This window comes from Facivitalis istanbulensis, assembly GCF_040560405.1.
Lineage (GTDB): Bacteria > Pseudomonadota > Alphaproteobacteria > Sphingomonadales > Sphingomonadaceae > Sphingomonas > Sphingomonas istanbulensis.
Map to the genome: position 1 here is coordinate 1 of NZ_JAVSCQ010000015.1, position 57,671 is coordinate 57,671.

General features: G+C 66.8%; 50 protein-coding genes and 1 tRNA gene (1 of these 51 running past the window's edge). 26 read left to right on the forward strand and 25 right to left on the reverse strand.

Annotated elements, in window-relative coordinates:
• Nucleotides 1-272: transposase (locus RN629_RS10475; RefSeq protein ID WP_407035192.1), on the forward strand; the 272-nt coding region annotated here is incomplete at its 5' end.
• Nucleotides 273-300: 28 nt separating this feature from the next.
• Here RN629_RS10475 and RN629_RS10480 read toward each other — a convergent pair.
• From RN629_RS10480 to RN629_RS10500, 5 genes are all read right to left on the reverse strand, one after another.
• Nucleotides 301-957, reverse strand: a complete 657-nt coding sequence (locus tag RN629_RS10480; protein WP_407035193.1) for a tyrosine-type recombinase/integrase — start codon at nt 955-957, stop codon at nt 301-303.
• A gap of 29 nt (nt 958-986) precedes the next feature.
• Nucleotides 987-1,060 (reverse strand) — tRNA-Gly (locus RN629_RS10485).
• 126 nt (nt 1,061-1,186) lie between these two features.
• Nucleotides 1,187-2,164, reverse strand: coding sequence for an NAD-dependent epimerase/dehydratase family protein (locus RN629_RS10490; protein ID WP_407035194.1), 978 nt, complete (start codon nt 2,162-2,164; stop codon nt 1,187-1,189).
• A gap of 5 nt (nt 2,165-2,169) precedes the next feature.
• On the reverse strand, nt 2,170-3,471 hold the full coding sequence (locus tag RN629_RS10495; RefSeq protein ID WP_407035195.1) for a UDP-glucose dehydrogenase family protein: 1,302 nt from the start codon (nt 3,469-3,471) through the stop codon (nt 2,170-2,172).
• Between the two features lie 150 nt (nt 3,472-3,621).
• Nucleotides 3,622-4,380, reverse strand: a complete 759-nt coding sequence (locus RN629_RS10500) for a competence/damage-inducible protein A (protein WP_407035196.1) — start codon at nt 4,378-4,380, stop codon at nt 3,622-3,624.
• Between the two features lie 52 nt (nt 4,381-4,432).
• On the opposite strand from RN629_RS10500, the gene map reads away from it, so the two are divergent.
• From map to RN629_RS10525, 5 genes are all read left to right on the forward strand, one after another.
• Complete coding sequence (gene map / locus RN629_RS10505; protein WP_407035255.1) at nt 4,433-5,260, forward strand: type I methionyl aminopeptidase; 828 nt, start codon at nt 4,433-4,435, stop codon at nt 5,258-5,260.
• A 7-nt stretch (nt 5,261-5,267) separates the two neighbouring features.
• Entirely contained in the window at nt 5,268-6,779 is a 1,512-nt protein-coding gene (locus RN629_RS10510; protein ID WP_407035197.1) for an ABC1 kinase family protein, read from the forward strand.
• A gap of 106 nt (nt 6,780-6,885) precedes the next feature.
• The gene (gene purL / locus RN629_RS10515) at nt 6,886-9,111 is read left to right on the forward strand and encodes a phosphoribosylformylglycinamidine synthase subunit PurL (protein WP_407035198.1); all 2,226 of its coding nucleotides are present in this window, start codon (nt 6,886-6,888) and stop codon (nt 9,109-9,111) included.
• A gap of 267 nt (nt 9,112-9,378) precedes the next feature.
• Nucleotides 9,379-10,626, forward strand: a complete 1,248-nt coding sequence (locus RN629_RS10520) for a DUF418 domain-containing protein (RefSeq protein WP_407035199.1) — start codon at nt 9,379-9,381, stop codon at nt 10,624-10,626.
• A 75-nt stretch (nt 10,627-10,701) separates the two neighbouring features.
• Nucleotides 10,702-10,872 carry a (2Fe-2S)-binding protein gene (locus RN629_RS10525; RefSeq protein ID WP_407035200.1) on the forward strand — a complete coding sequence of 57 codons (171 nt, stop codon included), beginning with the start codon at nt 10,702-10,704 and terminating at the stop codon, nt 10,870-10,872.
• Between the two features lie 393 nt (nt 10,873-11,265).
• On the opposite strand, the gene trxA is transcribed toward RN629_RS10525, so the two are convergent.
• From trxA to RN629_RS10570, 9 genes are all read right to left on the reverse strand, one after another.
• The gene (trxA, locus tag RN629_RS10530; protein WP_407035201.1) at nt 11,266-11,586 is read right to left on the reverse strand and encodes a thioredoxin; all 321 of its coding nucleotides are present in this window, start codon (nt 11,584-11,586) and stop codon (nt 11,266-11,268) included.
• Nucleotides 11,587-11,637: 51 nt separating this feature from the next.
• Nucleotides 11,638-15,099, reverse strand: a complete 3,462-nt coding sequence (gene addA / locus RN629_RS10535) for a double-strand break repair helicase AddA (protein WP_407035202.1) — start codon at nt 15,097-15,099, stop codon at nt 11,638-11,640.
• Nucleotides 15,100-15,126: 27 nt separating this feature from the next.
• Entirely contained in the window at nt 15,127-18,081 is a 2,955-nt protein-coding gene (addB, locus tag RN629_RS10540; protein WP_407035203.1) for a double-strand break repair protein AddB, read from the reverse strand.
• Nucleotides 18,074-18,829 (reverse strand): nucleotidyltransferase family protein, encoded by a 756-nt coding sequence (locus RN629_RS10545; RefSeq protein ID WP_407035204.1) that lies wholly within the window; start codon nt 18,827-18,829, stop codon nt 18,074-18,076. Before RN629_RS10545 ends, addB begins: the two co-directional genes overlap by 8 nt.
• Nucleotides 18,826-19,809 (reverse strand): aminoglycoside phosphotransferase family protein, encoded by a 984-nt coding sequence (locus RN629_RS10550; RefSeq protein ID WP_407035256.1) that lies wholly within the window; start codon nt 19,807-19,809, stop codon nt 18,826-18,828. Before RN629_RS10550 ends, RN629_RS10545 begins: the two co-directional genes overlap by 4 nt.
• Nucleotides 19,806-20,252, reverse strand: a complete 447-nt coding sequence (gene tsaE / locus RN629_RS10555; RefSeq protein WP_407035205.1) for a tRNA (adenosine(37)-N6)-threonylcarbamoyltransferase complex ATPase subunit type 1 TsaE — start codon at nt 20,250-20,252, stop codon at nt 19,806-19,808. Before tsaE ends, RN629_RS10550 begins: the two co-directional genes overlap by 4 nt.
• Entirely contained in the window at nt 20,249-22,621 is a 2,373-nt protein-coding gene (locus RN629_RS10560; protein ID WP_407035206.1) for a sensor histidine kinase, read from the reverse strand. Before RN629_RS10560 ends, tsaE begins: the two co-directional genes overlap by 4 nt.
• A gap of 174 nt (nt 22,622-22,795) precedes the next feature.
• Nucleotides 22,796-24,214 (reverse strand): adenosylhomocysteinase, encoded by a 1,419-nt coding sequence (gene ahcY / locus RN629_RS10565; RefSeq protein WP_407035207.1) that lies wholly within the window; start codon nt 24,212-24,214, stop codon nt 22,796-22,798.
• A 245-nt stretch (nt 24,215-24,459) separates the two neighbouring features.
• Nucleotides 24,460-25,023, reverse strand: coding sequence for a YqgE/AlgH family protein (locus tag RN629_RS10570; protein WP_407035208.1), 564 nt, complete (start codon nt 25,021-25,023; stop codon nt 24,460-24,462).
• Nucleotides 25,024-25,146: 123 nt separating this feature from the next.
• Here RN629_RS10570 and RN629_RS10575 point away from each other — a divergent pair, with 123 nt between their 5' ends.
• The 4 genes from RN629_RS10575 (at nt 25,147) to RN629_RS10590 (ending at nt 27,920) form a co-directional block, all read left to right on the forward strand.
• Nucleotides 25,147-25,626: a peroxiredoxin gene (locus RN629_RS10575; protein WP_407035209.1), complete on the forward strand. Its 480-nt coding sequence runs from the start codon at nt 25,147-25,149 to the stop codon at nt 25,624-25,626.
• 97 nt (nt 25,627-25,723) lie between these two features.
• Entirely contained in the window at nt 25,724-25,909 is a 186-nt protein-coding gene (locus RN629_RS10580) for a hypothetical protein (protein ID WP_407035210.1), read from the forward strand.
• An 87-nt stretch (nt 25,910-25,996) separates the two neighbouring features.
• Entirely contained in the window at nt 25,997-27,433 is a 1,437-nt protein-coding gene (locus RN629_RS10585) for an AMP nucleosidase (RefSeq protein ID WP_407035211.1), read from the forward strand.
• Between the two features lie 58 nt (nt 27,434-27,491).
• The gene (locus RN629_RS10590; RefSeq protein ID WP_407035212.1) at nt 27,492-27,920 is read left to right on the forward strand and encodes a hypothetical protein; all 429 of its coding nucleotides are present in this window, start codon (nt 27,492-27,494) and stop codon (nt 27,918-27,920) included.
• 80 nt (nt 27,921-28,000) lie between these two features.
• Here RN629_RS10590 and RN629_RS10595 read toward each other — a convergent pair whose 3' ends face one another.
• The 3 genes from RN629_RS10595 to RN629_RS10605 form a co-directional block, all read right to left on the reverse strand.
• Nucleotides 28,001-29,830 (reverse strand): M2 family metallopeptidase, encoded by a 1,830-nt coding sequence (locus RN629_RS10595; RefSeq protein ID WP_407035213.1) that lies wholly within the window; start codon nt 29,828-29,830, stop codon nt 28,001-28,003.
• 76 nt (nt 29,831-29,906) lie between these two features.
• On the reverse strand, nt 29,907-30,668 hold the full coding sequence (locus RN629_RS10600; protein ID WP_407035214.1) for an alpha/beta fold hydrolase: 762 nt from the start codon (nt 30,666-30,668) through the stop codon (nt 29,907-29,909).
• 150 nt (nt 30,669-30,818) lie between these two features.
• Entirely contained in the window at nt 30,819-31,598 is a 780-nt protein-coding gene (locus tag RN629_RS10605; protein ID WP_407035215.1) for a helix-turn-helix domain-containing protein, read from the reverse strand.
• A 198-nt stretch (nt 31,599-31,796) separates the two neighbouring features.
• On the opposite strand from RN629_RS10605, the gene RN629_RS10610 reads away from it, so the two are divergent.
• Together RN629_RS10610 and RN629_RS10615 are read left to right on the forward strand one after the other, a co-directional pair.
• On the forward strand, nt 31,797-32,330 hold the full coding sequence (locus RN629_RS10610) for a hypothetical protein (protein WP_407035216.1): 534 nt from the start codon (nt 31,797-31,799) through the stop codon (nt 32,328-32,330).
• Nucleotides 32,331-32,456: 126 nt separating this feature from the next.
• Nucleotides 32,457-33,101 carry a YitT family protein gene (locus RN629_RS10615; RefSeq protein ID WP_407035217.1) on the forward strand — a complete coding sequence of 215 codons (645 nt, stop codon included), beginning with the start codon at nt 32,457-32,459 and terminating at the stop codon, nt 33,099-33,101.
• A gap of 98 nt (nt 33,102-33,199) precedes the next feature.
• On the opposite strand, the gene RN629_RS10620 is transcribed toward RN629_RS10615, so the two are convergent.
• The 3 genes from RN629_RS10620 to RN629_RS10630 all read right to left on the reverse strand — a co-directional run bounded on the left by RN629_RS10620 (nt 33,200) and on the right by RN629_RS10630 (nt 37,500).
• Entirely contained in the window at nt 33,200-34,228 is a 1,029-nt protein-coding gene (locus tag RN629_RS10620) for an aspartate-semialdehyde dehydrogenase (RefSeq protein ID WP_407035218.1), read from the reverse strand.
• 163 nt (nt 34,229-34,391) lie between these two features.
• Nucleotides 34,392-35,108: an MgtC/SapB family protein gene (locus RN629_RS10625; RefSeq protein ID WP_407035219.1), complete on the reverse strand. Its 717-nt coding sequence runs from the start codon at nt 35,106-35,108 to the stop codon at nt 34,392-34,394.
• A gap of 145 nt (nt 35,109-35,253) precedes the next feature.
• Complete coding sequence (locus RN629_RS10630) at nt 35,254-37,500, reverse strand: S9 family peptidase (protein ID WP_407035220.1); 2,247 nt, start codon at nt 37,498-37,500, stop codon at nt 35,254-35,256.
• Nucleotides 37,501-37,737: 237 nt separating this feature from the next.
• On the opposite strand from RN629_RS10630, the gene RN629_RS10635 reads away from it, so the two are divergent.
• A complete protein-coding gene (locus RN629_RS10635; RefSeq protein WP_407035221.1) occupies nt 37,738-38,394 on the forward strand; it encodes a DUF6975 family protein in 657 nt (218 codons plus the stop codon).
• Nucleotides 38,395-38,530: 136 nt separating this feature from the next.
• On the forward strand, nt 38,531-39,067 hold the full coding sequence (locus RN629_RS10640) for a CHAP domain-containing protein (RefSeq protein WP_407035222.1): 537 nt from the start codon (nt 38,531-38,533) through the stop codon (nt 39,065-39,067).
• A gap of 119 nt (nt 39,068-39,186) precedes the next feature.
• Here RN629_RS10640 and RN629_RS10645 read toward each other — a convergent pair whose 3' ends face one another.
• Nucleotides 39,187-40,281 carry an anhydro-N-acetylmuramic acid kinase gene (locus RN629_RS10645; protein WP_407035223.1) on the reverse strand — a complete coding sequence of 365 codons (1,095 nt, stop codon included), beginning with the start codon at nt 40,279-40,281 and terminating at the stop codon, nt 39,187-39,189.
• Nucleotides 40,282-40,428: 147 nt separating this feature from the next.
• Here RN629_RS10645 and rimO point away from each other — a divergent pair, with 147 nt between their 5' ends.
• Nucleotides 40,429-41,769, forward strand: a complete 1,341-nt coding sequence (gene rimO / locus RN629_RS10650; protein WP_407035224.1) for a 30S ribosomal protein S12 methylthiotransferase RimO — start codon at nt 40,429-40,431, stop codon at nt 41,767-41,769.
• Here rimO and RN629_RS10655 read toward each other — a convergent pair.
• Nucleotides 41,753-42,019: an MAPEG family protein gene (locus RN629_RS10655; RefSeq protein WP_407035225.1), complete on the reverse strand. Its 267-nt coding sequence runs from the start codon at nt 42,017-42,019 to the stop codon at nt 41,753-41,755. The two genes, rimO and RN629_RS10655, sit on opposite strands and share 17 nt — an antisense overlap.
• A gap of 364 nt (nt 42,020-42,383) precedes the next feature.
• Here RN629_RS10655 and RN629_RS10660 point away from each other — a divergent pair, with 364 nt between their 5' ends.
• Entirely contained in the window at nt 42,384-43,784 is a 1,401-nt protein-coding gene (locus RN629_RS10660) for a serine hydrolase domain-containing protein (protein ID WP_407035226.1), read from the forward strand.
• The gene (locus RN629_RS10665; RefSeq protein ID WP_407035227.1) at nt 43,781-45,160 is read left to right on the forward strand and encodes a leucyl aminopeptidase family protein; all 1,380 of its coding nucleotides are present in this window, start codon (nt 43,781-43,783) and stop codon (nt 45,158-45,160) included. Before RN629_RS10660 ends, RN629_RS10665 begins: the two co-directional genes overlap by 4 nt.
• Before the next feature lie 82 nt (nt 45,161-45,242).
• Here the strand turns inward: RN629_RS10665 and tpiA are convergent, their stop codons facing one another.
• Nucleotides 45,243-45,989 carry a triose-phosphate isomerase gene (gene tpiA / locus RN629_RS10670; protein WP_407035228.1) on the reverse strand — a complete coding sequence of 249 codons (747 nt, stop codon included), beginning with the start codon at nt 45,987-45,989 and terminating at the stop codon, nt 45,243-45,245.
• A gap of 134 nt (nt 45,990-46,123) precedes the next feature.
• On the opposite strand from tpiA, the gene RN629_RS10675 reads away from it, so the two are divergent.
• Together RN629_RS10675 and trpE are read left to right on the forward strand one after the other, a co-directional pair.
• Nucleotides 46,124-48,076, forward strand: coding sequence for a peptidylprolyl isomerase (locus tag RN629_RS10675; protein WP_407035229.1), 1,953 nt, complete (start codon nt 46,124-46,126; stop codon nt 48,074-48,076).
• Nucleotides 48,060-49,580 carry an anthranilate synthase component I gene (gene trpE, locus RN629_RS10680; RefSeq protein WP_407035230.1) on the forward strand — a complete coding sequence of 507 codons (1,521 nt, stop codon included), beginning with the start codon at nt 48,060-48,062 and terminating at the stop codon, nt 49,578-49,580. The genes RN629_RS10675 and trpE overlap by 17 nt, the downstream gene beginning before the upstream one ends.
• Nucleotides 49,581-49,698: 118 nt before the next feature.
• Here the strand turns inward: trpE and RN629_RS10685 are convergent, their stop codons facing one another.
• Nucleotides 49,699-50,133: a hypothetical protein gene (locus RN629_RS10685; RefSeq protein WP_407035231.1), complete on the reverse strand. Its 435-nt coding sequence runs from the start codon at nt 50,131-50,133 to the stop codon at nt 49,699-49,701.
• A gap of 212 nt (nt 50,134-50,345) precedes the next feature.
• On the opposite strand from RN629_RS10685, the gene RN629_RS10690 reads away from it, so the two are divergent.
• The 6 genes from RN629_RS10690 to lexA are packed head-to-tail and all read left to right on the forward strand — an operon-like array spanning nt 50,346 to nt 55,157.
• On the forward strand, nt 50,346-50,963 hold the full coding sequence (locus RN629_RS10690; protein WP_407035232.1) for an anthranilate synthase component II: 618 nt from the start codon (nt 50,346-50,348) through the stop codon (nt 50,961-50,963).
• The gene (gene trpD, locus RN629_RS10695; protein WP_407035233.1) at nt 50,960-51,955 is read left to right on the forward strand and encodes an anthranilate phosphoribosyltransferase; all 996 of its coding nucleotides are present in this window, start codon (nt 50,960-50,962) and stop codon (nt 51,953-51,955) included. The genes RN629_RS10690 and trpD overlap by 4 nt, the downstream gene beginning before the upstream one ends.
• The gene (gene trpC, locus RN629_RS10700) at nt 51,952-52,731 is read left to right on the forward strand and encodes an indole-3-glycerol phosphate synthase TrpC (protein ID WP_407035234.1); all 780 of its coding nucleotides are present in this window, start codon (nt 51,952-51,954) and stop codon (nt 52,729-52,731) included. The genes trpD and trpC overlap by 4 nt, the downstream gene beginning before the upstream one ends.
• Complete coding sequence (gene moaC, locus RN629_RS10705) at nt 52,728-53,195, forward strand: cyclic pyranopterin monophosphate synthase MoaC (protein ID WP_407035235.1); 468 nt, start codon at nt 52,728-52,730, stop codon at nt 53,193-53,195. Before trpC ends, moaC begins: the two co-directional genes overlap by 4 nt.
• A gap of 56 nt (nt 53,196-53,251) precedes the next feature.
• Nucleotides 53,252-54,427, forward strand: coding sequence for a molybdopterin molybdotransferase MoeA (locus RN629_RS10710; protein WP_407035236.1), 1,176 nt, complete (start codon nt 53,252-53,254; stop codon nt 54,425-54,427).
• A 55-nt stretch (nt 54,428-54,482) separates the two neighbouring features.
• Complete coding sequence (lexA, locus tag RN629_RS10715; RefSeq protein ID WP_407035237.1) at nt 54,483-55,157, forward strand: transcriptional repressor LexA; 675 nt, start codon at nt 54,483-54,485, stop codon at nt 55,155-55,157.
• 225 nt (nt 55,158-55,382) lie between these two features.
• On the opposite strand, the gene RN629_RS10720 is transcribed toward lexA, so the two are convergent.
• Nucleotides 55,383-57,458 carry a ComEC/Rec2 family competence protein gene (locus RN629_RS10720; protein ID WP_407035238.1) on the reverse strand — a complete coding sequence of 692 codons (2,076 nt, stop codon included), beginning with the start codon at nt 57,456-57,458 and terminating at the stop codon, nt 55,383-55,385.
• Between the two features lie 79 nt (nt 57,459-57,537).
• Here RN629_RS10720 and gltX point away from each other — a divergent pair, with 79 nt between their 5' ends.
• Nucleotides 57,538-57,671, forward strand: the 5' end (the start) of a protein-coding gene (gene gltX / locus RN629_RS10725) for a glutamate--tRNA ligase (RefSeq protein ID WP_407035239.1). 1,315 nt of this gene lie beyond the right edge of the window; the window shows 134 of its 1,449 coding nt (coding positions 1-134); the start codon lies at nt 57,538-57,540; the stop codon falls past the right edge of the window.

Consider the following 57,671-nt stretch of genomic DNA (forward strand, 5'->3'; position numbering starts at 1 on the left):
CCTACATGACCTTCCCCGAACAGCACCGGACGAAGTTGCACTCCACCAACCCGTTGGAACGACTAAACAAGGAGGTGAAGCGCCGCGCCGATGTCGTCGGCATCTTCCCCAACGAGGATAGCATCACCCGCCTCATCGGCGCGGTGCTCCTCGAGCAGAACGACGAATACCAGCTCCAGAACCGCTACATGCAGATCGAGGGCATGGCCGCTCTCGCCACACCACAGATCGAGGAGGTGACGCCGCTACAGATTACACCCAAGGCCGCCTGATCGATGCAGCCCGGTGCCACGACCGAAATTACACCACATTTACGGACACGACCATCCAGACGGCCTTGTCGAAGTCGATCTCCCTCCATTCCATCTGCCGGATTTCACCGGGACGCTGGAACACATGGGGCGTGAGTTTCAGCGCATACATGACAGACGGGTCGCCCTGATAATCCTCCACCGCTCGAAGCAAGGCGCCGAACTCGACAGGATCGGTGATCGCCGCGAAATGCTTGACCCTCGGCGTGGTCAGCGCGCCCAGCAGCAATTGGGCGGGGTCACGCTCGGCCCGCGCAGTCGCCACCGCGTAACGGAACACGCGGCTGGCAAATGAGCGCAATTGCTTGGTGGCTTCCAACCGGCCCCGCCGTTCGTGCTTCCTCAGTTCGTGAAGCAACTCCTGTGGTGTGATGTCTGTGACCGGCCGCCTGCCGAAGTCGGTGCCGAGCAGTTTGAGAAGCCAACGCTGTTTTTCCAACGTGGCTTGCGCGATGCCCTCCCGGCCCTTATTTTCGATCAGTTCCTCGGCGACAGCCGTGAACCTGTTGCTTGCACGGACGCTTGCTTCAAAGCGCGCCTGCCGCTTGGCGGCATTGGGGTCATCATGCGCGATAGCAGGCAGGCAGAGGCAATCACCGACAACCAGTGATCGCCTAAAAACTAGCGGAAAACAGGGCTTTTTCAACTTCTGGCAACCAACGCCAGACAGGATTTTGGAGCGGGTGAAGGGAATCGAACCCTCGTCGTGAGCTTGGGAAGCTCCTGCTCTACCATTGAGCTACACCCGCGCGGGACTTAGGCTGAGGCCCGTCCGACATCCCAATCGCGTATCGGATGCGACCAGGGTGGAATGCCACCTATTCAAGCCCGATCGCTTTGGCAAGCGCCAGACGTGCTTTTTTGCCGGAGCTTTGTCAGAGGCGGTAATAGTCCCGATACCATGCCGCGAAGCGCGCCAGCCCCTCGGCCAGTCGTACCCTGGGGGCATAACCTGTCAGCGCCTGGAGCTTGGACACGTCGGCATAGGTCGCCGTGACGTCGCCAGGCTGCATCGGGCGCATGATCTTGACGGCCTGGCGACCGATGGCGCGTTCCAGCGTCGCGATCATCTCCATCAAGGGGACGGGATGGCTGTCCCCGATGTTCAACACCCGGTGTTCGCCAGGCGCGGGCGGATGGTCGAGCGCGCCCAGGATGCCGTCGACGATATCGTCGATATAGGTAAAATCGCGCGCCATCCGCCCTTCGCCATAAACCTCGATCGGCGCCCCCGCCATGATCCGGTCGGTGAACGAGAAATACGCCATGTCGGGGCGTCCCCATGGCCCGTAGACGGTGAAGAAGCGCAATCCCGTCTGCGGAAAGCCGTAAAGCGTCGCATAGGATTGGCTCATCAACTCGCAGGCGCGCTTGGTGGCGGCATAGAGCGAGACGGGTGCGATGGAGGGTTCGTCCTCGCTGAACCCCTGCCCGCCCATCGGGCGGTCGCCATAGACCGAACTGGACGAGGCATAAACCAGATGCTCGAAACCCGGCTGGTGACGGCAAGCCTCCATCACCGCCAGATGACCCGCGAGGTTGGAGCGTTCATAGGCGAAGGGATTGGTGATGCTGTACCGCACCCCCGCCTGCGCCGCGAGATGGACGGCACGGGTGACGCCATTGTCCCGGACCAACCGCGCCATCCCCTCGGCATCGGCGATATCCATCCGGTGAAAGCGGAAGCCGTCGCAGCCGTCAAAGGTCGCCAGCCGCGCGTCCTTCAACGCCGGATCATAATAGTCGTTGACGATATCGACGCCGATCACCGTCTCCCCGCGGTCCAGCAGACGGTGCGCGGTGGCGTGGCCGATGAACCCGGCCGCACCCGTGACGAGGATCGGCGTCGTCATGCCGATCAGCGGCCGACGGCGGTATAGACGAAGCCTTCACGCTCGACGACGTCGCGCGGATAGATGTTGCGCAGATCGACCAGGATCGGCTGCGACAACATGGATTTCACCCGCTTCAGGTCGAGCGCGCGGAAGGCGTCCCATTCGGTCACGATGACCAGCGCATCGGCGCCTTCGATCGCCTGATACGCGCCGTCGCAATAGGTGACGTTGTCGAGCACCTTGCGCGCCTGCTCCATCCCCTCGGGATCATAGGCCTGGACCTGCGCGCCCGCGTCCTGCAGCGTCTGGATGACCGCGATCGCCGGGCTGTCGCGCATGTCGTCGGTGTTGGGCTTGAAGGTCAGGCCGAGGACCGCGACCGTCTTGCCTCGCACATCATCGCCCATGGCGGCGATGACCTTGCGCCCCATGGCACGCTTGCGGTTGTCGTTCACCGAGACCACCGCCTCGACGATCCGCTGCGGCGCTTCATAGTCCTGGCTGGTCTTGAGCAGCGCCAGCGTGTCCTTCGGGAAGCACGAGCCGCCATAGCCGGGTCCGGCATGGAGGAATTTGGAGCCGATCCGGTTGTCGAGCCCGATCCCGCGCGCGACCTCCTGTACGTCCGCGCCGACCTTTTCGCACAGGTCCGCGATTTCGTTGATGAAGGTGATCTTGGTCGCGAGGAAGGCGTTGCCCGCATATTTGGTCAGTTCGGCCCCGCGCCGCGACATCTCGATCACCGGCGCGCGATTGAGGCTCAGCGGGCGATAGATTTCACGCATCACCGCCATGCCGCGTTCGTCATGGCCGCCCACGACCACGCGGTCGGGCCGCTTGAAATCGTCGATCGCCGCGCCTTCGCGCAGGAATTCCGGGTTGGATACGACCGCGAAGTCTCCGCTCGGATTGGCTTCGCGCAGGATCCGCTCGACCTCGTCGCCGGTCCCGACGGGCACGGTCGACTTGGTGACGACGACGGTGAAGCCCTCGGCCGCCTTCGCCACGTCCGCTGCAGCGGCGTAGACATAGGACAGGTCGGCATGGCCGTCCCCGCGTCGCGACGGTGTGCCGACCGCGATGAACACCGCGTCCGCCCCCTTCACGCCTTCGGCGAGGTCGGTGGTGAACTCCAGACGCCCGGCCTTCACATTGGTGTCGACCAACGCGTCGAGGCCCGGCTCGAAGATCGGTATACGCCCCTCATGCAGCGCCGCGATCTTGCTTTCGTCCTTGTCGACACAGACCACATGATGGCCGAAATCCGAGAAGCACGCTCCAGAGACCAGCCCCACATAGCCCGTTCCGATCACCGCAATCCGCATTGGGAACACTCCAAACCCAAAAGACACTCAAAGCGACACAGCCCGGCCGCGCCACCCGCCGGAAGCGCCGTGCCGCGCCGCGCCCCGTCCTGACAAGATGCAAAGCGCAGGAAAATGGCGCGATCCGGCTTAAAAAAGCCTTGCGCCGGGTCAGATGCCGCCCGGAACGACGCGGTGCCCCTGTGCCTCCAGCGCATCGCTCAGATCGCGCAGACAGGCTTCCACCAGCGCCGGGTCGGGGCTGCGCACGACGAAATTGGCGCCGGTGCGGCCTTCCCGGAAAAAGGGATAGCTGCCGATCGCGACGCCCTCATGCGCCTTTTCGGCCCCCCGCAAAAGGTCGGCGACCTCGCTCTCCCCGACCCAGCAGCCGATCGTGCCAGAGACGACGGGGCGCCCGCCCTCCAGCGTGCCGGTCAGCGCGTCGAGCATTCCCGCAGTGATATGCGGCACCCCCGCCATGATGAAGATATTGGCGATCCGGATCCCCGGAGCACCCGACACGCGATTGGGGATCAGCGACGCGCCTTCGGGCGTCCGCGCCATCCGCGCGCGCGCCACGCTGACGCCGCCGCGATCGGCATAATAGCCGTCAAGGATCGCGCGCGCCTCGGGATGCTCGATAACCGGCAGGCCCAGCGCGGCGGCAATCGCGTCGACCGTGATATCGTCATGCGTCGGCCCGATCCCACCCGTGGTGAACAGATAGTCGTTCCGTATCCGCAGCGTGTTCACCGCCTCCCCGATCGCATCCATCCGATCGCCGACGATGCGCACCTCGGCCAGCCCGATGCCCTGGACGTTCAGCCACGAGGCCAGGTGCGCGACATTGCGGTCCTGCGTCCGGCCGGAGAGGATTTCATCGCCGATCACGATCAGCGCAGCGGTCCAGATACGCTCGGATGTCATGCGCCCGGACATAGCCTCGCAAAATCCGCTGCGCCACGCTATATCGCCCGGCATGACCGATTATGTGACTGTTTCCGCCGACGCCCCCCAGGGCCGGGATGGCGCGATCAAGCTTTGGGGCCGCGAGGCGTTCGACGGCATGCACAAGGCGGGCCGTCTGGCGGCCGAGACGCTGGACATGCTCGTGCCCCATATGGTGCCGGGTGTCACCACCGCCGAGATCGACCGGCTGATCTATGATTTCGTCCTGACGCGCGGCGGGGTGCCCGCCACGCTTGGCTATCGCGGTTACGCGCATTCGTCGTGCATCTCGATCAACCATGTCGTGTGCCACGGCATTCCGTCCGATAAGACGCTGAAATCCGGCGATATCGTCAATATCGACGTCACCCCGATCGTCGATGGCTGGCATGGCGATACCAGCCGCATGTACCTGATCGGCGACGTGCCCCTGAAGGCGCGCAAGCTGGTCGAGGTGACCTATGAATGCCTGATGCTCGGCATCGAACAGGCGCGGCCCGGCAACCATATGGGCGACGTCGCCCATGCCATTCAGCGTCATGCCGAACAGCATCGCTACGGCGTCGTCCGCGATTTCTGTGGTCATGGCCTGGGCCTGCTGTTCCACGACGCGCCCGAGGTGGTCCATGCCGGCCGCCCCGGCACGGGCCCCGAGTTGAAGCCCGGCATGATCTTCACCATCGAACCGATGATCAACATCGGCCGGCCCGACGTGAAACTGCTCGACGATGGTTGGACCGCGGTGACTCGCGACCGTTCGCTGTCGGCACAGTTCGAGCATTCGATCGGGATCACCGAAGAGGGCTGTGAGATCTTCACGCTCAGCCCGGCGGGCTTTACCCAGCCGCCCTATCTCTAAGCCCATGATGCTGGGGGCGATCCGTGTTGCGGCACGCGACCGCGCCCGGCTGGCGGAGGTGGTCGCCACCACCTCCCGCTTCGGCCTGGACGTGCTGTTGGCGCGACTGGGCTTTGGTCCAGCGCGGCGCGACCCGGACGCCCTGCCCTTCGACCTGCCGTCGCGCACACGGCAGGCGATGGAGGCACTGGGACCGGTCTGGGTCAAGCTGGGGCAAATTCTCGCCACCCGCGCCGACCTGCTCCCGCCGCATTGGATCGCCGAGTTCGAGCAACTGCACAGCGCCGCCCCGCGCCTGCCCTACGATGCGTTGCGCGCGCAGGTCGACGAAGCACTGGGCGAGGCGCCGGAAGCCGCCTTTCGCCGGTTCGATCCCGAACCGCTGGCCGCCGCGTCGATGGCGCAGGTTCACCGGGCGACGTTGAAGGATGGCACCGACGTGGTGCTGAAAATCCGTCGTCCGGGAATCCGCGCCGTCGTGGAGGCCGATCTGCGCCTCCTGACGCAGTTCGCGGCGCTGGTCGAGGCGGCCAATGCCGAAGCCCGGCGCTACGGCGCGGCGCGCATGGTGCGCGAACTGGGCCGCGACATCCTGGAGGAACTCGACTTCACCAATGAAGGGCGCAACGCCGATCGCCTGCGCCAGGATTTCGCCGACGATCCCCGCGTGGTCGTGCCGACGATCCATTGGCAATGGTCGTCCGAAACGTTGCTGGTGATGGATTTCATCGATGGCGTCCCCCCGCGCAGCGCAGGCGCCCTGCAACACGCGGGGATCGACCCCGCCGCGATCGCCTCCACAGGCGCGGACATCGTGCTGGATATGGCGCTCATCAACGGGCGCTTTCACGGCGATCCGCATCCGGGCAATCTGCTCTGCCTGCCGGGCGATCGCATCGCGCTCATCGATCTCGGTCTGATCGGCCATGTCAGCCCCCGGCGGCGCGAGGAAGTGATCGCCTTCATCCAGTCGATCATGCACAATGATCCGGCGCTGCTCGCCGAAACCCTAAAGCAATGGTCGCAGACCAACGACATCCCACCAGAGCGTTTTCAGGCGGTCGCCGATCGGTTGATGGCGCGGCACGGCGGCGGCGTCCTGCGGCTGGCCGCCATCCTGGCGGATGTCTTTCCGGTGCTGCGCGAGGAGCGGATCGTCCTGCAGCCGGACATGCTGTTGCTGTTCAAGGCACTCGTCACCATCGACGGCGTGCTGAGCGGGATACAGCCCGATTTCGACCTGTCCACCGCGCTGCGTCGCGCGAGCGCGCGAATCGTCCAGACGCGGCTCTCGCCCGAACGCTGGACCCGGCGCGCGGCCGCGCTGGCGCTGGAACTCGACCGATTGGGCGACGACCTGCCGCGCCTGATCCGCGCGACCGCGACCCGGTTGGAGCGCGAGCAACCCGCCGTCTCGACATCGGGGGTCGAGGCCGCGATCCGCAACGGCGCAGGCTGGATTGCCGCCGCGCTGGCATTTTCCGGCATCGCAATCGCGGCGGCCCTGCTGCTGGGATAATGCCGCCGTTCCGAGCCCGCTCGCGGGGCCGCCCGGTCATCGCCACCCGCCTCAATCCGCACAGCGATAGTGACGAACCCGCGACACCTCGCTAAAGGCGCGGGCCATGACCGAGATCACGCCCCAGATCGTCGCCGACCACGGCCTGTCCGAAGAAGAATATCAGCGCGTCCTGACCGCGCTGGGCCGCGAACCCAATCTCGTGGAACTCGGCATCTTCTCGGTGATGTGGTCCGAGCATTGCAGCTACAAATCGAGCCGCATCCACCTGAAGAAGCTGCCCACCGAAGGGCCTCAGGTCATTTGCGGTCCCGGCGAGAATGCGGGCGTCATCGATATCGGCGACGGCCAGGCGGCGATCTTCAAGATGGAGAGCCACAACCACCCGTCTTATATCGAACCCTATCAGGGTGCGGCAACGGGTGTCGGCGGCATCCTGCGCGACGTGTTCACCATGGGCGCGCGGCCGGTCGCGAACCTGAACGCGCTGCGCTTCGGCCGTCCCGACCATCCCAAGATGCGCCACCTGATCTCGGGCGTGGTCCATGGCATCGGCGGCTATGGCAATTGCGTCGGCGTGCCGACGGTCGGTGGCGAGGTCAATTTCGACCGCGCCTATGACGGCAACATTCTGGTCAACGCGATGACCGTGGGCGTCGCCGATCAGGACAATATCTTTTATTCGGCCGCCAGCGGCGTCGGCAATCCCATCGTCTATGTCGGGTCCAAGACCGGCCGCGACGGCATCCATGGCGCAACCATGGCCTCGGCCGATTTCGGCGAGGATGCGGATGCCAAGCGCCCGACCGTGCAGGTCGGCGATCCCTTCACCGAAAAGCTGCTGATCGAGGCATGCCTCGAACTCATGGCATCGGACGCGATCGTCGCGATCCAGGACATGGGCGCGGCGGGCCTGACCTCCTCCTCGGTCGAGATGGCGTCCAAGGGCGGCGTCGGCATCGAACTCATCATGGACGACGTGCCCCAGCGTGAAGAGGGCATGACCACCTATGAGATGATGCTGTCGGAAAGCCAGGAGCGGATGCTCATGGTGCTGAAGCCCGGTCGCGAGGATTTCGCCGAGGCGATCTTCCGCAAATGGGAACTGGATTTCGCGGTCATCGGGCACGTCACCGATACCGGACGTATGGTGCTGCGCCACAAGGGCGACGTGGTGTGCGACATCCCGCTCGCACCGCTGGCCGACGATGCCCCGCTGTACGATCGTCCGCATGTCCCAACACAGGTGCCCGCCGCCATCGCTTCGCCGGGGTGCCAGGACCCGGCCGCCGATCTGCTCAAGCTGATGGGCTCGCCCGACATCGCTTCGCGTCGCTGGATCTGGGAACAATATGACCATATGGTCGGCGGCGATACGGTACAGCGCCCCGGTGGCGATGCCGCCGTGGTCCGCGTCCATGGCACGCAAAAGGGGCTCGCGATGAGCACCGACTGCACACCGCGCTATTGCTATGCAGATCCGGTGACGGGCGGCATGCAGGCGGTGGTCGAGACGTGGCGGAACATCACCGCGGTCGGCGCCAAGCCGCTCGCCATCACCAACTGCCTCAACTTCGCCAACCCGCAGCGGCCCGAGATCATGGGCCAGATCGTCGGTTGCCTCGACGGCATGAGCCAGGCGTGTCGTGCGCTGGATTATCCGATCGTGTCGGGCAACGTCTCGCTCTACAACGAATCAAAGGCGACCGGCGGCGGTTCGGCGATCCTGCCGACCCCGGCGATCGGCGGCGTCGGCCTGATGGCCGACTGGTCGAAGTCGGCAACCATTGCCTTCAAGGGGACCGGCGATGTCATCGTCCTGATCGGCACGCCCAAGGGCGAGATCGGCCAGTCGCTGTGGCTGCGCGAGATCCATGGGCTGGAAGGCCGCGAGGCGGGCCCGCCGCCCTCGATCGATCTGGATGCCGAACGTCGCACCGGCGACGTGGTGCGCGAAGCGATCACCGCCGGGCATCTGACCGCCGTGCATGACGTGTCGGACGGCGGCATCGCCGTGACGGTCGCCGAAATGGCGCTGGCGGGCAATGTCGGCGCGCTGATCCAGTTCCCGGAAACCGGCGAAGCCTGCCGCCAGCTCTTCGCCGAAGACCAGGGTCTGTACGTCGCGACGGTCGAGGACACTGCCCTGGTCGATTTCCTCTCCAATGCGCACCAGGCGGGCGTCGAGGTCGAGCGGATCGGCCGCACGGCCGGTACGCGTCTGATCTTCGAGCGTGAGGATGGCGATTTCGTCGTTGCACTGGATGACCTGCGCCGCGCGCATGAGGGCTTCTTCCCCGCCCTGATGGGCAGCGACGCCCCTCTCGCCTGATCGCCCGAACCCGGAGCCCCGGCCTCATGCCGGGGCTCCGCCCGGCGCGAGACCGTTGGAGGGCCATGACGCGGTGGCCATCCATCTCCGGGCCACAGGGCGAGCGAGGCAACAATCCGGGAAGACACCGTTCCCGGCACATGCCAGATCGGGCCGTCGACTGAACGATCGACCGCATCCCCCCTCGCAACAGCAATCCGCCCCGCTCCCGCGCGGTTGCAACCTGTCCCGAGGGCGGTAAGCCGGAATCGGACCTGGAGTGTTTCCTTGGCTGACAGCTCCCCTCCGGCCCCCTGCCCGCCTCCGCGAACCGGCGAAAGGCTGCTGACACTGGATGCCCTACGCGGGGTCGCGGTGATGGCCATCCTGCTGGCCAATCTGCCCGGCTTCGCGCTGCCCGATGCGGCCTATGCCAACCCGATCGCCTGGGGCGGTGGGCGCATGATCGACATCATCGTCTGGTTCGTGACAGAGGCCCTTGTCGATGGACGAATGCGGGGACTGTTCTCGCTGTTGTTCGGGGCGTCGCTCCTCCTCATCCTGCAAAGGGCCGACGCGGCGGGGGCGAACGGCGCCGCGCTGCACCTGCGGCGGATGGGCGTGTTATTCGTCATCGGGCTGATCCATCGGACCATGATCTGGTCGGGCGATATATTGGCGCATTATGCGCTGGTCGGCGTGATCGCGCTCGGCTTTGTCGGCCTGTCGATCCGATCCCTGTTGATCGCGGTCGGCATCCTCGTCGGGCTACAGATGACGAATGGCTGGCTCGCCTGCCTCGGGCTGCTGACCGCTGCCGCGCGCGATACACCGCAATCGCTTGCCCTCTGGAACGCCTATCAACTCGCCTTCGGCACACCCGGGCCTGTTGATCTTGCCCGCGAGATCGCGGCGATGCGCGGGCCATGGAGCTCTGCGGTGGCCTTTCGCCTCGCCCATAACAGCAATCCGCTGTTCGACCTGATCGAGATCGGCCCGGAAACACTGAGCGCGATGCTGCTCGGCATGGCGCTGTTCAAGTCCGGCTTCCTGACGGCACAATGGGAACGGGCGCGCTATCGCCGTTACGCCCGATGGGGGCTCGGCATTTCGGTCGCCGCCTATGCGATCATCGCCTGCGGAGTCATGGCCAGCGGCTTTGACGTGCGTGCGGTCGCGCTGGCCGAGCTGTTCTTGACCGCGCCATTTCGATTGGTCGGCACCATCGGCTATGCCGCGCTGATCCTGCTCGCGTTGCGGCCCGGCGGCTGGTGGACCACTCACCTCGCGGCGGCCGGACGCATGGCGCTCAGCAATTATCTCGGCACCAGCGTCCTGATGACCCTGCTATTCCATGGCCATGGGCTGGGGCAGTTCGCGCGCTGGGACCGTGCCGCCTGCTACCTTGCGGTGCCGGTCGTCTGGGCCATCATGCTGCTCTGGTCCAAGCCCTGGCTGGACCGCTTTGGCCAAGGCCCGATCGAGCGGCTATGGCGCGCCGCCGCCAACGGATACCGGCCCAACATGCGAGAATAGATGCAAATGCCTCGCAAAGTCCTTGCGACCAACTCTCATTAGCCCTACAAGGCACCTATCGCCGAGGAGAGAATCTTGGTCGTCTGCGTCTGCAATGCCATTCGGGAATCCCAGGTCCGCGATGCGGCCCGTGCGGGATCGCTGACCCCCTGTCAAATGTACCGCGCGCTGGGGCGTCAGCCCAAATGCGGCCAATGCGCGGTGGTCGCCCGCGCCATTATCGACGAGGAACGTACCGCCGCCTGACCGGCGATAGCCGACCGCGCGCCTTCGCCAAGGATTGATTGCGGATCGAAAAGCGTCCGCTATGCGCCCTGCCTTGAGATCGCGCGCACGATCTGAGGAACGCCAGATTGAAAAGAGTCCTAGACGCGTGGCCCATTTCGGTCGCGTATGGCCACTCGCGCAAGGCCTGATCGAACCAGAGGCTTGGCACCAAATCTACAATTATCGGCAATACAGAGAGCGCGTGATCGCGCTATCCACGAGCACCGACCACGAACTCCGGAAACCCGACGCGTCACCACCAACGGCCGCGATAGTCATCGGTGCAAGGCCCGGCAGACATTTCAGTCTATACGGACAAAGGGCCCAAGCCTTTCTCGCGCTCGGGCCCTTCGTTCAAAACGAAAACAACTTTTACAGCGCGCCTTCGAGCCACGCCTTGATCCGGCCCTTGGGCTCGGCACCGACCTTGGTCGCAGCGGCGGCACCGCCCTTGAACAGGATCATCGTCGGGATGCCGCGCACGCCGTAGCGGCCGGGCGCGTCGGGATTGTCGTCGATGTTGAGCTTGGCGATCGTCACCTGCTCGCCCAGTTCTTCCGAGAGCTCTTCCAGCGACGGACCGATCATCTTGCACGGACCGCACCACTCGGCCCAGAAATCGACCAGCACCGGCTTATCGGAGTTCAGGACGTCCGCTTCGAAGCTGGCGTCGGTGATCTTCTTGGTTGCCATGTTTCATTCACTCCTTGGATAGCGTTCATCTAGGATGCCGCGTTCGGTGGCTCAACCACCGAATGGCAAGCTTTGCTCCCCGTTGCGATAGTCGGGCTTGTGCGCCGCCAACACCGCGTCGGGAACGGGGATCAGGCGCGGTCCGGCGGTGTAGAGCAGCGCCACCGACACCTGTCGGCCGGGAAAGATCACCTCCAGCGCCGCCGCATAGCCCGCCATCTGCGCCAGATGGAAAACCGGCACGTCCTCGACTCCCGATGGCGCGCGTCGCCCGGTCTTGTAGTCGATCAGCCGCACGGCATCGGCCCCGATCAACAGCCGGTCGACCCGCCCCGATACGACCAGCCCGTTCGCCAGCGTCGCGGCGATCGGCGCCTCGGCCAGCGACCCCGGCCCGAACAGATCGGCATAGGCCGGATCGTCCAGGATCGCGAAGACCGCCCGCATCACATCGGCGCGCAGACCGGCATCCTCGACGCCGGCCGCGCGCAACAGCCAATGCTCCGCCGCATCGCGCCGCCGCTCGGCCGCAACCGGGGGCAGGCGTTCGAGCAGACAGTGAATCAACCGCCCCCGCTCGGCCGCCGCGCGCATTGCAGGCGTCGGCGGTGGATCGGCGACCAGATCCTCGCCGAGCGACGACGGTGCCAGCGGACGCGGCGGGCGCGACTCCTGCGGGGCGGGCCGATGGACCCAATCGGGCAAGGCGGCGGCCTCGGGTGCCAAAACAGGGGTGGTGACCGGCCCGCCCTTCGGCGCGACCGGCTCCTGGGGTGTGAGTCCAACAAACTCGCGCGCCTGCCCGTCGCCGGGCTCTCCCTCGGCCACCCCCAGTGCGGTCATCGCGCGCGCGCAGGTGGCGTACCAGCTATGCATCGGCGGTTCCCCCGCCGCCCGCTTGCCCAGAGCGCCCGCAATGACCAACCGCTCCTCGGCCCGCGTCGCCGCGACGTAGAAGAGCCGCCAATGCTCGGCCAGTTCGCGTGCAGCGATCTCCGCCGCCACCGCGTCCAGCGGTCCGCCCCGTTCCTCCGCGCGGGGCGGGAAGACCGGGATGGGCAATGCACCCGGCTCCGGCGTCCAGCGGAGGATCGAGCGCGGCGAGGCGGTCGGGTCCGCCGTCGCATCGGCCAGGATGACCAGCGGCGCCTGCAACCCCTTCGATCCATGCGCGGTCATCACCCGCACCGCGTCGAGCGGCGCGGACGGATCGCGCACGATTTCGACGTCCCCGCGATCGAACCAGTCCAGGAAACGCTGAAGCGACGGCGTCGTGGTGGTTTCGAAGGTCAGCGCCGCGCCCAGCAATTCCTCGATCGGATCGCGTGCCTCACTACCCAGCCGGCGGATCAGCTTGCGACGACCGTCGAGCGGGCCCGACAGCAACTCCTCCAGAAACTGATAGGGTGTCGACACGTCGGCGCGCGCCAGCATCTGGCGCAGCGGTGCCAGGTCCTCGGGCGGCAAGGTACGGATGAGGTGCGCCCAGAGCGCGCCTTTCTCCCGGTGCCCCGCGACCATCAGCCGCTCCTGCGTCCAGCCGATCAGCGGCGACACCAGCAGCGACGCGAGCGACAGATCGTCCTCGGGCTGCAACACGAACCGCACCGCCGCCAGCAGGTCCTGCACCGCCAGCGGCGCGTTGAGCCGCAGCCGGTCGACCCCCGCCACCGGCACCCCCTCGGCATAGAGCCGGGCGACGATCAGCGAGGCGAGGTCCCCGCGCCGCTTGACGAGGATCATGATGTCCTGCGGCTCGAGCCTGCGGCCCTTGCTCTCCAGCATCAGCCCTTCGTCGAGCCAGCGGCGCACGGCCCGTGCGATGTCGGTCGCGACCTTGCGCACGGCATCGTCGATCCAGCCTTCTTCGTCCTCGTCGCTTCCCCCCGCCGCGACAGGCGGCCAAAGGGTGACGCAGCCGGGGCCCCTCACCTCGCTGGCATGGCGTTCAACCGCGCCGCCCATACCCATGCCCGGTTCGCCCAGCACCTCGATCGCGGCATCGACGAACTCAAGGATCGGGCGCGTCGAGCGAAAGCTGTGCGTCAGCGACAGTCGGTTGAATGGCAGCCCGCGCTCCTCCTCAGGCCAGTCATCGTCCCCCAGCACGGTCTGCGCACGATCGGCGAAATAGCGCTCAGCCGCCTGGAAATTGATCGGGTCGGTGCCCTGAAAGCCGAAAATCGCCTGTTTGTGATCGCCGACGGTGAACAAGGTCCGGGTCGAGGGCGCGTGAACGCCTCGCCCCACGAAGAATTCGTCGGCCAGCGCCCGGACGATCAGCCACTGGTTAAGGTTGGTATCCTGCGCCTCGTCGATCAGGACATGTTCCGTCACCTGATCCAGCTTGTAGCGCACCCATTCGCCAATACCGGGCCGCTGGAGCAGGTCGACGGTGGTGCGGATCAGATCGTCGAAATCGACCGCGCCGATCGCCCGCTTGGACTGGGCATAAGAGCGCGCATAATCGCGCCCGACCGATAGCGCGTCGGCCAGCAGGTCGGCATGGCGCGCGCGCGCGGCCAGACCCAAAAGATGGCGACACGCCTCGCCCAACTCGCGCGCCATATCCTCATAATCGGGATCGGCGTCGATCAGCTTCTTCGACGCCTTGCGCGGCTCACCCTTGGCGGTGAAGACCGTGCCCATCAGCTCTTCCAGCTGTTCGACGCGCGCGCTCAGATCGCTGCCCAGCCAGCGTTCCAGCACCACCACCGCCTTGTCACCGGTCGCCGTGCCCCAGGCGCGATTGGCCCCCGCCAGCCGTGCGACACTGTCCGCATCGATATCCTCGACGCCCTCGGTGATCGCCGCGCCGATATCGCCCGAGGGCAGGTCGAGCGCCCGGCGCAGCCAGGGCTGGATGCCGCTGGGCAGGGCCTCCAGCGCGCCCGGCGCGCGGGCACAGGCGGCCAGGAACGCCTCCGCCCCGCCCTCGCCCAGCCGCAGCGACAGCGCGCCGACCGTCTCCACCGACCCCACCCGGCCGTCACGCTCCGCGCGTTCGAGCATCCGGGCCAGCGCCTCGCGCGCCAGCACCGCTTCTTCCCGCGCTTCCAGCGGACGGAATCCGGGCGCCAGCCCCGCCTCGACGGGGAAGGCGGCGAGCAGCCCCTGACAGAAACCATGGATCGTCTGGATGCGCAACCCGCCGCCGGGCGCGTCCAGCACCCGGGCGAACAGCGTCCGCGCCCGCTCGCGCAGTTCCGGCCCCGCCGTCTCGCCCAGCGCGCGCAGATCGGCGAACAGTTCGGTCTCGGGCATCCGCACCCAGGCGGCCAGACGGCCATTGATCCGCTGCGCCATCTCTGCCGCACCCGCCTTGGTAAAGGTCAGGCACAGGATCGCCTCCGGCGCGACGCCACGCAGCAACAGGCGAAACACGCGCGCGGCCAGGACCTGCGTCTTGCCCGTTCCCGCCGAGGCGGAGAGCCAGACATGCGCGCCGGGATCGCTCGCAGCGGCTTGATGCCCCTTGAGCGGGGGCAGGCTCGCCATGGGCCGGGCGTTCATGCCGCCCACCCGACAATCACGGCCATTTTACCGATCACGGCCATACCATTCATCCCGCCGCATCAACTGGTCATATTCCGCATAGGGTGCATATTCGGGCACCAGCTTGGCGGTGAACGGTGCGTCTCCGGTCAGCCACTGGGCCGCCGCTTCGGCAAAGTTCGCCGCCGCGATAGCGACGAACTCGTCGGTGCGAATGCGATCGCGCTTGCCCTCGGGATCGACCGGCGTCGCGATATAACCCAGCCCTTCGCGCCCGCGCCCGAGCGACCAATATTCAAAGCCACTGGCCTGGCCCGTCACGCCCTCGAACCCGCCGCGCTCGGCGATCAGGCCGAGCAGGCCGAGTTGCAGGCTGAACCCCTCGCGCACCGCGACGGCCGAGGGCGGCTTGCCGGTCTTGTAATCGATCACCACCAGCCCGCCGTCACTGGTCCGGTCGATCCGGTCGAACCGGCCGGTCAGCGTCACGCCCGCCAGCTTCGCCTCGCCCTTGCCCTCGGCGCTCAGCACCCGTCGACCCTCGACCGCCTTCATGGCGACCTCGGAGGCGATCCAGTCGATCGCCTCGATCAGCCGGGGCTGCCACAAGGCCCGCATCATCGGATGGGTCCGCTGGTCGCGCAGCATCGCCAGCGCGCGCGGGCGTAGCGCATCGACCGCGCACGCGTCTTCCTTCCACCACGCCTCCAAAATATCGTGGACGGCGGTGCCGCGCCACGCCGCGCTGGGATCCGCATCGACCGGATCAAGCGGGGTCAGCCGCAGGACGCGACGCGCGTAGAAGGCGTAGGGATCGGCCTTCAAGCGATCGACCTCGGTCACCGAAATCACACCGGGGCGCAGCGCGGCGGGAGGCCTGGGCGCAGGGCGTTCGACGGGGGCATGATCGCGCGGCCGATCGAGGTCCCGCGCCCAGCCGGCCAGCGTCGGATGTGCCTCGAACCGCTCGCCCGCCATTGCCTGCAACCGCAGCCAGAAGCGCGAGGCCAGGGTCGGGCCGCTCGCATCCCGCCGCGCCCGCGTCAGGATCGCACGCGGCGCGCCCATCGCCTGCGCCAGGTCATGCGCGGCGATGCCGATCCGCTGCTCCAGTCCCACCAGCCCCAGTTGCGCGCGAATTCGCGGGGCGAGCCAGGGATCGGGCGCGGGCCGGCCGGGCCAGACACCCTCGTTCAACCCGGCCGCGATCATCAGGTCGGCGGTCTGGAGGCGCGCCTCGATCGGGCCATAAATGGCGAGGCGGGGATGCTGCCCTTCCCGCGGGATGGCGCGCACCGCGATCTCGTCGAGCAGGCTGCGCAGCAGGCCCGGCAGATCAGCGGGGTCGATCCGCGCGGGCCCGTGATCGGCCTGTTCCTCATAGCTCGACAGGAATTCCGCCGCCGCGCGTCCCGCCGGTCCGGTCCACAAGGCATCGCCGCACAGTGCCTGGCCGCATTCCCGCAGGCAGGCGAGCAGACCCCGCAGGGACTGCGCGCCGTCCCCGAAAGTTCGCCCCACCGGCTCCAGCATCGGTGCGACCCTGGCCCAGAAGCTCGCGGCGGTCGGCCGATCGGCGACATGCTCGGCGATGCCGTCCAACCCCGCCGCCGGACGCGGCCCCCGCAAGCCACGGTCGAGCGCCCGGACGCCGTCCAGCCAGTCGACCCGCTCCATGTCGCCATGGATCAGCGGATGCTTGAGGAGCGCGAGCAGCGGCAGCGGCGCGAAATGCTGCGCCGCCGCCTCGGCGAGTTGCAGCAGGAAGGTGCCGGGCAGCAAGATCGACAAGGGCCGACCGGCAGAATCATCGATCAGGATATTCCAACGGCGACAATGCGCCACGACGCGGCGGGCCAGAGCCCGATCCGGCGTGACCAGCGCCGCCGTGCGCCCCGGCTCCTCGACCGCTTCGCGCAGCGCGAGCGCGATGGCCTGCGCCTCCTCGGCGGGCGTGGCGAGCGCGATGGTGGCGACACCCGACAATCGCCGGTCCTCGGCGGGCAGATCGGTCCATTTTCCGGTAAAGTCCGCCGGGGCCATCGCATTGGCGATCGCGCGTCCGCGCGCCGCGCCCGCGTCATAATCGCCGCCACCGCGCCAGACGGTCACTTCGCCACGCCCCACGCCCATCCGGTCGAGCAGCAGCTTGAGCGCATATTGCGGATGCGTCTCGATCGATCGCCTTGCCCGGCCGGTGACGGGATCGGGCTTGTGCGGACCAAGTGCATCCCATTCTTCGGACGGCATGGTCAGGTCGAGCCCGGCGAACACCACCGAGCCGCCGGGCATTTCCGACACGCGACGCAACAGGCGCGCGACGGCGGGTGCGGTATCGGTGACGCCGGCCGCACAGATAAAGCCCGTGGGCGGCCCTTGCCGCCACCGCTCGGTCACACGATCGAGCAGCAGCGTCCGTCGCCGCGCGGCATCGATCCGCCCCATCGCCTTCAGGATCGCGGGCCAGCGGTCCAGCACCACCGAAAAGCTCTGAAGCGCGGTCTGCCAATGTTCGGTCAGTTCGGGCCCCAGGTCGAGCGCGGCAAGCCGCTCGGGCTCGACCTCCTCGACCAGCATCTGGTCCAGCGTGCGCGCCAGATCGCCGGCCAGCCGCACCGCCTCCGCCGCAGTTACCGGCTGCCCGGCGCGCTGGCGCTCCTCCTCGACCAGCCGGGCCAGGATCATCCGGCGCGCCGACGCGTCGATCGCGGGAGGGGGAGGCGCCTCCGCGTCGGCGGGATCGAGCGCGGAGCCCGCCGCCTCGCCTAGTTCAGGATCGCCCAATGCAACCATGCGCGGCAGGATCAGCCCGCCACCGCTGGCCCGCACGAACGCATCGGTCACCGCCCGGACGCCGCGATTGGTGGGCAGCAGGATCATGCCCTGTGCCAGCGTCAGCGGGTCGCCCCCCGCGCGGCGCATCAGCCCCGCGACCAGCGCATCGGCAAAGCCGCGATGCGCCGGAATGGTGTGCAGACGGGGGCGACGGGGTTCAGCCATCCGCCAGGATCAATTCCGTCTGCGGGATGGCGCGCGGGGTGCCGACATCGAACCATAGGCCCTGATGGACCTGGCCATAGGCTCGTTCGGCCGCGATCGCACGATCCCAGAAGATGTTGGTCGAGAACGGCCCCTCGGGCGCGTCGGCGATCAAGCGCGGATGCAGGATCTGAAGCCCGGTATAGGCAAAAGGCGCGACGCGGTTGCGTCCCCGTCGCGCGGTGATCCGGCCATCCGCGCCAAGATGGAAGTCCCCCTGCCCCGCGTGATTATGCGCCCGGGCCAGCGGCACGACCATCAGCAGCGCGTCCATCGTCGCATCGTCCCAGCGCGAGGATAGCAGGCGGATCGCATCGATCGGCCCGTCGATCCACAGATTGTCACTGTTCACCACCAGAACCGGATCGTCGCCCAGCAACGGCCGCGCCTTGACCAGACCACCACCGGTTTCCAGCAATTCGTCGCGCTCGTTCGAGATGATGATCTCGATCTGCGGAAAGCGATCGCGCAGATGCGCTTCCAGCTGGTCGGCGAGATAATGGACATTGACCACCGCCCTTGCGACTCCCGCCGCGACCAGACGGTCGAAAACATGATCGATCAACGGCTTGCCCGCGACCGAGATCAGCGGCTTGGGCCGCGTCGCGGTCAACGGGCGCATCCGCTTGCCGAACCCGGCGGCCATCACCATCGCCGTGCGCGGAACCTGGCCGCCGGGCACGGGGCGGAGCGAAAGCTGTCGGGTCATCGATGGGCTACCTGAGAGGCCAGAATATGGGGATCGCCGCGCAGTTCGGGCGGCACATTGTCGTCGAACCAGGCCGCTACCGGGGCCAATACCGGATAAGACAGGTCACGCTCCAGATAGGACCAGACGCGCGGACACAAAGCGGCATAGCGTGGCTTGCCGTCGCGCTTCCACAGCCGGGTGAAGATGCCCAGGATCTTGGCGTTCCGCTGTGCGCCCAGCACGTGATAGGCATCGAGGAACGCGTCGCCTTCCCCGGTCGCGGCCAGATAGCGCTCCAGCATTGCCTGTTCGATCGACGGCTCGACATCCCGACGCGCATCCTGGAGCAGCGACACCAGGTCATAGGCGGCATGGCCGGCCAGCGCGTCCTGGAAATCCAGCAGCCCGAAGCCGCGCATCGGCCCGACCAGCATCAGATTCTCGACATGATAATCGCGCAGCACCGTCACCGGATTGTCGGTGATCGCATGGTCGAACACCTGATCCCAGGCGGCACGATACGCCGCGACATCGACGTCCAGTCCGACGGCCGGCGTGTACCATTCGGGAAACAAGGCCGCTTCCCGATGCAGCACGGCGGCGTCATAGGGCGCCAACCCCTCGGGCGCATAGCCGCGCAACGCGGCCAGCAGATCGACCGCGCCGCCGTACAGCGCCATCGCCTCGTCCGGGTTCGCCTCGATCGCCTCGCGCATCCGCTCGTCGCCGAAATCCTCGATCAGGACCAGTCCGCGCGCCTCGTCCGCCCCCAGGATAGCGGGTGCGACGAAACCCCGGCCGACCAGCCACCGGGCGATGGCGATGAACGGGCGTGGGTCTTCATGCGGCGGCGGCGCATCCATCAGGACCGCGCTGCGCCCGTCGAGCGTCACCCGGAAATAGCGGCGGAACGATGCGTCACCGGCAAGCGGCGCGATCACGGCCCCTTCCCATCCGACGCGGGCAAGAAAGGCGGGAGCATCCGCCGGAGGGGTCATATCGGCCATCGCGCTTCCCAGCCCAAGGGCACGCTGGCTGTCAAGACACGACCGCCGGCCGGATCCATCTCCAGCGTCAGGGCCAGCGCCTGTGGCCAGGCCCCTTCCCCCGCGCGGTCCGGCCATTCGACGATCAGCGCGGAGTCCCATAACGCATCCTCGAGCCCCAGTTCGTCGAGCTGGTCGGGTCCGTCGAGCCGATAGAGATCGACATGCAGGATCGGAATCCTCGTTTCCGGCGGGGCATAGGGCTGAACGATCGCGAAACTCGGGCTCGGTGCTTCGCCGGGAAGTCCGAGCGCCGCGAGGAGACCCCGTGCCAGGCTGGTCTTGCCTGCGCCCAGAGTCCCGGTCAGCGTCACGACATCGCCGGGGCGGATATGCGCGGCGAGGCGCCGCCCGAAATCCTCGGTCGCCGCCGCATCGGCCAGCCGGATCGTCATGGCTTGTTCTTCTCCACCACCCGGCGCGGCAATTCGACCGTCACCAGCGTTCCCTCGCCCGGTTCGGACACCAGGGTCACGATCCCGCCATGCGCCTCGACAAATTGCCGTGCAAGCGGCAGACCGAGCCCAAGCGCGCGTTCGCCGGTCGCCTTGATCTCCGGCTCGGCGAAACGGTCAAAGGCCCGCGCGACCGAATCGGCGTCCATCCCTTGCCCGTCATCCGAGACGATGATCCGCGCCCGCCCGGCATCGCCATCGGCATGGAGCAGGATTCGCCCACCCTCCGGCGTCTGTTCGACGGCATGGCGCAGCAGATGTTCGATCACTTCCTGCAACCGTCGCCGGTCGCCGGTCACGCGCCCGACCGAGCGCTGGATCTCGACCGCGAAATCGAGCCGCCGCCGCCGTACGACCGCGCGGATCGTGTCGGCCGCCATCCGCACGACGCCGGCAACGTCCACATCCTCCCGCGCGATCTCCGCACCCTCGCCGCCCCGCGTCAGATCCAGCACGTCGTCGACCAGCAAGCCGAGCCGCTCGGTGGATTCCAGAATGGCCTCGACATAGCTTCTCGCCGTGTCGGGCAGCGCCCCGGCGAACCCGCCATGCAACATCTCGGCAAAGCCGCTGATCGAAGTCAGCGGGGTGCGCAATTCATAGCTCATATTCGCGACGAAGGCGGTCTTCACCCTGTCCGCCGTCTCCAGCGCATTGGCCCGATCGCGCAGCGCCTGTTCGGCGCGGCGGCTGTCGGTGATGTCGAGCAGGGTGAACAGCGCATTGCCATCGGGCAACGGCACCCCCGCAAATTCGAAATGCCGCCCATCGGCCAGTGCGACCCGGCCGCCGCGCTGCTGCCGCTCGATCGCCGCCGAACGCACCAGATCGACGATCAGCGAGGCCCGGCTCGGCGTGGCCAGCCGCCCGGCCACCCGGTCGGCGAACATGTCGACCCGCGGATGGCTGGACAGGAAATCATCCTCCAGCCCCCACAAGGCGCGGAACCGGTTGTTCCACACCTGCAACCGCCCATCGGCGGCGAAGACGCCCAGCGCCTCGAACAGATTATCGAAGGTCGCGGTCCGGACGCGCAGCAGCGTGTCGCGCGCAGAGGCCAGTTGCACCTCTTCGGTCCGGTCCTCGAAGATCAGCAGCAGCCCGCCATCGGGCAAGGGCTGGGCCACGACGCGCAGATGCGTCCCGTCGGGCAGGTGCCATTGCTCCTCGATCCCGCCGCTCGCCTGCCGGAACCAGGCGACGCGTTCGGCTTTCCAGCCGGGGAAATCGCGCACTTCGGGGCTGCGCTTGGCATCGCGCATCCGCTCCAGGATGCGGTCGAATTCCGGGTGATCGGCCAGCCATTCGGCACGCATGGCGAACATCCGACGGAAAGGCTGGTTACAGAAGACCAGCTCGCGCGTCGGGCCGAAATGCGCCACCGCCGCCGATAGCCGGTCGAACATCGCGCGTTGCGCCTCGGCAAAACGCTTGGCCCCGGCGCGCGACTGTTCGAGATCCTCGATATCGATCGCGAACCCCGCAATGTCGCCGGTCGGCAACGGCACGTCATACACGCGCAGCGCCCGGCGCGCGCCATCGATCGTCGCGGGCAGAACCTGATCATGCGGCCGCCCCGCATCGCGCGCCGCCGCCGCTCCCGCCAGCGGTCCGCCACGCCCCGATCCCTCGACCAGTTCCAGACCGCGCCCGACCACATCGGCGGCATCGCGCCCCTCGACCGCGTCGACATAGGCGCTGTTGACCATGGCGAGCCGCAGGTCCGGCCCGCGATACCACATGGGCAGGGGAGCCGCCTCGATCAGCCCCGTCAAAGCCTCGAAGGCGCTGCCCAGTCGCCGGGTCTCATGCTCCAGCCGGGCGATCTGATCCTGCGCCTCGGTCATGTCGAAGACCCAGACGACCACCGCCCCGCCGGCCCCCTGGTCATGCGGCGCGCGTGCGCCATCGAACAACAGCGTGCGAGGCGATCCGACGGGGCGGACGATGCGGCGGAAACCACGCCCGGTCCGCTGCGCCGCGGTCAGATCGGTGGCGAGCGCGGCATTGTCCTCGGGCGCGAGGCCACCATGATCAGCGCTCAGTTCTTCCTGGAAGCGCGCGACATCGACGAGCCCGAGCCAGTCCGCCAGCCGTCGCGGCATGTCGATCCCGCCATCGGCCCGCACCAACATCGGCAGCGCCGGCCCGGCGCGCAGCAGCGCGTCCAGCCGATCGCGTTCATGCCGGACCGCCGCGGCTTCCGACCGCGCGCGGACACCGAGGAACAACAGCACCATGCCCGCCACGATCAGCAGACAGGCCCCAGCGCCCAGCAGGACCGCCTCGACGCTATTGATCGCGATCATGGGCAGGCTTCGGGAACATGGCGCAACATCGACCGCATCTGTAGCGCGATCGTGCCGCAAAGCGCCAGATTGAAGACGGTGCGCCGTTTCAAAGAAAAGAGCAGGCTGTCATGCAAAAAGGGCCGCCCTTGCGGACGGCCCCTTGCTCGCGTCGGACCGAAGCCCGGTCGCGGATCAGTAGCGATAGTGGTCCGGCTTGAACGGACCCTCGACCGGCACGCCGATATAGGCAGCCTGCTTTTCGCTCAGCTTCGAGAGCTGGACGCCCAGCTTTTCGAGGTGGAGCGCGGCGACCTTCTCGTCGAGGTGCTTCGGCAGGACATAGACTTCGTTCTTGTAGTTCTCGGACTTCGTCCACAGCTCGATCTGGGCGAGCGTCTGGTTGGTGAACGAGGCCGACATGACGAAGGACGGGTGGCCGGTGGCGCAGCCCAAATTCACCAGGCGACCCTTGGCCAGCACGATGATCTGCTTGCCGTCCGGGAATTCGACCAGGTCGGTGCCGGGCTTCACCTCGGTCCACTTGTAGTTGGACAGCGCGGCGATCTGGATCTCGCTGTCGAAATGGCCGATGTTGCAGACAATCGCCATCGGCTTCATCGCCTTCATGTGATCGGCGGTGATGACGTCGGCATTGCCGGTCGCGGTCACGAAGATGTCGGCGCGCTTCACCGCCTCGTCCATCGTCACGACCTCGAAGCCCTCCATCGCTGCCTGCAGCGCGCAGATCGGGTCGATCTCGGTCACGAGCACGCGCGCGCCGCCGTTGCGGAGCGACTGGGCCGAGCCCTTGCCCACGTCACCGAAACCGGCGACCGCGGCGACCTTGCCGGCGAGCATGACGTCGGTGGCGCGACGGATCGCGTCGACCAGCGATTCCTTGCAGCCGTACAGATTGTCGAACTTCGACTTGGTGACCGAGTCGTTGACGTTGATCGCCGGGAAGGGCAGTTCGCCCTTCTTTGCGATCTCGTACAGGCGGTGCACGCCCGTCGTGGTCTCTTCCGACACGCCCTTCAGGTTCTTGACCGTCTGGGTCAGATAGCCCGGCCTCCTGGCGATGAAGGCCTTGACCGAACGCTGGAACTCGACTTCCTCTTCATTCTCCGGCTCGCCAAAGCTCTGACCGGCTTCGAGCTTGGCGCCCCACAGCGCGAACATGGTCGCGTCGCCGCCATCGTCCAGGATGATGTTGGCGGTCTGGCCGTCACCATTCTTGTCCCAGTCGAAGATGTCGCCGACATAGTCCCAATAATCCGCCAGCGACTCACCCTTCACGGCGAAGACCGGGATCCCCGCAGCGGCGATGGCGGCGGCGGCATGGTCCTGGGTCGAGAAGATGTTGCAGGTCGCCCAGCGGACGTCCGCGCCCAGCGCGGTCAGCGTTTCGATCAGCACGGCGGTCTGGATCGTCATGTGCAGCGAACCGGTGATGCGCGCGCCCTTGAGCGGCTGCGCCGCGCCGAATTCCTCGCGCAGGGCCATCAGGCCGGGCATCTCGGTCTCGGCGATCTTGATCTCGGCGCGGCCGAAATCGGCCAGGCCGATATCCTTGATGACATAATCGTTCTTGGTGGCAGCAGTCGTGGACACGACGGAACTCCGTGCAAAATGGGGCCGACCAAGACGCAGGCTACGCCGATCGGCACGGCCACGCCTTAGCCGCGATCAAAACGGGGATCAAATATAAAGATATCTTTATATGATTGCCCCAGTGCGATGCGATGCGATACGATGCGATGCGATACGACCGCACGTTTCGCGCCGTCCGCCGGTTTCCCGCGGCCAGGGAATGCGCGCCGGAGGCGGAGAAACGCGCCAATGCCTTATCTGATACGTCAGGCAGTACCGCCGCCCATCACCAACTGGCGGGGATCGACCCCGGCCACGCCGAAGGCCGCGTGCCAACGATCCTCCGGCTCGACATCGTACAATATCGCACGCTCGCCCCAGACGTTGAACCAGCAACCCGGTTCGCGCAGCTCCGCTTCCAACTGTCCGGCATCCCATCCGGCATAGCCCAGCGCGACGGCCCAGCGTTCGGGTCCCTTGCCCTCGGCAATGGCACGCAGCACGTCGACGGTGCTGGACAGGATCCAGCGGCCGCCGACATCGATACTGTCCTGCCCCTGCCAGTCATGGGTGTGCAGCACAAAGCCACGGCGCGGTTCGACCGGGCCGCCATAATGAACGGGCGCATCGGGCGCATCGCCATGCGCGATACCGAACTGGTCGAGCAGCGTATGAAAGCCGATGCCGTCGAGCGTCGCGCCCAGCCCGATGCCCAGCGCCCCTCCTTCGTCATGAGCGCACATGGCGATGATCGCGTGATCGAAACGGGCGTCAATCATGCCCGGCATGGCCAGCAGAAATTGGCCGGATAGATAAGTCAGCTGATGCACGGCTCGACTATAGGCATCACCGCTTCGCCTCGCCATGCTTGAAATGCCACGGGGTTCGACGGCATGGACGGGCACGAACGACCGGCGACGTGCCGGGCCGCAATGCCCCGAAGGATTGGAACGATGACGATCAAGGTTGGAGACCGCATCCCCGCCGCCACGTTGGTCAAGGTGACGGCCGAGGGCCCCGAACAGGTGTCGACCACCGATTATTTCGCCGGTCGCCGCATTGCGCTTTTTGCCGTGCCGGGTGCCTTCACGCCGACCTGCTCGGCCCAGCATCTGCCAGGCTTCGTGGCGCAGGCCGATGCCCTGAAGGCCAAGGGCGTGGACGAAATCGCCTGCACGGCGGTCAACGACGCCTTCGTCATGAAGGCCTGGGGCAAGGCCAGCGGGTCGGACGGCATCACGATGCTCGCGGACGGCAATGGCGATTTCGCGCAGGCCGTCGGTCTGACCATGGACGGGTCCAAATTGGGCATGGGCACGCGCAGCCAGCGCTACACCATGCTGGTCCGTGACGGCGTCGTCGAGCAGCTTTTTGTCGAGGCCCCTGGCGAGTTCAAGGTCAGCTCGGCCGAACACCTGCTGGCCCAGATCTGATCGCCCGGACGCGCCGCCGATCGGATAATGCGTGGAACAGCGACCATGGGCGGCGCGTTTTCGGCAATGACCCCATAGCGTTGAGAGGAATATGGTCATGACCACCTATGTCCCCCCTGAGAAACAGGCCCCGGCCAAGAGCTTCGGCGAAAAGGTGAAGGGGCATCCCTATGCCGCCGCGGGGATTGCCGCAGGGGTGGCCGCCGCCGTGGCGGGGGCGGCGTTCGGCGCGGCCAAGCTGCGCGGCACGCATGATGACGAGAATTCGTCGCAGGGCGCCTGACGCTCGATCCAACGGAAGGCGGGACGACCGCCTTCCGCCATGCGGGGCCGCTTGCCAGCGCCCGCGACAGCGCCTAGCTCCTCGACCATGACTCAAGCCGTTCAAATCGTCGAGGAACTCGACCGTCTCTACACCGCCTCCGTCACGCGGCTGAAGAACGCACTGACCGCCTATCTCCAGGATGGCACGGTGCCCGGCCTCGACGAGCGCGCGCATGGCTGCTTCGCCTATCCCGAGATCCGGCTCACCTATCGCGGAGAAGCCGGGCGACCGACCCCGATGCGCTCTTTCGGGCGGCTGGTGTCGGCGGGGGAATATCGCATCAGCGTGACCAAACCCGCGTTGTTCAAGGACTATCTGGTCGAACAGCTTACCCTGCTGATCGAGGATTATGATGTTTCGGTCGAAGCGGTCGCCGGGCACCAGGAAATCCCCTTTCCCTATGTTCTCGACCCCGGCCACGCGCTGAGCCTGGACACGGTATCGGCCGCCGAGCTGGCGCGGTTCTTCCCTGCGACCGAGTTGGCGCAGATCGGTGACGAGATTGCCGATGGCCTGTGGATGACTGCCGATGGCGTTCGGCCGCTCGCGCTGTTCGACGGCCTGCGTACCGATTTCTCGCTCGCGCGCCTGCGCCACTATACCGGCACGCCGCCCGAGCATTGCCAGCGCTATGTGCTGTTCACCAATTACCATCGATATGTCGACGAGTTCGTCCGCTGGGGCGCGTCGCAGCTTGGCGAGGGGTCGCGCTTCATCGCGCTGTCGGGTGCGGGCGGGATCGTGATCGAACGTCCCGAGGACGTCGACAAGATCGTCACCGACAGCGCGTGGCGGCGTCACCAGATGCCCGCCTATCATCTGGTCGCCAAGGACGGCACGGGCATCACGCTGGTCAATATCGGCGTCGGCCCGTCCAACGCCAAGACGATCTGCGACCATCTGGCCGTGATGCGGCCCGAAGCATGGCTGATGATCGGCCATTGCGGCGGGCTTCGCCCCAGCCAGCGGATCGGCGATTATGTGCTGGCGCATGCATATTTGCGCGACGACCATGTGCTGGACGACGTGCTGCCGCCGGAAATTCCCGTGCCCGCCATTGCCGAGGTGCAGGTCGCGCTCGCCAATGCCGCGGAGATCGTGTCCGGCCAGTCGGGCGACGAACTCAAGCGTCGGCTGCGCACCGGCACGATCGTGACCACCGACGACCGCAACTGGGAGCTGCGCTACTCCAAATCGGCACTGCGTTTTTCGCTCAGCCGCGCGGTCGGGATCGACATGGAATCCGCGACCATCGCGGCCCAGGGCTATCGTTTCCGCGTGCCCTATGGGACCTTGCTCTGCGTGTCGGACAAGCCGCTACACGGCGAGCTGAAGCTGCCGGGTCAGGCCAATCGCTTTTATGAGCGCGCGATCAGCGAGCATATGCGGATCGGTATCGAGACGTGCGAACAGCTCCGCCGCGAGGGCAACAAACTGCACAGCCGCAAGCTTCGCGCGTTCAGCGAGCCGCCGTTCCGCTGATCGGCAACCCGAGCGACGGGCGGCGCGTTACAGGATCGAACCGATAACAGGGGGTTGATTGTCGATGGTCGATACACCGGATCCGAAAACGCCCCGCCCGCCCCGCCGTCGCGCCAGCCCGAAAACGGCCGGTTCGAGCGCATTCCGCAAGCGCCCACCGGCTAAGGCATCGGACGACACTCTCAAGACCGGGGGCGAGGAAGGCGCATCGGCCGAAACCTCCGCCAAGCCCAAGGTCAAATCGCCACCCAAGCCGCGTTCGACCAAGCGCGCCTCGCCACGTAAGTCACCGCCTCGCCGCCCCACGCCGATCAAGGCCGCCCCAGCGCCCGTGCTGGGCAAACAAGGGCTGGACCGGATCGGCGGCAAGTGGGGGGTGGCGTCCCTCCTCGGTAGCCTTGCCGCCTGCGCGGCGGTCGCGGCGGCCTTGCTATCCCTGCGCGGCAGCACACCGAATGCAGGTGAAAAAGGCACTGCAAGAGACTGAATCGGAGCGATTTATCGCCCATTCAACAGGAGCCCCGGGGGCCATCCCTCCCCAAATGTGCCTTGGGGAGGGATCGGTCATTACCAGCCCTGCGGTTTGCCCTTGTTCTGCTGGTCAAGCCAGGCCTTGAGCGGCGCGAAATATTCGACCAGCGCCTTGCCCGACATCTCACGGCTTCCGGTGAACACCTGAAGCGCATCTGGCCAGGGCCTGGACTGTCCCATCGCCAGCATCGCGTTCAGCCTCTGGCCAACCGCCTTGTTGCCGAAGAAGGAACAAAGGTGCAGCGGCCCCTTCCATCCGGCCTGCTCGCAGGCGGCCTTGTAGAACTGGAACTGTAGCACCCGCGCGAGGAAATAGCGCGCATAGGGCACGCCCGCCGGAATATGGTATTTCGCGCCCGGATCGAACTTCGTTTCATCGCGTGCGACCGGCGGCACCACGCCTTGATATTTCAGGCGCAGCGCGTCCCAGCCCGCCTGATACTGGTTCGCTGCAATCTGGCCGGAGAAGACCCCCCAGCGCCACTTGTCGATCAAGAGGCCGAAGGGGAGGAACGCAACCTTGTCCATCGCCTGGCGCAACAGCAGCCCGATATCTTTGTCGGCACTCGGCACCTTCGCGGCATCGAGCAGGCCGATCTTCACCAGATAATCGGGCGTGATCGACAATGCGACAGTATCGCCGATCGCCTCGTGGAACCCGTCATTCGCGCCGTTCTTATAGAGGAACGGCTGGTCCTTATAGGCGCGCTGATAGTAATTATGGCCGAGTTCATGGTGGATGGTGACGAAGTCGTCGGCATTCACCTTGGTGCACATCTTGATCCGGATATCGTCCAGATTGTCGATGTCCCAGGCCGACGCGTGGCAGATCACCTCGCGATCGGCGGGTTTCACGATCTGCGACCGCTGCCAGAAGGTCTGCGGCAGCGGCGCGAAGCCCAGCGAGGAATAGAAGCCCTCGCCCGCCTTCACCATCTTGACCGGGTCATAGCCCTTGGCCTTGAGCAAGTCGCCGGTGTCATAGCCGACATCGCCCGCGCCCCTGGGCGCGACGAGATCATAGATATTGCCCCATTCCTGCGCCCACATATTGCCCAGCAGGTCGGCACGGATCGGCCCCGTCTTCGACTGGACGGCGTCGCCATATTTCTCGTTGAGCTTCCAGCGGACATAGGTGTGCAGCGCCTTGTACAGCGGCTCGACCTCACCCCAGATCCGGTCGGTCAACTGCGCGAACTGCTCCGGCGTCATGTCATAGCCCGAGCGCCACATCGCCCCCGCATCGGCATAGCCCAGTTCCTTCGCGCCCTGATTGGCAAGCGCGGTCATCTGGGTGTAATCGGCACGCATCGGTGCGCCGACCTGGTCATGCCAGCTGATCCACATTTCCTTCAGGCGGGCGGGGTCGCGCTCGCTGCCCATGGCGGCTTCGATATCCGATCCGTTGATCGGCCGACCGTTCAGCGTGCCCTTGCCCTTGCCATAGGACGACGACATGCGCGTCGTCAGCATCGAAAGCTGCGCCGCCGCACCCGGCGTGGTCGGCGCCGGCAGCGTGATCCCGCCGCGCAGCAGATCGAGCTTGCGCTTGGTGTCATAGGACAATCCCGGCAGCGCCTGATAACGCGCGGCCCCCAGGCCATAGCGGACCGCGAGATCGGTCATTTCCGCACCGGACGCGGCGGCCAGGGCATCGGTGTCGTCGGTGATATAGGTCGCATTGACCCAGGCGATCTGCTGCGCCCCGATCGACTTTTCGCCCAGCGTCTTCTCGGCCTCCGCGACAAAAGCATCGGCCCCCGCGACAGTGGCGGGCGGCGGGCTCGCGGGAGCGGCGGTCTGCGCCTGGGCGGCACCCGCCAGCGCGATGGCGAGGATGCTGCCGGAAACGGCGAAACGGATCATGATTATCCCCCTGTTATCCTGAAAACCCTCGAAACGGGGTCGCTGGAATATAGTTGCGCGGCTTTGTCCGCCCCCGTCAAGCCGCGAGAAACTGCGCGATTGCCGCCCCCAGTTCGGGTTTCGTCACCGAACTCATGTGGTTGCCCGGAATCTCGACATAGCGTCCGCGCGGCAACGCCTCGGCCAGTTCGACCGCGGCGCCATTGTCGAAATCCTCGACGCCCGCCACCACCAGCGCGGGCAGGTCGAAACCCTCGATCACCGACAGCGGCGTATCGGCGAATGTCTGCAGGATATGGAGCAGCGCCACCGGATCGCCGCCGGTGGTCTTCAGAAATGCCTCGGCCATCCATTCCGGGCTGCCACGCTCATGTTCGCCCAGCCGCGTCAGGATCCTGGTGAAGTGATCGACCCGGCGGTCCGTATGCAGCAGTCCCGCCAGCCCCATGCCCGCGAAGATCGCCTTGCCCGGTTCGGCCCCCGTCGCGAGCATTCGGCACACCGTCCGCGCGCCGAGCGAATAGCCCCCCAAATCATAATCGGTCAGTCCCAGATGCGCGATCAGCGCATGGCCATCACGGGTCAGTGCATCGGCGGGATAGGCGGCGGGATCATGCGGCTTGCCACTTTCGCCATGGGCACGCAGGTCGGGCATGATCACCCAGTAGCCCTTGGCGGCAATGGTGGCGGCGTGACCGTAGCGGATCCAGTTGGTGTACGCGTCGGAGAAATAGCCGTGGATCAGCACCACCGGCCGCCCCTCCCCCATCTCACGCCAGGCGATCGGGGTGCCGTCGAAGCTGTCGAAAAAGCGGATTTCGGGGGCGGTGTCGGCCAAGGGTTCGGTCTCCGGCGTTAGGCTTTACCGGGCCCTCCTAATACGGATTTTGGCGAATGGGGACCTTTCTTGCCGCTGCCCTCACCCTTCCCACTCCCGGTGGGAAAGGGAGGGAGGCGCTAAGCACCGGAAAGGTGAGGGTAGCCTGTTTTAGCCGACATAAATCCCAGCGACCCGCCACTCGCCATTCTCGCGCTCCAGCGTCACCGTCTCGATGATGTCCGCCGACGTCCCGAACCGCGTGTTGAACCGCACCATCCGATAACCGGCGGGCGGCGCGGGGCTGTCGTCCTGGCTCAGGAAGGTGCGTGACACCATTTTTCCCAAGGGTCCCCGCACCTTCTCCGACGTACTTGCCCAGACCTGTTCGGTGTTGAGCTTGCGGAAGCTGGCCGTAGTCAAGCGATAGCTGTCTGCCCAACGGCTCTGGTCGATCAGTTGCACGAAACGTTGCGCGACCTCGACAGCCGCCGGATCGGTCGCCGTCGTGGAAGTCGGAGCCGCCTGGGGTGGTGTGGAGGCCATATGGGTCAAGCCGCCAAGGGCCAGCAGGCTGAAGGCAAGGGTCATGAGCGTCGCTCCGATGATAATCCGGGCACGGCGGATGCCGCGCCCCGCGCCGATGACCGGCGCTGGTTCGTCATCGACCACCGGGGCGGCGCGATCTTCCCCGATCCTCCTGTCCCCCATAAAATCGGGGGGCACGATCGGCGGCTCGCCCTCCACCTCCAAGAGTATCCGCGCCGCCTCGCGGCTGCTTGACACGGCCAGCTTGCGGCGGGCGTCGCGCAGGCGTTCGTTGATGGTGTGGACCGACAGGTTCAACGCGCGCGCAATGGACTTGGCATCATGCCCCCGCACGATCAGACGCAGCGTCTGTTTTTCGCGGTCGGTCAGCGCCCCGACACCGGCTTTGGCGTGCATGGTCATGCCCCCGACCATGCCGCAGCGGGATGCCGCGACCACCCTCAAAAAATTGTACTCTTGACCTGTCAGAGGGGGCGGCAGGCGCGCGATGAGTAGCCTTCTCAGCAGGCCAACGCAAAATGGCCGGAATCCGTGCTTTTTTCTGATTCTCAGCGAGTCACGATGATGGACAAAAGGGGTACAAGCCGTTAGCCGCCGCCCATGGCAGCATCCCTATTCATTCTCCTTGCGGTGATCCTGGCGTTCGCCGGTGGGGGTGGGCCATGGATGCTGATCGCCACGGTCGCGGCGGCGACGGCAGCGGGGACGCGGTTGCCCGATCTCGACACGCCGCTCCAGCTTCAGCATCGCAGCGCGCTGATCCACAGCGTGCTTCCCTTCTACGTCGCGTTGCTGGACAATCGGACATGGCCGGTGGCCGCGGGGCTGGGCTTTGGGGTCGGCTTTCATCTCGCGGCCGATCTCTTCCCGACGACGATGCGTGGCTTCGCCACGATCAAGCTGCCGCTGGTCGGTTCGATCGGGGTCTTGCCCTCCTATCTGTGGATCGGAATCAATGCGGCGGCCAATCTGGTCGGCGCGTTCATCCTTCTGGAACGGATCGCGCCGCATCAGGTTGCCACGGCCGCGCTGGCCGCGATCGGTGTCCTCGGCGCGGCATATCTCTTTCGCGCGCAGGGCGGTCTCTATGCCCTGACGGCACTGGCCGGGATCGGGTGGCTGATCGTGCGATAGTGCAGTTCCTCAGCCCCACCGCCCGAGCCGATTGGCGCGACGCGCGGTTTGCGCTACACAGGGACCATCTGCCGCCAAGAAGCAGGATGAACGGGAGCGGATGCCGGACCTCTAACCGGACACTCCATGACCGCGATCACCGCCTCCGATACCGATACCCTGCCGCCCAGCCCCATTGGCCGCCCGCACAGCCTGTTGGAAGACGCCTATGCGATCTTCATCGGCTGCACGTTGCTGATCGTCGGGCTGGTGTTCCTCAAAGCGGCAGGACTGGTGACGGGGGGCATTGCCGGCGTCGCGCTGCTGCTGTCCTATCTCATCCCGCTGCCGGCCGGGGTCCTGTTCACGCTGGTGAACATTCCCTTCTTCCTGTTCGCGCACAAGGTGATGGGCACCCGCTTCGCGGTGAAGACCGTGCTGGTCAATATCGGCATCGCGGTCGCCTCGGAGATCACGCGGGTGTCGGTGCATATCGACACCGTCCACCCGGCCTTTGCCGCGCTGGTCGGCGGCACCGTGATCGGCATGGGCATCCTGGCGCTTGCCCGGCATCAGGCAGGCGTCGGCGGTACCGGCGTCATCACCATCTGGCTGTTTCGCAAGCGCGGATGGAATATGGGCATGACGCAAATCGCGCTGGACGTCGTCATCCTCAGCCTGGCGATCCCGGTCGTGACCGGCCCGCAACTGATCTGGTCGGCGATCAGCGCCGCGGCAATCAGCCTGATCCTCTTCGCCTGGCATCGGCCGGAGCTTTACGTCGGGCGATAGGCGCAAGCCGCCATGGCGAGCCGCGCGAAGCAATCCAGCGGAACCGACCGGAACCGCTGGACTGCTTCGTAGCGATCCCCTCGCCAGGAGGGGCGGGATCAGCCGCCCTTCTTCAGGTGGCGACGACCGAGCAACTCGGCGATCTGCACCGCGTTCAGCGCCGCGCCTTTGCGCAAATTGTCCGACACGCACCACAGCGACAGGCCGTTGTCGACTGTCGAATCCTCGCGCACGCGGCTGATGAAGGTCGCATAGTCGCCGACGCATTCGACCGGCGTGACGTAGCCGCCGTCCTCGCGCTTGTCGATCAGCATGACCCCGGGTGCCTCGCGCAGGATATCCTGGGCTTCCTGCGCCGAAATCTCATTCTCGAACTCGATGTTCAGCGCCTCGGAATGGCCGACAAAGACCGGCACGCGAACACAGGTCGCGGTGATCTTCACCTTGGGGTCGAGGATCTTCTTGGTTTCGGCGACCATCTTCCACTCTTCCTTGGTCGAGCCGTCGTCCAGGAAGCTGTCGATGTGCGGGATCACGTTGAACGCGATCTGCTTGGTGAACTTCTTGGGCTCGGCCGGATCGCCGACGAAGATGTTGCGGCTCTGCTCGAACAGTTCGTCCATGCCCGCCTTGCCCGCGCCCGAGACGGACTGATAGGTCGCGACGACGACCCGCTTGATCTTCGCCTTGTCGTGGAGCGGCTTGAGCGCGACGACCATCTGCGCGGTCGAGCAATTCGGGTTGGCGATGATGTTCCGGGCGGTGTAGCCGTCGATCGCATCGGGGTTCACTTCCGGCACGATCAGCGGCACGTCCGGGTCCATGCGATAGAGCGACGAATTGTCGATCACCACGCAACCGGCGGCGGCGAATTTGGGGGCGTAGATTTTGGTCGCGTCCGATCCTATCGCGAACAGTGCGATGTCCCAGCCGGTGGGATCGAAATGCTCGATATTCTTGACGGTCAGCATCTTGCCCGTCTCGCCATATTCGATCTGGTCGCCCTGGCTGCGCGACGAGGCGACGACCGCCAGTTCGTCGATCGGGAATTCCCGCTCCGCCAGGATGTTGATCATTTCCCGGCCGACATTACCCGTCGCCCCGGCGACCACTACGCGATAACCCATTCTACCCTCCACTCGGAAGCGTGAGCCGGTAGCGTCATTGCGCGGACACGTCCACCAACTTTGCGAAAAGTGCGCGTTTCCCGACGGGAAGTCTTGGTTGGGATGGAGGCGTCATGACCGTGTGGCACAGGCCCCGGTCTGTGCGGGGCTGGCCGGCATGGGCTCAATCATGCGTACTCGCCGCCCAGGTGGCGTGGGTGATGCCATGGACCGTCTGAAAATGATCGGTGATCCGGTCGAGTTCGCCCGCTTCGACGATCGTGCTGGTCAGGGTGGCGGTGACGGTGATCCGATCCTCTCCCAGTTCCTCGGTTTCCAACTCGCCAACGGGAAGGCCTGCCCCCTCCAGATGTTCGACCAGAAGATCGCCGATCGGCCCCGCCGACGCCGTGCTGGTCGTCAGGCTCACCGAATAGGTCGCCTCGACATGCCGCCCATCGACCGGGATGCGATTGATCGCCTCGACCAGCGGGCGCAATGCGGTGTTGGCGAGCAGCACCATGAAGGTCAGCAGCACGGCCTCCGCCATCATGTCGCTGCCCGCGATCGCCCCGACCGCCGCCGAACACCACAGGGTCGCCGCGGTGTTCAGCCCGCGAACGTTCATCCCCTCCTTCATGATGACGCCCGCGCCCAGAAAGCCGATGCCCGACACGACATAGGCGATGATGCGCATCGATTCGATATCGCCGCCCAGCCGCTGCCCCAGATCGACGAACGCCGCCGCGCCGATCGCGACCAGCGCATTGGTTCGCAGCCCGGCGGTGCGCTGGCGATATTGCCGCTCTGTACCGATCACGGTCCCCAGCACGAAGGCGGTCAGATAGCTGACCAGCGTGTCGAGAAAGGGCCAGAGATGGAAGGTTTTCAGGAATGCCATGTCCACGTCCGTAAATCTTCCCCGTTACTGCGAGGTAGCAGCGCGCAGCGATAAGGGAGGGGGCTTGCCGCACAGGTGCGCCCTACACGGCACGCTCCCCACTATGCTTTGCATGGTCCCCCTCCCCGTAGCAGGCAGGAGCGGATCACTTCTTCGCGGGGTTATCCTTCACCGTCCGATCAAGGAAGTTCAGGATCGTGTGCCACAGATGCTCCGAAATCCCCGGACCGCCGACGCGGTGGGTCTGGCCGGGATAGAGCATCATCTCGAACGGCGTGTCGGTCTTCTGCATCTGGGCGGCGAAGGCGGTCGAATTGTCGAGGAAGACGTTATCGTCGGCCATACCGTGGATCAGCAGCAGCGGATCGTGGATTTTTGCGGCATCGGTGATCGCCTGCGACGTCGCATAGCTTTGCGAATCGGTGCGCGGATCACCCAGATAGCGTTCGGTATAATGGGTGTCGTAGAGCTGCCAGTCGGTGACGGGCGCCCCCGACACGGCGGCGGCATAGACGCCCGGCGTCTTTTCCAGCATCTTGAGCGACATATAGCCGCCATAGGACCAGCCATAGGTCGCGATCCGTGCGGAATCGACGAAGTCCAGGCTCTTCAGATACTTTGCGCCCGCAAGCTGGTCGGCGACCTCAACCGTGCCCATCGCGTGATAGATCGCATCCTCGAACGCCTTGCCACGATTATACGACCCGCGATTGTCGATCTGGAAGAAGATCCAGCCCTGATCGACCAGATATTGCGGCAGCGCGCCCTGCCAGCCACGCGTGACCTGTTGGCCGGTGCCGGGGCCGCCATAATGCTGGAAAAAGACGGGGTAGCGCTTGCCGGGCACCAGCTTGGGGGTAATCATCTCCCAATAGAGCGTCGTGCCGTCATCGGCCTTGATCGTACCGAACTTGGTCTCGCGGTGGCTGGCGAGATAGGGCACATAGGGGTGCCCGGCGACGATCGCATTCTCGTTGATCCAGCTCAGCCGCTTGCCGCTGGTGTCGGCCAGATAGACCTCGGTCGGCTGGCTTGGGCTGGAGCGCGACACGATGAAGCGGCTGGCCGACGAATCCATCGACGCGCTGTTGGTATAGCCGCGCTCGGTCAGGCGGGTGATGACGTTGGGATGCGCGATGTCGACCGCATAGAGATGCTGTTCGAGGACATCGTCCTTCAGCCCGGTGAAATAGAGCCGCCCTTTCGCCTCATCCACGCCGACCAGATTGGTGACGACCCACGGCCCCTTGGTCAGTTGCGTCCACTGGCCATCGGCGAAGCGATAGAGATGGCCATAGCCGTCCCGCTCCGACCGCCAGATCAGGCTGCCGTCCTTCATCGGCCGATAGGCGTCCGACAGGTTCAGCCAGCTCCGGTCGCCCGAACGCTCGGTGAACAGGACCGTCGACTTGCCCGTCACCGGGTCGACGCGCAGCATGTCGAGCCGCTTCTGGTCGCGGCTCTCACGCTGGACCAGCATCGCCAAGCCGTCCGGCGTCCAGTCGACCCGCGCCAGATAGATGTCGGGATTGCTGCCCAGATCGACCTTCACGCGGCCCGACCCGTCCGCCTTCATGACGTAGAGATCGACCAGCGCATTGGGCGTGCCCGCCGCCGGATAGCGTTGTTCGTAGATCTTGGTCCCCGCCGCGCCGATCGCCGCGCGAACCGCGACCTTGACCGGCGCATCGTCGAACCGTTCGACCGCGATATAGCGTTCGTCAGGGCTCCACCAATAGCCGGTGAAGCGGTGCATTTCCTCCTGCGCGACGAACTCGGCCTCACCGAAATGGACGGTGCCGCCGCCATCCTTGGTCAAGGCCCGCGCCTCGCCGCCGTTCAGCGGCATGGACCAGAGGTTCTGGTCGCGCACGAAGCTGACAAAGCCGCCCTTGGGACTGACGATCGGGTTCAACTCGCCGCCGGGCGTGTTGGTCAGGCGACGGACGTGGCCGTCCAGGCTGGCGAGATACAGGTCCCCATCGAGCGGCACCAGAATCGACTTGCCGTCGGGCGCCCAGTCATAGGCGACGATCCCCTTCGATCCGCCGATGCGGGCGCGCTCGCGCTGCATCTTTTCCGCCTCGGACAGTTCCGCACCGGACCCGACCTTCTTCGAATCGACCAGCATCCGTTCCTCGCCGGTGCGCGTATCCCGCGCCCAGAGGTCCAGCCGTTCCTTCTCGTCCGCGCGCGGGCGCAACGACGTCAGCAGCGTCCCATCGGGCGACAGGCGAAGCCCGCGCGGCTGCGAACCCGACAGGTCGGGACTTCCGAAAACTCGGGCCAGCGTCAGGTCGCCGGGCTTTTCCGCCTGTTCAGCCGCCATGGCGGCCGTCCCCAGCGAGGCACCGACCGAAGCCAGCGCCAGAGCCAACACCCATTTGCGCATCCATACCACTCCACACACTGCTGCGGGGCGGTCCTCCCCGTCCCCGATCGACGGGCGTTATCGCGGGGCCACCGCCATCCGGCAAGCCGGTTCGCGGCACGGCTCGCCGCCGATCCTCCGGGCCGATCGCACCGACCACTTCGTAAACCCGTCATTAACGATCTCGGATTAAGCCTTCGCATGTGGGGCGTAAGGACAAGGGCAAACAGCCGACGCAAAGGCTCATTCGGGACGGATATGGGGACCAACACGGCCTTTGACGCGCAGCAGCATGATCGGCGTGGCGACATACCGGGGATTCTCGCCCGGCTGGGCAGCGCGGAACATCCGCATGTCCAGGCGCTTTTGCTGCCCCAGGCGCTGCTCCACGATCTGACGGATGCGATCCACGCCATTTGCACCGTTCATGGCAATCATCCGAGTATGATCGATTATGCCATGGCGCGCGGTATCCAGATCGAAACGCTGCCCTGGCTGATCCAGTCCTCGACCGCCTTTGCGTATGAACGCGCCTATCTCGCAAGCCTGACCTCCGCCGCAGGCCCGCTGCCCTCGACGCCGGGGCAGGCACAGACGGATGCCGCGCTCACCCATCTGCGCCAGACGCTGGAGATGCTGGCCAATTCGGACCGGCGTGGCTGCGCGACCGGCGCTGTCTCGGCCCTGATCCTCGACTGGCGATCGATCCGCCGATTGCTCGACCACGCGTCGGCGCGTTTCGCCCTGCCCGCGCCCAAGAGCATCATGCCCGAACCGATCCTGCACGATGCCGAGGAGGAGGCGCAGATCGTCGGCCTGGCGCGCGCACGCGGATTCGGCGCGACCCAATTGCTCGTCCAGCATCGCGGGCTGTGGGATATCCTCGAGGCCCGCGCCAGCGCCCGACGCGGATAGCCGTCAAGGGTGCGATCACCCTCAATTCCGCTCAATTCATCGCATCGCTATCGCCCCTCGCCGCCCACCCCGCCGTTAACCAATTCCGGCAGGTCGGCGTTAATGCCCGTTTCGTAGCCTTCCGCGTATGAAGGGCATGATTTCCAAGGCAATCCTGTCACTTGCCGCGCTGATCGGCGTGACACCGAGTCCTGCACGCTCGCTTCTCGACTATGTCGGGCAATGCGTACCGTTCGCACGTCAGGCCTCGGGCATCGAAATCTATGGCGACGCCTGGACCTGGTGGCAGCAGGCCGCCGGGAAGTATCCGCGCGGACACACGCCGCGGATCGGCGCGGTCGCGGTCTTCCAGAAGACCGGCCGCCTGCCGCTCGGCCATGTCGCGGTGGTCAGTCGCGTCGTCGAGGACCGGGTGCTGATGCTGACGCATGCCAACTGGTCGGTCCAGAATGGCGAGCGCGGCCATGCCGAACAGGATGTGACGCTGTTCGACGTCTCGCCCGCCAATGACTGGAGCCAGGTCCGCGTGTGGTTCCGCGACTCCGACGGACTGGGCAGCACCACCTATCCGCTCGCCGGGTTCATCTATGCCAAGGGACGCCCCGCACGCGAACTGACCAGCGACCATCCCGATTATGTCGGCGCGCTGATCGACGCCTATGTCGCGCGCTGATTGCGGAGTTTGTCAAAGGCGAGGCCGCTGAACTCGAGCCGGCCTGCTCGCCCGATTCGGGCGGAACGCGAACAAGCCGATCATCGAGACAAGCGCCCCGGCGCTGACCCGCGATCGGTTCAGACCTCGGCCGGACAGCACAGCATGCCACCCGTCATGACCCGAGGCACGCCGGTCGTCCCCGGAAAGCTGATTGGCAGGTCGCGCAACCGCCGGACCGCCATATAGGCGAACCCCTCTGCCTCCAGCGCGTCGCCGTTCCAGCCCAATCTGTCGGTCGGCTCGGGCGTCAGCCCCGTCTCCGCCGCGATCATCGCCAGCATCGTGGCATTGTGCCGGCCGCCGCCCGCGACCAGCAACCGACGTGGCCGCTCTGGCAAATGGTCGAACGCACGCGCGACCGTGCGCGCGGTGAAGGCGGTGAGCGTCGCCGCACCATCCGCCGCGGACAGGCCATGCGCCGCCTCGATCGTGAAGTCATTGCGGTCGAGCGACTTGGGCGGCGCCTGGTCGAACCAACCATGGGCGAGCATCTTGGCGAGCACCGCCGGGTCCACCCGTCCCGCCGCCGCCAGCGCGCCGCCGGCGTCGAAGCGCTGGCCGCATTCGGCCTCCATCCAGTGATCGATCAATCCATTGGCCGGCCCTGTATCGAAGGCGACCAGCGCACCCTCGCGACCGATGAAGGTGATATTGGCCACCCCGCCCAGATTGAGCAGCGCCACCGGCGGTTCAAGCCCGGCCGCCAGCGCCGCATGATAGACCGGGATCAGGGGCGCCCCCTGCCCCCCGGCGGCAACGTCGGCCGACCGGAAGTCATGGACGGTCGCGATGCCCGTCGCATCGGCCAGCGCCTGCCCCTCGCCGATCTGCCACGTCCATCCCCGATCGGGACGATGCGCGACCGTCTGTCCGTGAAAGCCGATGACATCGACCGTCTCCGCCTCCACACCCGCATCGCGCAACAGCTTCTGCACCGCCAGGGCATGGGTCCGCACGATCAACTCGCCCGCCGCTACGATCGGCGGGCTGGCGCGCGGCCGGTCGAAGGTCAGGGCCAGCGCGGTCGCCTCCGCCAGTTCGGCGCGGGCGCTGTCCGAATATGGCTCGCTGCGGAACCCCAGGGGGCGCACCATCCGTTCGCCATCGGTTTCGATCAGCGCCGCATCGACCCCGTCGAGCGAGGTTCCCGACATCAATCCGATCGCCAGCATCGCGCGCCATTCCCTTATCGTCCGGCCCGCATCGCCCGGCCCGGATCGTCCGAATGATCCATGCCGCCATCACGCGGCCCTGTCGACCGGCCTGTGGCAGGCCATCTGGAAAAGCCATCCATTCTGGACTATGTGCGCGCGCATCCCATGGCAACGAAACTCCCAACTCCGCCGCGCGTCGGCATGGTCTCGCTCGGCTGTCCCAAGAACCTGGTCGACAGTGAACGCATCCTGACGCAGCTCCGCGCCGATGGCTATCAGATGTCGCCCGATTATGCCGGCGCCGACGTCGTGCTGGTCAACACCTGCGGTTTTCTCGACTCCGCCAAGGAGGAAAGCCTGGAGGCGATCGGCGAGGCGATCAAGGAAAACGGCCGCGTCATCGTGACCGGCTGCATGGGCAAGGAAGCCGAGGCGATCCGCACCCGCTTCCCGGACGTTCTCGCGATCACCGGGGCGCATGAATATGAGCAGGTGGTGGAGGCCGTCCACGCCGCCGCGCCCGCCAACCTGTCGCCCTATATCGACCTGATCCCCGATGCGGGGTTGAAGCTGACGCCGCGCCACTACAGCTATCTGAAGATTTCGGAGGGCTGCAACCATCGGTGCAGCTTCTGCATCATTCCGTCGCTTCGCGGCGACCTGGTCAGCCGCCGCCCCGACGCGATCCTGCGCGAGGCGGAAAAACTGGTCGCGGCGGGCACGCGCGAGTTGCTGGTCATCAGCCAGGACACCTCGGCCTATGGCATCGACATCCGCAAGGAACCGCGGATGTGGAAGGGGCAGGAGGTCGTGCCGCACATGACCGACCTGGCCCGCGAACTCGGCAGGATCGCGCCGTGGGTGCGGCTGCACTATGTCTATCCCTATCCGCATGTGGATCAGGTGATCCCGCTGATGGCGGAAGGGCTGGTGCTGCCCTATCTGGACATTCCGTTCCAGCATGCCGCGCCCTCGGTACTTCGCCGCATGAAGCGCCCTGGCAACGACGCCAAGGTGCTGCAGCGCATCCACCAATGGCGCGACATCTGCCCGGACATCGCGATCCGCTCGACCTTTGTGGTCGGTTTCCCCGGCGAGACGGTGGAGGATTTCGAGTATCTGCTCGACTGGCTGGATGAAGCCCAGCTCGACCGGGTCGGTGCCTTCCGCTTCGAGCCCGTGGAGGGCGCTGCCGCCAACGCCCTGCCCGATCACGTCCCGGAGGCGGTGAAGGAGGAGCGCTACGCGCGGATCATGGAAAAGACCGCCGCCATCTCCGCCGCCAAGCTCGCCGCCAAGGTCGGCCGCACCCTGCCCGTCATCATCGACGCGGTGGACGAGGAGGGCGGCGCGACCGGCCGCTCCCAGGCCGACGCGCCCGAGATCGACGGCGAGGTCTTCCTGCGCGATGCGGGGCATCTGTCAGTCGGCGATATCGTCCTGGTCGCCATCGAGGACGCCGACGAACACGATCTGTACGGCGTGCCCGTCACAGGAAACGGATAAGCGTCAACGCCAGCCCGACCATCGACACCAGATAGGCCAGCGACCGGACGTACCGAATGCCTAAGATATAGAGCGGCAAGCAGGCGACCCGCGCGAGGAACCTCATCCACGCGCCGGTCGCCGCCAGGCCGCCGTTCTTCCCCGTAGCGGCAAGCCCAAGCGCCAACGCGATGAAAACAGGGCAGGTCTCGCAGTCGTTGGCGAAGGCGCGCTCGGCCCGCCCCGCATGGCGGCCCAGCCGCGCAGCCACTCCATCGCGCGGCCCCGCATCCAGCCGATGCCACGGTCCAACCTCGCCAGTTGCGATTGCAGCGCGATGTGGACGAACAACAGGATGATCGACCAGCCGAGGATGGTCAGTGCTGTGGTCATTCCCCTTCTCCCTGTTTTGCACCACCCCGGCGAAAGCGGGGGTCCAGCTTCGACGCATTATGAGGCACGCGGTGCCCTCCCCCAACGCAGGGACATGGCAACTGGACCCCGGCCTCCGCCGGGGTGGTGTGAGAAAGCCCCATTAAGGCCGAACGGAGGTCGGGGTTTGCAATCAGCCTTCGACACGCCTCCAATCCAACACCCCGTTGCACCGCCCCTGCAAACCTGCTTCCTTGCGCGTCATGAGATACCCGACCCTGCTGGCGGCGATTGCGTTCATCGCCCCTGCCCCGCTCCTTGCCCAGGCCCTGACCCCGGCGGAAATCCAGAAGATCGATATATTGGTCGGCAAGACGCTGTCCGACACCGGCGTCCCCTCCGCCTCGATCGCGGTGGTCCGCGGCGGGAAGATCGTGCTGACCAAGGCTTACGGCAAGCAATATGAGGGACAGAACGGCCCCGCCGACCCGAAACTCCCCTATCAGATCGCCTCGGTGTCCAAGCAGTTCACCGCCGCCGCGATCCTGCTGCTCGCCGATGAGGGCAAGCTGTCGCTCGACGATACGGTCGGCAAATATATCCCCGGCATCACCGATGGCGACAAGATCACCATCCGGCAGTTGCTCAGCCACACCTCGGGCCTGCGCGATTACTGGCCGCAGGATTACAGCTTCAAGGCGATGGCGACCCCGACTACGCCGCAGGGCATCGTCGATCGCTGGGCCAAGGCGCCGCTGGATTTCCAGCCGGGCACCCAATGGCAATATTCCAACACCGGCTATGTCGTCGCGGGGCTCATCGTCGAGAAGGTCTCGGGGCAAGGCCTGCTCGACTTCCTGCAGGCCCGCATCTTCCGCCCGCTCGGCATCCGCGCGCTGGATCAGGACAAGGCGGTCGGGCCGGGTTTCCCGCAAGGCTATTTGCGCCACGCGCTGGGGCCGGTCCGGGTCGAGACGCCGGCCGCGCCGGGCTGGCTCTACGCTGCGGGCGAATTGTCGATGTCGCCGGGCGATCTCGCCAAATGGGACGTGGTGCGCATGGATCGCCGCCTGCTGCCCGCCGCCGCCTGGGCGGTGCAAGAAAGCCCGGTCAAGCTGACCGACGGCACCAGCACCAATTACGGGCTCGGCGTCAGTGTCGGCACGCAGAACGGCCGCCGCGTCGTCGAGCATAGCGGCGAGGCGGTCGGCTTCCTGACCGAGAATATCGTCTATCCCGACGACAAGGCGGCGATCGTCGTCGCGGTCAATGCCTGGTTCGCGGATGCACAGGGGCGGATCGCCAAGGGTGTCGCCGCCATCGTGCTGCCACCAGCCCCGGCCAATGCGGAGGATGCCGCCGCGCTCGACCGCGCCAGGCAGGTCTATGCGCAGCTTCAGGCGGGCCAGCTCGACCGCGCGCTGCTGACCGAGGATGCGGCCTTCTACTTCACGCCCGCCACCATCGCCGATTACCGCACCAGCCTGTCGCCGCTCGGCGCGCCGACCCGGATCGAGCAGGCGGGCAAGACGCGGCTGCGCGGTGGCTTCGTCAACCGCTCCTACCGCGTGACCTATCCGACCCGCTCGCTGCGGATCAGCACCTATGCCGAGCCCGGCGCGAACGGGCGGATCGAACAATTTCTGGTGAGCCCGGTCGAATGATGGATTTTTCCAACCTGCTTCAACCCGATCGTGGCCAGGCGGCCCGCACGATCACCTTGCTCGCGCCCGGCGATTTCGAGGCGTGGCTGGCGCAGCAGTCGGCCGCGACGCGAGCGCTGGCCACCGCGCAGCGTTTTTCCGCCCAGCCGAACACACATCTGCTGATTCCGCACAATGACGATATCTCCGTCATGGCGGGCGCGAGCGATGCCGCGTCGCCCTGGGCGCTGGCTAGGCTGGCCGAGTTGCTGCCGGAGGGAGTCTATCGGCTTGACGGCGTGGATGTCGGGGCGAATGCGCTGGGTTGGCTGCTCGGCCAATATCGCTTCACCCGGTATCGCAAGGGCGAGGATTCGGGGGCCCGTGTCCTGCTGACGCGGGATGTCGCACATCGGGACGAGATGGTCCGTCTCGCCGCCGCGACGGCGTTGGTCCGCGATCTGGTCAACACCGGCGCGGGCGATCTGGGTCCAGCCGAGCTCGAAGCCGAGGCCGCGACGCTGGCGCGCACCCATGGCGCGGCCATGGCGGTCACGGCGGGCGAAACGCTGGCGCGCGACTATCCGATGATCCATGCCGTCGGACAGGCAGCGGTCCGCGAGCGCGGTCCCCGGCTGATCGAACTGCACTGGGGCGACCCCGCGCATCCGCGCATCGCCATTGTCGGCAAGGGCGTGTGCTTCGACACCGGCGGGCTGGACATCAAACCGTCGGCGGGCATGCGTCTGATGAAGAAGGACATGGGTGGCGCGGCGCATGCCCTGGCGCTGGCCGGGCTGGTAATGGCGGCTAGGTTGCCTGTACGGCTCCATCTTGTGATCCCGGCGGTCGAGAATGCCGTGTCGGGCGCGGCCTTCCGCCCCGGCGACGTGCTGCGCACTCGCAAGGGCCTGACGGTCGAGAACACGAATACCGACGCCGAGGGCCGGTTGATCCTGGGCGACGCGCTGACCCGGGCGGTCGAGGAGCATCCCGAGCTGATCCTCGATTTCGCCACGCTGACCGGCGCGGCGCGCGTGGCGCTCGGCCCCGATCTGCCGCCGCTGTTCACCGATGACGAAGGGCTGGCGGCGGATCTGCTGGCGGCGGGCGTCGTGGAAGACGATCCCATGTGGCGTCTGCCGCTCTGGGACGGCTATGACGAGATGCTCAAATCCGACATTGCCGACATGGTCAATGCCCCCGATGGCGGCTTTGCGGGCGCGATCACGGCGGCGCTGTTCCTGCGCCGCTTCATACCCCGGAACACCGCCTGGGTGCATCTCGACGTGTTCGCCTGGCGGCCATCGGCCAAGCCGGGACGCCCCAAGGGCGGCGATGCCTATGCACTGCGCGCGGCCTATCGGATGCTGAAGGCACGGTACGCGGACGCCTGAGGCCGAGGCTCAAGCTGGGCGCGGACGGGGGTGTCGGGGCTAATACCCGACACCCTTTCATGCGGCCTCTATCCAGTCTCGCTTAGAGGCGCGCCGCCGCCTCGATGATCGGCACGAACTTTTCGGCCGTCAGGCTGGCCCCGCCGACCAGCGCGCCGTCGACATTCTCGACCGCCAGCAACGTCGCAGCATTCTCGCCGGTGACCGACCCGCCATAGAGGATGCGCACTTCGTCTGCGGCATCGCCGATCAGCATCCGCAGCTTGGCGCGCGCGATGGCATGGATGCTGGCGATATCCTCCACGGTCGGGGTGCGGCCGGTGCCGATCGCCCAGCGCGGTTCATAGGCCAGGGTGAACCAGCTGCCGTCCGCATTGTCGGGCACCGATTTCTCGATCTGCGCCTGCACCACGCGTTCGGCGCGCCCCGCATTACGCTCCGCCTCGGTCTCTCCGCAGCACAGGATCACGTGCAATCCGCTCCGATGCGCCGCCGCCGCCTTGGCCCAGGCATCCTGGCTGGTCTCACCCTGGTCCGCGCGCCGCTCGCTATGGCCGACGATGGTGAAGGACGCCCCCGCTTCCTTGACCATGCCCGCCGAAACGCAACCGGTATGCGCGCCCGAATCGCGGTCGTGCACATCCTCCGCGCCGATCGCCAGACCCGGCACCCGTTCCGCCGCCGGCGCGATCAGGGTGAAGGGCACCGCCATCGCGACATCGACCCCCTTTGCGCTTTTCGCCGCCGCCGCGATCGCATCCAGCTCCGCCAGCGCCGCGCGCGAACCGTTCATCTTCCAGTTGCCCGCGACCAATTTGCGCCGTGCCATATCGTGGCCTCCATGAGTCGACTGTTATACGCGTTCAACATCGATAGCGGATCGCACGCATCGCACAAGCTTGATGCCGACGCGACTGCCCCCTAAAGCACAGGGCCTATTTATCCCTTGCCGATCGGTCGTCCATGCTCAGCTTCTTCCGCCGGATCATCAATTCCAAGGCCGGCGTCGTCGTGGCCTTCATCGTCCTGGGGATCATTGCGATCGCCTTTGCGGCGGGTGACGTGTCCAACATCGCCGGGCTTGGCGGCGGCCTGAGCGGCTCCAACGTGGCGAAGGTCGGCGGGGCCAAGATCACCGTCAACGACCTGCGCACCGCCGCGCAGAACGAAGTGGCAGCCTATCGCCAGGAACAGCCCGGTGTCGACATGGCGCAGTTCATCGGTGCGGGTGGGTTCGAAGGCGTGTTGCAGCGCGAAGTTACCGGGCTGGCGCTCGAACAGTTCGGCAAGGATCAGGGCATGGTGGTCTCGCGCCGCCTGATCGATGGGCAGATCGCCTCGATCCCCGCCTTTCGCGGTCCGAACGGCCAGTTCGATCCCGCGCTCTATCATCAGCTTCTGGCGCAGCGGAAGATGACCGACGCGCAGGTGCGCACCGATCTGGAACGGACGCTCTATGCGCAGCAACTGACGGTTCCGACCATCGGCGCGACGCAGCTCGCGATGCAGATGGCGCTGCCCTATGCCTCGCTGCTGCTCGAAAAGCGCAATGGCGAGGTGGGCTACATCCCGACCCGCCTGGCCGCCGCAGGTCCCGCGCCGAGCGATGCCGATATCCAGACCTTCTACACCCGCAACGTGCAACGCTATACGCTGCCGGAGCGCCGCATCGTCCGCTACGCGCTGGTGATGCCCGCCGCGATCGCCGCCAAGGCGGTGCCCAGCGAGGCGGAGATCGCCGCTTATTATCAGAAGAACCAGGCGCGCTACGCCGCCGCACAGAAGCGCGACGTGACCCAGGTCATCATCGCCGATCAGGCGGGCGCGACCGCCCTCGCCGCGCGGGCCAAGGGCGGCGCCAGCCTGAACGAGGCCGCGCGCGCCGCCGGCCTTGAGGCATCGGCCCAGAAAGGCGTCGACAAGGCGACCTATGCCGCGCAGAGTTCGGCCGCCGTCGCCGACGCCGTCTTCGGCGCAGCACAGGGCGCGGTCGTCGGCCCGGTGCGCGGCACGCTGGGCTTTGTCGTGGCGAAGGTCGATGCGATCACCCAGGTACCCGGCAAGACGCTGGCCCAGGCGCGGGCCGAGATCGTCGCCGAACTGACCAAGGAGAAGCAGGCCGCCGCACTGGGCGAGTTGCGCAACGCGATCGAGGATTCCCTGTCGCGCAATGCGACCTTTGACGAGGTGATCGCCGACCGGAAGCTTCAGGCGCAGACGACCCCGGCGGTCACCGCCCAGGGTCAGGCCCCCGATGCCCCGACCTTCCAGCCCTCGACCGAACAGCGCGCGATGATCACGGCTGCCTTCACCGCCGAGGAAGGCGATGCGCCGCAGATCGTGCCGATCGGGCAGGATGGCGGCTTCGCCGTCGTCGGCGTCGGCCAGATCCAGCGTTCGGCCCCGCGCGCGCTGGCCCAGGTCCGCAACCAGGTCCTGGCCGACCTCAACGCCGATCGCGCCCGCACCGCCGCGCGAAAGCTCGCCAATGCGGTCCTCGCCAAGATGAACAAGGGGATGCCGATGGCGCAGGCGCTGAAGGAAACGGGCCTGCCCGTGCCGCCGGTCCGCCCGATCGTCGCCTCGCGTCGCGACCTCGCCGCTGCACAGAACACACCGGCCGCCGCACCGCTCGCCCTGCTCTTCTCGATGCCGCAGGGCAAGGCCCGGACGCTGGAAGCTCCCGCGAACAAAGGCTGGTACATCATCCGCAACGTGCGGATCGAACCGGGCAATGCCACCGGCAACACCGCCGCGATCCAGGCGGCGCGCGGCGACATAGGCCGCCTGATCGGCCGCGAATATGTCTCGCAATTCGCCCATGCCGTGCGCGACACGGTCGGCGTGAAGACCGATCCCAAGGCGATCGCGAAGCTGCGCTCCGAGCTGCTCGCCGGGAGTGGTTCCGATAACTGAGCGGGCTCACACTGGCGACGCGGTCGATCATCTGACCCGCGGGCGCCCCGCGCTGATCTGGCGCCGCCAGATCGCCGACACCGAAACTCCGGTGGCGGCCGCGCTCAAGCTGATCGAGCCGGGCCGGGGTGACTTCCTGCTCGAATCGGTCGAGGGCGGTGCGACGCGCGGGCGCTACAGCCTGATCGGCATCGCGCCCGATCTGGTGTTCCGCGCCCAGGGGCATCAGACGGCGATCAACCGCCATTGGGACAGCGACCGCGAGGCATTCGACCCCTGCCCCGCGCCCACGCTGGAGGCGTTACGCGCGCTGGTCGCGGAATGCCGCGCCGACGTGCCGGAGGGACTGCCCCCCGCGCTCGCGTGTCTGGTCGGCTATTTCGGCTATGAGACGATCGGGCTGGTCGAGCAATTGCCCCAGCCCGCGGCCGATCCGCTCGGCCTTCCCGACATGATCTTCGTGCGGCCGACCGTGATCCTGGTGTTCGATCGCCTGGCCGATGCGCTGTATCTCGTTGCTCCGGTCTGGCCCGATGCGCGGCGGGACGCGGCGCAGGCCGTCGTCGAGGCGGAGGAGCGGCTCGATGCCGTCGCCGCGCGGCTCGCCTCCACGCCTTTGCCGCCGCCAGTTCGGGCGGACCTTCCCGAACCCGCCTACACGCCCGCCCTGCCCGCCGGGCGCTATGGCGCGATGGTGGCGCGCGCGAAGGACTATATCGTCGCGGGTGACATTTTTCAGGTGGTCCTGGCGCAACGTTTCTCCGCGCCGTTCGCACTCCCCCCGTTCGAACTGTATCGCAGCCTGCGGCGGATCAACCCCTCGCCCTTCCTCTACCATCTCGACCTGCCCGGCTTCTCGCTGATCGGGTCGAGCCCGGAAATCCTGGTCCGGGCGCGCGATGGCGAGGTGACGATCCGGCCGATCGCGGGGACGCGGCCGCGCGGCCGGACCAGCGCGGAGGACGCGGCGAATCGCGACAGCCTGCTGGCAGATCCCAAGGAACGCGCCGAGCACCTGATGCTGCTGGACCTGGGCCGCAACGATGTCGGCCGTGCCGCGACGGCGGGCAGCGTGCGCGTGACCGACAGCTACACGGTCGAATTCTACAGCCATGTGATGCACATCGTGTCCAACGTCGTCGGCCGCCTGGACGAGGGCAAGGATGCTCTCGACGCGCTGTTCGCGGGCTTCCCGGCCGGCACGGTCAGCGGCGCTCCCAAGGTTCGCGCCTGCCAGATCATCGCCGACCTGGAGCCGGAGCGCCGGGGTGCCTATGCGGGCGGCGTCGGCTATTTTTCGCCCGACGGATCGATGGACTCGTGCATCGTGCTGCGCACCGCCGTGGTCAAGGACGGCACCATCCATGTCCAGGCAGGCGCGGGTATCGTCGCCGACAGCGACCCGGCCTATGAACAGCGCGAATGCGAGGCCAAGGCGGGTGCGATGCTCGCCGCCGCCCGCGAGGCCGTGGCCCGGGCAGGCGAAGGGGATTACGGCCAGTAAGCGCGCGCAGGGCGATGACGATCGGTCGTCCCGTTCTCGAATCCAGGAGAGGCCCCGGTGTCATGCCGGGGCCACCTCATGCCATCATGGAACGGTGCGGATGACGTGATCCGTCCCGTCACTCACCATCGGCGGCGGGCGGCGTCGCTTCCGCGCGGCGCGCGCGACGGTCTTCCGCGAACTGGCGGTTCCAGGTCATGCTGCACCCGCTCTGGCCTCCGGCACCGACCGGCGAACAGGTATCGGGAATGCCCCCCGCCACGCGCCCGACCTGATCCATTGTCGCGGCGCGATTGACCCAGCTCTGGTTCTGCGCAGGGATCGGCTTGTCGTTCCGCAGGGTCTTGGGAATACGATAGGGTTCGTCATCGCGGCCGCAGACCACCACTTCTTCGGCGGTGCTTTCCGGGCATTTCTGATCGCCCGTCAGCGTCACGTTGCGCACCCGCTTGGGCGGCTGGCCGGTGGCGGCCTGGGGATCCTGCGCCGATTGCTGGGCGAACGCGGCCCCCGGCGCGAGCAGCAGGGCGGCAATCAGAACGGCACGAACCATGGCGACAGGACTCCTTTGTACTTCCAACGTCAGCCACGGCGCATGGCTCCACGCTGAACGATCCCCCCAAGCGCCCATGCGGGCAGATTTGCGGTTGCCGGTGCCATACCACATCCTTCGGCGGTGCCCACCGGGCAATCGGGCAATCCGGCAATCGGCCGATCGGACACGCCAGACATTGCACCGCCCGCACGATCGTCTATGGCGGGGGGATGATCCTGGTCGTCGACAATTACGACAGCTTCACCTGGAATCTCGTCCATTATCTTCAGGAATTGGGCAGCGAGGTGGAGGTCGTCCGCAACGATGCGATCTCGGCGGGGCAAGCGCTTTCGTCGGGCGCGCAGGCTTTCCTGATTTCCCCCGGCCCCTGTACGCCGAACGAGGCGGGCGTCAGCCTGGACCTGGTCGCCGCCGCCGCCGAGGCGGGCAGGCCCCTGCTGGGCGTGTGCCTGGGCCATCAGGCGATCGGCCAGCATTTCGGCGGTCGCGTCCAGCGCGGCGGGCTGATGCATGGCAAGACCTCACCGGTGCTGCACGACGATAGCGGGCTGTTCCGCGGCCTGCCCTCGCCCTTCACCGCGACACGCTATCATTCGCTGATCGTCAACGACGTGCCCGATACACTGGTCGTCAACGCGCGGGCGGAGGACGGTACGGTGATGGGCTTTCGCCATGCCACGCTGCCAATCCACGGGGTGCAGTTCCATCCCGAAAGCATCGCCACCGAATATGGCCATGCGATGCTGGCGAATTTCCTGCGGGAGGCGGGGGTGGCGCATGAACTGCCCGAACGGCTCCGTCCGCCACCGATCGGCAACGCCGCGTGACCACCCTCGCATTGCTGCCCGATCCCGCCAGCCCCTTGTCGCGTGAAAGCGCGGCGGCGGCGTTCGGCGATATTCTGGACGGGCGCGCCGATGACGAGGCGATCGCCGCTTTCCTGATCGGCCTGACCGAACGGGGCGAGACCTCGATCGAGATCGCCGAGGCCGCGCGCGCCATGCGCCAGCGATTGATCCCCATCGAAGCGCCCTCCGGCACGATCGACGTCTGCGGTACCGGCGGCGACGGCCATCACACGCTGAACGTCTCGACCGCCGTGTCGCTGGTGGTCGCCGCGCTGGGCGTGCCGGTGGCCAAGCACGGCAATCGCGCCGCCTCGTCCAAGGCGGGAGCGGCCGACACACTCGAAATGCTGGGCCTCGACATGGACCGCGCCGGGCAAATGGCGCAGGCCAGCCTGAGCGATATCGGCATCGCCTTCCTCTTCGCCGCCAACCACCATCCGGCCATGGCCCGCATCACGCCGATCCGGCGCAGGATCGGGCGGCGGACCATCTTCAACCTCATGGGGCCGCTCGCCAATCCCGCGCATGTCGGACGGCAGCTGATCGGCATCGCCCGCCCCGATTACGCCGCCGTCTATGCCGAGGCGCTGGACCAGCTCGGCGCGACCGCCGCACTGGTCGTGTCGGGCGAGGAAGGGCTGGACGAACTGTCGGGTGCCGGCCCCAGCATCGCCGTGTCGGTCGGACAGGTCGTCGCGCCCGCCATCATTTCCCCCGAGGATGCCGGGCTGCCCCGCTATCCCGTCACCGCCATTCGCGGCGGTGATGCCCGGCACAATGCCGATGCGCTGCGCCACCTGCTCGCCGGGGCGCCCGGCGCCTATCGCGACGCCGTTCTCCTCAACGCGGCGGCCGCGCTGCTCGTGGCCGGGCATAGCACCGACCTGACCCAAGGGGCCGTCGCCGCCGCCCGCGCGATCGACAGCGGCGAGGCCGCCGCGCTTCTCGACCGATGGATAGCTTACCGATGACGACGATGCTCGACCGCATCCTGGAAACCAAGCGCGCCGATGTCGCCGCGCGCAAGGCCACCATGTCCCATGCCGATCTGGATGCGCGGATCGCCGCCGCCACCAGCCCGCGCGGCTTCCGCGCCGCGCTGGATGCCAGGACCGGCCACGCTCTGATCGCCGAGGTGAAGAAGGCCAGCCCGTCCAAGGGTCTGATTCGCGAGGATTTCGATCCGCCCGCCCATGCCCGCGCCTATGAGGCCGGGGGCGCCGCCTGTCTCTCGGTGCTGACCGACGAGCGCTGGTTCCAGGGGGCCGACGCCTATCTGGAACAGGCGCGCGCCGCCGTGTCGATCCCGGTGCTGCGCAAGGATTTCGTGGTCGATCCGTGGCAGGTGCTCGAAGCGCGTGCGTTGGGGGCCGACGCGATCCTCATCATCGTCGCCGCCCTGGACGATATGCAGATGCAGGAGATCGAGGCGGCGGCCATCGAATGCGGCATGGACGCCCTGGTCGAGGTGCACGACGCGACCGAGATGGACCGGGCCGCCCGGCTCCAGTCGCGGCTGATCGGCGTCAACAATCGCGATCTGCGCGACTTCTCGGTCGATTTCCAACGCACCTATGAACTGGTCGGTCGCGCGCCAGAGGGCTGCACCTTCGTCGCCGAAAGCGGGCTGACCAGCCGTGCCGACCTGGACACGATGGCCGAGCATGGCATTCGCTGCTTCCTGATCGGCGAAGCGCTGATGCGCCAGCAGGATGTCGAGGCGGCGACCCGCGCCCTGATCGGATGAGTGGTCTCACCCATCTGGACGAGGATGGCTCCGCGCGCATGGTCGATGTCGGCAGCAAGGCAATGACGGTCCGGCAGGCGGTCGCGCAGGGGCGGATCACCATGTCGCGCGAGGCCGCCGCCGCGATCGCCGCTGGCAGCGTGCAGAAGGGCGATGTGCTGGCGGTCGCGCGGGTGGCCGGCATCATGGCCGCCAAGAAGACCAGCGACCTGATCCCGCTGTGCCACCCCTTGCCGCTCAGCAAGGTGGAGATCGATCTGGCGCTGGACGAGAATGGCATCACTGCCACCGCGACGGCCGCCATCACGGGACAGACCGGCGTCGAGATGGAGGCGCTGACCGCCGTGTCGGCCACGCTGCTGACCGTCTATGACATGGCCAAAGCGCTCGATAAACGCATGATGATTGGTGATATTCGTCTGTTATCCAAGACCGGTGGCAAGTCGGGTGATTGGCACGCCTGATCGGGGTGCCTGAGCCGATGCCGGACCATCCCTGCCGCCAAAAAGGAGCGCGCGTCATGCTCATCCCCGTTCCCGAAGCCCAGCGCCGCCTGCTCGCACTGGCGACCGACCGCCCTGCCATCGAACTCCCCTTGCGCGATGCGGCGGGACACTGGGCCGCCGCCGATATCCCCGCACGACGGACCCAGCCGGCGAGCGACCTGTCCGCGATGGACGGCTATGCGATCCGGTTCGAGGATATGCCGGGGCCATGGACCGTGATCGGCGAAAGCGCGGCGGGCCGCCCGTTCCCCGAGCGGATCGCGGCGGGGCAGGCGACGCGCATCTTCACCGGCGCTGCGATGCCGTCGGGCGCCGACACGGTGCTGGTGCAGGAAGAAGCGGCGCGCGACGGTGCCCGGATGACTCTGACGGGCGAAGGCCCCGCGCATCGCGGGCGCAATGTCCGGCGCAAGGGTCTGGATTTTGTCCAGGGCGACCGGCTGATCGCCGCGGGGCAGCGGCTGACGCCCGCGCGGATCGCGGTGGCGGCGACCGGCGGCCATGGCACCCTGCCCGTCCGCCCACGCGTGCGGGTCGCGATCGCCGCGACCGGAGACGAACTGGTCGCCCCGGGATCGAATGACCCCGCCGCACTGCCCGAATCGAACGGTGCGATGCTCGCGGCCATGCTGGCCGACATGCCGGTCGACATCATCGATCTGGGCATCCTCCCCGACGATCTGGATCGCCTGCGCGACGCCTTTGCGCGGGTGGACGCCGACCTTCTGGTGACGACAGGCGGCGCTTCGGTGGGCGACCATGATCTGGTCCAGCCCGCGCTGAAGGCGGCCGGCGGCAGCATCGATTTCTGGCGGATCGCGCTACGTCCCGGCAAGCCGATGATGGCCGGACGACTGGGGTCGATGATGGTGCTTGGCCTGCCCGGCAACCCGATCTCGGCGTTCGTGACCACGCTGTTGTTCGTCAAGCCGCTGATCGCGCATCTGGCGGGCGCGGCGGAGCCCCTCCCCGTGCCGATCCCCGCGATCCTGGGCGAGGATGTGCCTGCCAACGGCCCGCGCATCGATTATCTGCGCGCTGCGATGATCGACGGACGCGTTCACGCCGCGGCCATTCAGGACAGCTCGATGCTGCTGACGCTGGCGCGATCGACCTGCCTGCTGATCCGCGAGCCCGGTGCACCGCCCGCCCGGATCGGCGACTCGGCGGAAATCCTGATGCTCGCTTGACGCAAGCCCATGCGTTCCTTATAAGTTCCACGTCTGTTCCGGACGGAGGATCGCGATGCTTACCGCAAAGCAGCATGAGCTTGTCTGCTTCATCAATGACCGGCTGAAAGAAACCGGCGTATCGCCCTCTTTCGAGGAGATGAAGGAAGCGCTCGACCTCAAGTCCAAGTCGGGTGTCCATCGCCTGATCTCCGCGCTGGAGGAACGTCGTTTCATCCGTCGCCTGCCCAACCGCGCCCGCGCGCTGGAAGTGCTGCGCATGCCCGACCGCCCCGAAAAGCCGGTGGCGGCGAGCAATGTGGACTCGACCGAAGCAGCGGCCCGGATCACGCCCCAGGCGGCGAATGATGTGGTGGAGATCCCGCTGCACGGCCGCATCGCCGCCGGCATGCCGATCGAAGCCTTCGAGGGCAGTTCGACGCTCGCGGTGCCAGCGGCCCTTCTGGGATCGGGCGAACATTATGCGCTGGAGGTGTCGGGCGACTCGATGGTCGAGGCGGGCATTCTCGACGGCGACTATGCGCTGATCCGCCGCACCGATGTGGCGCGCGACGGGCAGATCGTCGTGGCGCTGATCGATGACGCGGAGGCGACGCTCAAATATTTCCGGCGCGAGGGCTCGATGATCCGGCTCGACCCGGCGAACCGCTCCTATGATCCGCAACGCTACGCCCCCGCACAGGTGCGCGTGCAGGGAAAGCTGTCGGGCATCCTGCGCCGTTACGATTGATCGACATGGCCGGGGGCGGCGCAAGGACGTCGCCTCCGATGGATAAGATCCCGGCACCTGTTTGCGGATGTCCGGTGATGGATCGGTCAGGAGCGGTCCTCCGATCGCTGTTTGGACATTGGCCGGCATCGGATGTCATCGGAAGGCCGGGCGCCTGAACTGCGCTGTTTCTCGCCCCATCGGGTCCGATGGGAATGATCCCGGTTCCGTTCATCAGAAACCTGCCTATCGCCGCGCGCCGAGCGTCCAGGGATGCTGGTCCCCCGCCATTCTCACCGTTTCGATGGCCTCGCGCGCCAGATACACCGACACGCCACCGGTGCGCTGCAACGCTGAAGCATCGAGCTTCAGCCAGCGAGGACGGCAGGCCCGGGGCAGGCGGCGATCGGCGATGACGATGTCCATCCGGTCGCATAATGCGATCAAACCGGCCCATGGCACCGCATATCCACTGCGTGTCGCCATGATGCGCCATGCGCGATCGCCTCTCGCCAGCCGCGTGACGCACAGATCGGCACTGCATCGCGCCTCGACCTGATCGATCAGCGCCAGTGGCGGCGCACTGGTACCGCCGATCTCGCCAAGGCTGCCTTTCATATAATCCCCGGCGCGATCGCGTAGGAGCGCCAGTCCCCGGTCGGTGCGTATCGCGACATGACGCCCGTCGCCCGTGACGATCAGGTCGGGCAGCGGCGCCGCGATCATCGCGACAAACCCGCCCAGCAGCGGCGGCATGCCCAGCCAGCGCCAGCCCGTGTGCCACAAGGCCACCCACAGACCGCCGGCCATCGCCGCTGCAAAAGACCAGCCCCATGCGACCGGCAGTGCCAGCACCGATCCGGGCGTCGCCGCCACGCCCCGCGCCAGCGCCAATAGCAAGGCCAGCGACCGTTCCAGCAACCACCAGAACGGCCCGCCCCATCCGAGCGGGTCGAGCAGGAGCGCGACCATCTCCAACGGCATCGCGACGAAGGTCGTCCAGGGGACGGCGACGATATTGGCGAATGCGCCATACAAGCCGGCCTTGTGGAAATGAAAGATCGCGATCGGCATCAGCGCCGCCTCGACCACCAGCCCGGTCAGCAGCAAGCTGCCCAGTTGCCGAACCGCGGACCAGCGCCAGTCGGGATGCGGCCCGAACCATCGCCGGATCGTCGGATGCTCGTGCAGCGCCACGATCGCGGTGATCGCGGCGAAGGACAGCTGGAAGCTCGCCCCCATCAGTGCTTCGGGGCGAAACAACAGGACGATCAGCGCGCCCGCCGCCACCAGCCTCAGCGTCATGGCGTCGCGCCCCAGCGCCAACGCCGTCAGGACGAGCATCGCGGCGACGCAGGACCGGATGGTCGGCACCTCCGCCCCGGTCAGCAGGGTATAGCCGATCGCCGCCGCTGCACCGGCCAGCGCGCCGACCAGCGGCAATCGCGTGCGCAGTGCGAGCCACGGCCACAGCGCCAACAGCCGGATCGTCAGCATCATCACCATTCCGACCACCGCGGTGATGTGCAGGCCGCTGACCGACAGCAGATGCGCCAGCCCGGCACGCCGCATCGCCTCCGCATCGCTGTCGGCGATCGCACCGACATCGCCTGTCGCCAGCGCGGCGGCGACTCCTCCCGCACTGCCGGGCAGGCGATCGGTGATCCGTCGCGATAATCTCTGTCGCAGCCCCTCTTGCCGGCTGCCCGCGCGCAGCATGAGAATCGGCGCGAAGCCCCGCCCGGTCGCACCGATGCCCTGGAACCAGGCGGCGCGCGCAAAATCATGCCCGCCCGGCGCCACCGGCCCCGGCGGCGGCATCAGGCGGGCGCGCAGCCGAACGATCGCGCGCGTGCCGATACCGTCCGGCGCGTCCTCCTGCTTGAGCGAAACGCGGATGCGTGGCGGCAAGGCGACGAACCTGTTCCGCCCATCCACGGCGCGAACCGGGCGAAGCGTCAACCGCACCAGCCCGCGCGCGACAAGCCGGTCCATCGCTTCGACCTCGGTGTCCATCGTCGCGATAGCGGGTCGGGTCAGCACCGGCGATGCGACCGACTCGGCCCGAAGCCAGGCAACGCCGAGCCCCAGCATCATCGCCAGAGCGCCCAGCACGACGATGCGCGCCGCTCGCCCGCCATCCGCCAGCGTCCACCCGCCAAGCATCGCCGCCGCCATCAGACACAGCGCGGTCATCCATGCGCGTGGATCGGGCAGGACGAACCACAGCACGATCCCAACTCCGAACAGCACCGGGCACCACAGGGGCAGTTGATGCCGTTCCGCCTCGATCCAGGACTCGATCCCCGGCCAGCGCGGCATTTGGCGGCGCGGACGCATGGTGCTAGGGGCTGCGGCGGCTGAACTGGCCATCGAATCTTATGCTTGGGAGTATGCGCGGTTGAGCGCAACACATGAAATCGCCCCCGCCGCACCGGCGGATGCCACCGCGGTCGTCACCCGCTTCGCACCATCGCCGACCGGCTTCCTCCATATCGGCGGCGCGCGCACCGCGCTGTTCAACTGGCTCTTCGC

Coding starts and splice junctions, on each gene's coding strand:
- RN629_RS10490 (WP_407035194.1), bottom strand. CDS start 2,164: ATGACGACGCCGATCCTCGTCACGGGTGCGGCCGGGTTCATCGGCCAC.
- RN629_RS10495 (WP_407035195.1), bottom strand. CDS start 3,471: ATGCGGATTGCGGTGATCGGAACGGGCTATGTGGGGCTGGTCTCTGGA.
- RN629_RS10500 (WP_407035196.1), bottom strand. CDS start 4,380: ATGACATCCGAGCGTATCTGGACCGCTGCGCTGATCGTGATCGGCGAT.
- map (WP_407035255.1), top strand. CDS start 4,433: ATGACCGATTATGTGACTGTTTCCGCCGACGCCCCCCAGGGCCGGGAT.
- RN629_RS10510 (WP_407035197.1), top strand. CDS start 5,268: ATGCTGGGGGCGATCCGTGTTGCGGCACGCGACCGCGCCCGGCTGGCG.
- purL (WP_407035198.1), top strand. CDS start 6,886: ATGACCGAGATCACGCCCCAGATCGTCGCCGACCACGGCCTGTCCGAA.
- trxA (WP_407035201.1), bottom strand. CDS start 11,586: ATGGCAACCAAGAAGATCACCGACGCCAGCTTCGAAGCGGACGTCCTG.
- addA (WP_407035202.1), bottom strand. CDS start 15,099: ATGAACGCCCGGCCCATGGCGAGCCTGCCCCCGCTCAAGGGGCATCAA.
- addB (WP_407035203.1), bottom strand. CDS start 18,081: ATGGCTGAACCCCGTCGCCCCCGTCTGCACACCATTCCGGCGCATCGC.
- RN629_RS10545 (WP_407035204.1), bottom strand. CDS start 18,829: ATGACCCGACAGCTTTCGCTCCGCCCCGTGCCCGGCGGCCAGGTTCCG.
- RN629_RS10550 (WP_407035256.1), bottom strand. CDS start 19,809: ATGACCCCTCCGGCGGATGCTCCCGCCTTTCTTGCCCGCGTCGGATGG.
- tsaE (WP_407035205.1), bottom strand. CDS start 20,252: ATGACGATCCGGCTGGCCGATGCGGCGGCGACCGAGGATTTCGGGCGG.
- RN629_RS10560 (WP_407035206.1), bottom strand. CDS start 22,621: ATGATCGCGATCAATAGCGTCGAGGCGGTCCTGCTGGGCGCTGGGGCC.
- RN629_RS10575 (WP_407035209.1), top strand. CDS start 25,147: ATGACGATCAAGGTTGGAGACCGCATCCCCGCCGCCACGTTGGTCAAG.
- RN629_RS10580 (WP_407035210.1), top strand. CDS start 25,724: ATGACCACCTATGTCCCCCCTGAGAAACAGGCCCCGGCCAAGAGCTTC.
- RN629_RS10585 (WP_407035211.1), top strand. CDS start 25,997: ATGACTCAAGCCGTTCAAATCGTCGAGGAACTCGACCGTCTCTACACC.
- RN629_RS10595 (WP_407035213.1), bottom strand. CDS start 29,830: ATGATCCGTTTCGCCGTTTCCGGCAGCATCCTCGCCATCGCGCTGGCG.
- RN629_RS10605 (WP_407035215.1), bottom strand. CDS start 31,598: ATGACCATGCACGCCAAAGCCGGTGTCGGGGCGCTGACCGACCGCGAA.
- RN629_RS10610 (WP_407035216.1), top strand. CDS start 31,797: ATGGCAGCATCCCTATTCATTCTCCTTGCGGTGATCCTGGCGTTCGCC.
- RN629_RS10615 (WP_407035217.1), top strand. CDS start 32,457: ATGACCGCGATCACCGCCTCCGATACCGATACCCTGCCGCCCAGCCCC.
- RN629_RS10620 (WP_407035218.1), bottom strand. CDS start 34,228: ATGGGTTATCGCGTAGTGGTCGCCGGGGCGACGGGTAATGTCGGCCGG.
- RN629_RS10625 (WP_407035219.1), bottom strand. CDS start 35,108: ATGGCATTCCTGAAAACCTTCCATCTCTGGCCCTTTCTCGACACGCTG.
- RN629_RS10630 (WP_407035220.1), bottom strand. CDS start 37,500: ATGCGCAAATGGGTGTTGGCTCTGGCGCTGGCTTCGGTCGGTGCCTCG.
- RN629_RS10635 (WP_407035221.1), top strand. CDS start 37,738: ATGGGGACCAACACGGCCTTTGACGCGCAGCAGCATGATCGGCGTGGC.
- RN629_RS10640 (WP_407035222.1), top strand. CDS start 38,531: ATGATTTCCAAGGCAATCCTGTCACTTGCCGCGCTGATCGGCGTGACA.
- RN629_RS10645 (WP_407035223.1), bottom strand. CDS start 40,281: ATGCTGGCGATCGGATTGATGTCGGGAACCTCGCTCGACGGGGTCGAT.
- rimO (WP_407035224.1), top strand. CDS start 40,429: ATGGCAACGAAACTCCCAACTCCGCCGCGCGTCGGCATGGTCTCGCTC.
- RN629_RS10660 (WP_407035226.1), top strand. CDS start 42,384: ATGAGATACCCGACCCTGCTGGCGGCGATTGCGTTCATCGCCCCTGCC.
- RN629_RS10665 (WP_407035227.1), top strand. CDS start 43,781: ATGATGGATTTTTCCAACCTGCTTCAACCCGATCGTGGCCAGGCGGCC.
- tpiA (WP_407035228.1), bottom strand. CDS start 45,989: ATGGCACGGCGCAAATTGGTCGCGGGCAACTGGAAGATGAACGGTTCG.
- RN629_RS10675 (WP_407035229.1), top strand. CDS start 46,124: ATGCTCAGCTTCTTCCGCCGGATCATCAATTCCAAGGCCGGCGTCGTC.
- RN629_RS10685 (WP_407035231.1), bottom strand. CDS start 50,133: ATGGTTCGTGCCGTTCTGATTGCCGCCCTGCTGCTCGCGCCGGGGGCC.
- RN629_RS10690 (WP_407035232.1), top strand. CDS start 50,346: ATGATCCTGGTCGTCGACAATTACGACAGCTTCACCTGGAATCTCGTC.
- trpC (WP_407035234.1), top strand. CDS start 51,952: ATGACGACGATGCTCGACCGCATCCTGGAAACCAAGCGCGCCGATGTC.
- moaC (WP_407035235.1), top strand. CDS start 52,728: ATGAGTGGTCTCACCCATCTGGACGAGGATGGCTCCGCGCGCATGGTC.
- RN629_RS10710 (WP_407035236.1), top strand. CDS start 53,252: ATGCTCATCCCCGTTCCCGAAGCCCAGCGCCGCCTGCTCGCACTGGCG.
- lexA (WP_407035237.1), top strand. CDS start 54,483: ATGCTTACCGCAAAGCAGCATGAGCTTGTCTGCTTCATCAATGACCGG.
- RN629_RS10720 (WP_407035238.1), bottom strand. CDS start 57,458: ATGCCGCGCTGGCCGGGGATCGAGTCCTGGATCGAGGCGGAACGGCAT.